At 68.4% G+C, this 55,171-nt stretch carries 55 protein-coding genes, 1 tRNA gene and 1 pseudogene (2 of these 57 cut by a window edge); 22 read left to right on the top strand and 35 right to left on the bottom strand.

The features are described 5' to 3' along the window. Positions 1 to 597, top strand: partial view of an arginase family protein gene (locus tag GH664_RS08555; protein WP_153167678.1) — the 3' portion only. The gene continues 330 nt to the left of window position 1, outside the view; the window shows 597 of its 927 coding nt (coding positions 331-927); its start codon lies beyond the left edge, outside the window; it ends in the stop codon at positions 595 to 597. A gap of 8 nt (positions 598 to 605) precedes the next feature. On the opposite strand, the gene GH664_RS08560 is transcribed toward GH664_RS08555, so the two are convergent. Further along, positions 606 to 3,134, bottom strand: a complete 2,529-nt coding sequence (locus GH664_RS08560) for an EAL domain-containing protein (RefSeq protein ID WP_153167679.1) — start codon at positions 3,132 to 3,134, stop codon at positions 606 to 608. Positions 3,135 to 3,282: 148 nt separating this feature from the next. On the opposite strand from GH664_RS08560, the gene GH664_RS08565 reads away from it, so the two are divergent. Together GH664_RS08565 and GH664_RS08570 are read left to right on the top strand one after the other, a co-directional pair. Further along, positions 3,283 to 4,203: a ketopantoate reductase family protein gene (locus tag GH664_RS08565; RefSeq protein WP_228111443.1), complete on the top strand. Its 921-nt coding sequence runs from the start codon at positions 3,283 to 3,285 to the stop codon at positions 4,201 to 4,203. A gap of 78 nt (positions 4,204 to 4,281) precedes the next feature. Beyond that, complete coding sequence (locus tag GH664_RS08570; protein ID WP_153167681.1) at positions 4,282 to 6,252, top strand: TRAFs-binding domain-containing protein; 1,971 nt, start codon at positions 4,282 to 4,284, stop codon at positions 6,250 to 6,252. Positions 6,253 to 6,283: 31 nt separating this feature from the next. On the opposite strand, the gene GH664_RS08575 is transcribed toward GH664_RS08570, so the two are convergent. Next, positions 6,284 to 6,904, bottom strand: a complete 621-nt coding sequence (locus GH664_RS08575) for a hypothetical protein (protein WP_153167682.1) — start codon at positions 6,902 to 6,904, stop codon at positions 6,284 to 6,286. After that, positions 6,901 to 7,707: a peptidoglycan-binding protein gene (locus tag GH664_RS08580; RefSeq protein WP_228111444.1), complete on the bottom strand. Its 807-nt coding sequence runs from the start codon at positions 7,705 to 7,707 to the stop codon at positions 6,901 to 6,903. Before GH664_RS08580 ends, GH664_RS08575 begins: the two co-directional genes overlap by 4 nt. Positions 7,708 to 8,013: 306 nt before the next feature. On the opposite strand from GH664_RS08580, the gene GH664_RS08585 reads away from it, so the two are divergent. Then, the gene (locus GH664_RS08585; RefSeq protein WP_153167683.1) at positions 8,014 to 8,493 is read left to right on the top strand and encodes a CreA family protein; all 480 of its coding nucleotides are present in this window, start codon (positions 8,014 to 8,016) and stop codon (positions 8,491 to 8,493) included. Between the two features lie 120 nt (positions 8,494 to 8,613). Then, positions 8,614 to 9,069, top strand: coding sequence for a MarR family winged helix-turn-helix transcriptional regulator (locus tag GH664_RS08590; protein ID WP_153167684.1), 456 nt, complete (start codon positions 8,614 to 8,616; stop codon positions 9,067 to 9,069). 21 nt (positions 9,070 to 9,090) lie between these two features. Here the strand turns inward: GH664_RS08590 and GH664_RS08595 are convergent, their stop codons facing one another. The 9 genes from GH664_RS08595 to GH664_RS08635 form a co-directional block, all read right to left on the bottom strand. Then, positions 9,091 to 9,936: an ABC transporter permease subunit gene (locus tag GH664_RS08595; RefSeq protein ID WP_153167685.1), complete on the bottom strand. Its 846-nt coding sequence runs from the start codon at positions 9,934 to 9,936 to the stop codon at positions 9,091 to 9,093. Continuing rightward, positions 9,933 to 10,931 carry an ABC transporter permease gene (locus tag GH664_RS08600; RefSeq protein WP_153167686.1) on the bottom strand — a complete coding sequence of 333 codons (999 nt, stop codon included), beginning with the start codon at positions 10,929 to 10,931 and terminating at the stop codon, positions 9,933 to 9,935. The genes GH664_RS08595 and GH664_RS08600 overlap by 4 nt, the downstream gene beginning before the upstream one ends. Further along, the gene (locus tag GH664_RS08605) at positions 10,928 to 12,064 is read right to left on the bottom strand and encodes an ABC transporter ATP-binding protein (RefSeq protein WP_153167688.1); all 1,137 of its coding nucleotides are present in this window, start codon (positions 12,062 to 12,064) and stop codon (positions 10,928 to 10,930) included. Before GH664_RS08605 ends, GH664_RS08600 begins: the two co-directional genes overlap by 4 nt. Positions 12,065 to 12,077: 13 nt before the next feature. After that, on the bottom strand, positions 12,078 to 13,178 hold the full coding sequence (locus GH664_RS08610) for a polyamine ABC transporter substrate-binding protein (RefSeq protein WP_228111445.1): 1,101 nt from the start codon (positions 13,176 to 13,178) through the stop codon (positions 12,078 to 12,080). A 70-nt stretch (positions 13,179 to 13,248) separates the two neighbouring features. Beyond that, positions 13,249 to 13,797 (bottom strand): hydrogenase maturation protease, encoded by a 549-nt coding sequence (locus GH664_RS08615; protein ID WP_153167690.1) that lies wholly within the window; start codon positions 13,795 to 13,797, stop codon positions 13,249 to 13,251. Between the two features lie 64 nt (positions 13,798 to 13,861). Further along, positions 13,862 to 15,328: a Ni/Fe hydrogenase subunit alpha gene (locus GH664_RS08620; RefSeq protein WP_153167691.1), complete on the bottom strand. Its 1,467-nt coding sequence runs from the start codon at positions 15,326 to 15,328 to the stop codon at positions 13,862 to 13,864. A 155-nt stretch (positions 15,329 to 15,483) separates the two neighbouring features. After that, positions 15,484 to 16,062, bottom strand: a complete 579-nt coding sequence (locus GH664_RS08625) for an NADP oxidoreductase (RefSeq protein WP_153167693.1) — start codon at positions 16,060 to 16,062, stop codon at positions 15,484 to 15,486. After that, positions 16,062 to 16,787: a 2Fe-2S iron-sulfur cluster-binding protein gene (locus tag GH664_RS08630; RefSeq protein WP_153167695.1), complete on the bottom strand. Its 726-nt coding sequence runs from the start codon at positions 16,785 to 16,787 to the stop codon at positions 16,062 to 16,064. Before GH664_RS08630 ends, GH664_RS08625 begins: the two co-directional genes overlap by 1 nt. Then, positions 16,784 to 18,601 carry an NAD(P)H-dependent oxidoreductase subunit E gene (locus tag GH664_RS08635; RefSeq protein WP_228111446.1) on the bottom strand — a complete coding sequence of 606 codons (1,818 nt, stop codon included), beginning with the start codon at positions 18,599 to 18,601 and terminating at the stop codon, positions 16,784 to 16,786. The genes GH664_RS08630 and GH664_RS08635 overlap by 4 nt, the downstream gene beginning before the upstream one ends. A 153-nt stretch (positions 18,602 to 18,754) precedes the next feature. Here GH664_RS08635 and hypA point away from each other — a divergent pair, with 153 nt between their 5' ends. The 9 genes from hypA (at position 18,755) to GH664_RS08680 (ending at position 26,702) form a co-directional block, all read left to right on the top strand. Continuing rightward, a complete protein-coding gene (hypA, locus tag GH664_RS08640; RefSeq protein WP_153167698.1) occupies positions 18,755 to 19,096 on the top strand; it encodes a hydrogenase maturation nickel metallochaperone HypA in 342 nt (113 codons plus the stop codon). Positions 19,097 to 19,111: 15 nt separating this feature from the next. Next, positions 19,112 to 19,984 carry a hydrogenase nickel incorporation protein HypB gene (gene hypB, locus GH664_RS08645; RefSeq protein WP_153167699.1) on the top strand — a complete coding sequence of 291 codons (873 nt, stop codon included), beginning with the start codon at positions 19,112 to 19,114 and terminating at the stop codon, positions 19,982 to 19,984. Between the two features lie 250 nt (positions 19,985 to 20,234). Beyond that, complete coding sequence (locus GH664_RS08650; protein WP_153167701.1) at positions 20,235 to 21,380, top strand: carbamoyltransferase HypF; 1,146 nt, start codon at positions 20,235 to 20,237, stop codon at positions 21,378 to 21,380. 1 nt (position 21,381) lies between these two features. Further along, a complete protein-coding gene (locus GH664_RS08655) occupies positions 21,382 to 21,630 on the top strand; it encodes a HypC/HybG/HupF family hydrogenase formation chaperone (RefSeq protein WP_153167703.1) in 249 nt (82 codons plus the stop codon). A gap of 38 nt (positions 21,631 to 21,668) precedes the next feature. Further along, positions 21,669 to 22,802, top strand: coding sequence for a hydrogenase formation protein HypD (gene hypD, locus GH664_RS08660; protein ID WP_153167704.1), 1,134 nt, complete (start codon positions 21,669 to 21,671; stop codon positions 22,800 to 22,802). Next, the gene (gene hypE, locus GH664_RS08665) at positions 22,799 to 23,839 is read left to right on the top strand and encodes a hydrogenase expression/formation protein HypE (protein WP_153167706.1); all 1,041 of its coding nucleotides are present in this window, start codon (positions 22,799 to 22,801) and stop codon (positions 23,837 to 23,839) included. The genes hypD and hypE overlap by 4 nt, the downstream gene beginning before the upstream one ends. Before the next feature lie 92 nt (positions 23,840 to 23,931). Beyond that, positions 23,932 to 24,699, top strand: a complete 768-nt coding sequence (locus GH664_RS08670; RefSeq protein WP_153167707.1) for a hypothetical protein — start codon at positions 23,932 to 23,934, stop codon at positions 24,697 to 24,699. Then, the gene (locus GH664_RS08675) at positions 24,696 to 25,262 is read left to right on the top strand and encodes an RES family NAD+ phosphorylase (protein ID WP_153167708.1); all 567 of its coding nucleotides are present in this window, start codon (positions 24,696 to 24,698) and stop codon (positions 25,260 to 25,262) included. The genes GH664_RS08670 and GH664_RS08675 overlap by 4 nt, the downstream gene beginning before the upstream one ends. 96 nt (positions 25,263 to 25,358) lie before the next feature. Next, positions 25,359 to 26,702 (top strand): hypothetical protein, encoded by a 1,344-nt coding sequence (locus GH664_RS08680; protein WP_256219463.1) that lies wholly within the window; start codon positions 25,359 to 25,361, stop codon positions 26,700 to 26,702. A gap of 14 nt (positions 26,703 to 26,716) precedes the next feature. On the opposite strand, the gene GH664_RS08685 is transcribed toward GH664_RS08680, so the two are convergent. The 4 genes from GH664_RS08685 to GH664_RS08700 all read right to left on the bottom strand — a co-directional run bounded on the left by GH664_RS08685 (position 26,717) and on the right by GH664_RS08700 (position 29,155). Beyond that, positions 26,717 to 27,076 carry a DUF488 domain-containing protein gene (locus GH664_RS08685; protein ID WP_153167710.1) on the bottom strand — a complete coding sequence of 120 codons (360 nt, stop codon included), beginning with the start codon at positions 27,074 to 27,076 and terminating at the stop codon, positions 26,717 to 26,719. A gap of 76 nt (positions 27,077 to 27,152) precedes the next feature. Continuing rightward, entirely contained in the window at positions 27,153 to 28,331 is a 1,179-nt protein-coding gene (locus tag GH664_RS08690) for an MFS transporter (RefSeq protein ID WP_153167712.1), read from the bottom strand. A gap of 137 nt (positions 28,332 to 28,468) precedes the next feature. Then, positions 28,469 to 28,873 carry an alternative ribosome rescue aminoacyl-tRNA hydrolase ArfB gene (gene arfB, locus GH664_RS08695; RefSeq protein ID WP_153167713.1) on the bottom strand — a complete coding sequence of 135 codons (405 nt, stop codon included), beginning with the start codon at positions 28,871 to 28,873 and terminating at the stop codon, positions 28,469 to 28,471. 6 nt (positions 28,874 to 28,879) lie between these two features. Next, entirely contained in the window at positions 28,880 to 29,155 is a 276-nt protein-coding gene (locus GH664_RS08700; RefSeq protein WP_153167715.1) for a VF530 family DNA-binding protein, read from the bottom strand. Positions 29,156 to 29,485: 330 nt separating this feature from the next. Here GH664_RS08700 and GH664_RS08705 point away from each other — a divergent pair, with 330 nt between their 5' ends. Next, entirely contained in the window at positions 29,486 to 30,187 is a 702-nt protein-coding gene (locus tag GH664_RS08705; protein WP_153167843.1) for an alpha/beta hydrolase, read from the top strand. Positions 30,188 to 30,206: 19 nt separating this feature from the next. Further along, positions 30,207 to 30,572, top strand: a complete 366-nt coding sequence (locus GH664_RS08710; protein ID WP_153167717.1) for a hypothetical protein — start codon at positions 30,207 to 30,209, stop codon at positions 30,570 to 30,572. Positions 30,573 to 30,577: 5 nt separating this feature from the next. Here GH664_RS08710 and GH664_RS08715 read toward each other — a convergent pair. From GH664_RS08715 to GH664_RS08725, 3 genes and pseudogenes are all read right to left on the bottom strand, one after another. Further along, a pseudogene (locus GH664_RS08715) lies at positions 30,578 to 30,652 on the bottom strand (3'-5' exonuclease); the annotation flags it as partial. 2 nt (positions 30,653 to 30,654) lie between these two features. Further along, positions 30,655 to 30,984 (bottom strand): DUF5710 domain-containing protein, encoded by a 330-nt coding sequence (locus tag GH664_RS08720; RefSeq protein WP_153167844.1) that lies wholly within the window; start codon positions 30,982 to 30,984, stop codon positions 30,655 to 30,657. A 185-nt stretch (positions 30,985 to 31,169) separates the two neighbouring features. Then, positions 31,170 to 31,246: transfer RNA gene (locus tag GH664_RS08725), tRNA-Arg, on the bottom strand. Positions 31,247 to 31,397: 151 nt separating this feature from the next. On the opposite strand from GH664_RS08725, the gene GH664_RS08730 reads away from it, so the two are divergent. Next, positions 31,398 to 31,862 (top strand): cytochrome c5 family protein, encoded by a 465-nt coding sequence (locus GH664_RS08730; RefSeq protein ID WP_153167718.1) that lies wholly within the window; start codon positions 31,398 to 31,400, stop codon positions 31,860 to 31,862. Positions 31,863 to 31,947: 85 nt separating this feature from the next. On the opposite strand, the gene GH664_RS08735 is transcribed toward GH664_RS08730, so the two are convergent. The 5 genes from GH664_RS08735 to GH664_RS08755 all read right to left on the bottom strand — a co-directional run bounded on the left by GH664_RS08735 (position 31,948) and on the right by GH664_RS08755 (position 41,073). Further along, positions 31,948 to 33,684: a diguanylate cyclase gene (locus GH664_RS08735; protein WP_153167720.1), complete on the bottom strand. Its 1,737-nt coding sequence runs from the start codon at positions 33,682 to 33,684 to the stop codon at positions 31,948 to 31,950. Positions 33,685 to 33,688: 4 nt separating this feature from the next. Further along, positions 33,689 to 34,066, bottom strand: a complete 378-nt coding sequence (locus tag GH664_RS08740) for a response regulator (RefSeq protein ID WP_153167722.1) — start codon at positions 34,064 to 34,066, stop codon at positions 33,689 to 33,691. Continuing rightward, the gene (locus GH664_RS08745) at positions 34,063 to 37,983 is read right to left on the bottom strand and encodes a PAS domain S-box protein (protein WP_194270361.1); all 3,921 of its coding nucleotides are present in this window, start codon (positions 37,981 to 37,983) and stop codon (positions 34,063 to 34,065) included. Before GH664_RS08745 ends, GH664_RS08740 begins: the two co-directional genes overlap by 4 nt. Before the next feature lie 155 nt (positions 37,984 to 38,138). Further along, the gene (locus GH664_RS08750) at positions 38,139 to 40,130 is read right to left on the bottom strand and encodes a UvrD-helicase domain-containing protein (RefSeq protein WP_153167724.1); all 1,992 of its coding nucleotides are present in this window, start codon (positions 40,128 to 40,130) and stop codon (positions 38,139 to 38,141) included. Between the two features lie 265 nt (positions 40,131 to 40,395). Continuing rightward, a complete protein-coding gene (locus GH664_RS08755) occupies positions 40,396 to 41,073 on the bottom strand; it encodes a DUF4197 domain-containing protein (protein ID WP_153167726.1) in 678 nt (225 codons plus the stop codon). A gap of 31 nt (positions 41,074 to 41,104) precedes the next feature. Between GH664_RS08755 and GH664_RS08760 the strand changes: the two genes are divergently transcribed. Further along, positions 41,105 to 41,602 (top strand): TlpA disulfide reductase family protein, encoded by a 498-nt coding sequence (locus GH664_RS08760; RefSeq protein ID WP_153167727.1) that lies wholly within the window; start codon positions 41,105 to 41,107, stop codon positions 41,600 to 41,602. Between the two features lie 2 nt (positions 41,603 to 41,604). After that, positions 41,605 to 42,306: a pentapeptide repeat-containing protein gene (locus GH664_RS08765; RefSeq protein ID WP_153167729.1), complete on the top strand. Its 702-nt coding sequence runs from the start codon at positions 41,605 to 41,607 to the stop codon at positions 42,304 to 42,306. 60 nt (positions 42,307 to 42,366) lie between these two features. Here GH664_RS08765 and lipA read toward each other — a convergent pair whose 3' ends face one another. The 11 genes from lipA to GH664_RS08820 all read right to left on the bottom strand — a co-directional run bounded on the left by lipA (position 42,367) and on the right by GH664_RS08820 (position 53,107). Then, the gene (gene lipA / locus GH664_RS08770; RefSeq protein WP_153167730.1) at positions 42,367 to 43,314 is read right to left on the bottom strand and encodes a lipoyl synthase; all 948 of its coding nucleotides are present in this window, start codon (positions 43,312 to 43,314) and stop codon (positions 42,367 to 42,369) included. Positions 43,315 to 43,367: 53 nt separating this feature from the next. Then, positions 43,368 to 44,039: a lipoyl(octanoyl) transferase LipB gene (gene lipB, locus GH664_RS08775; RefSeq protein WP_153167732.1), complete on the bottom strand. Its 672-nt coding sequence runs from the start codon at positions 44,037 to 44,039 to the stop codon at positions 43,368 to 43,370. Then, a complete protein-coding gene (locus GH664_RS08780) occupies positions 44,036 to 44,311 on the bottom strand; it encodes a YbeD family protein (protein WP_153167734.1) in 276 nt (91 codons plus the stop codon). Before GH664_RS08780 ends, lipB begins: the two co-directional genes overlap by 4 nt. Further along, positions 44,304 to 45,164: a D-amino acid aminotransferase gene (locus GH664_RS08785; protein WP_153167736.1), complete on the bottom strand. Its 861-nt coding sequence runs from the start codon at positions 45,162 to 45,164 to the stop codon at positions 44,304 to 44,306. Before GH664_RS08785 ends, GH664_RS08780 begins: the two co-directional genes overlap by 8 nt. A 56-nt stretch (positions 45,165 to 45,220) precedes the next feature. Beyond that, positions 45,221 to 46,351 (bottom strand): D-alanyl-D-alanine carboxypeptidase family protein, encoded by a 1,131-nt coding sequence (locus tag GH664_RS08790; RefSeq protein WP_153167738.1) that lies wholly within the window; start codon positions 46,349 to 46,351, stop codon positions 45,221 to 45,223. 137 nt (positions 46,352 to 46,488) lie between these two features. Beyond that, positions 46,489 to 47,526, bottom strand: coding sequence for a septal ring lytic transglycosylase RlpA family protein (locus GH664_RS08795; protein ID WP_153167739.1), 1,038 nt, complete (start codon positions 47,524 to 47,526; stop codon positions 46,489 to 46,491). Between the two features lie 16 nt (positions 47,527 to 47,542). Then, positions 47,543 to 48,685 (bottom strand): rod shape-determining protein RodA, encoded by a 1,143-nt coding sequence (gene rodA, locus GH664_RS08800; protein WP_153167741.1) that lies wholly within the window; start codon positions 48,683 to 48,685, stop codon positions 47,543 to 47,545. Further along, positions 48,682 to 50,571, bottom strand: coding sequence for a penicillin-binding protein 2 (gene mrdA, locus GH664_RS08805; protein WP_153167743.1), 1,890 nt, complete (start codon positions 50,569 to 50,571; stop codon positions 48,682 to 48,684). The genes rodA and mrdA overlap by 4 nt, the downstream gene beginning before the upstream one ends. Positions 50,572 to 50,582: 11 nt before the next feature. Continuing rightward, complete coding sequence (gene mreD, locus GH664_RS08810; protein WP_153167745.1) at positions 50,583 to 51,104, bottom strand: rod shape-determining protein MreD; 522 nt, start codon at positions 51,102 to 51,104, stop codon at positions 50,583 to 50,585. A gap of 3 nt (positions 51,105 to 51,107) precedes the next feature. After that, on the bottom strand, positions 51,108 to 52,004 hold the full coding sequence (gene mreC, locus GH664_RS08815; protein WP_153167746.1) for a rod shape-determining protein MreC: 897 nt from the start codon (positions 52,002 to 52,004) through the stop codon (positions 51,108 to 51,110). Between the two features lie 59 nt (positions 52,005 to 52,063). Beyond that, the gene (locus tag GH664_RS08820) at positions 52,064 to 53,107 is read right to left on the bottom strand and encodes a rod shape-determining protein (RefSeq protein WP_153167748.1); all 1,044 of its coding nucleotides are present in this window, start codon (positions 53,105 to 53,107) and stop codon (positions 52,064 to 52,066) included. A gap of 147 nt (positions 53,108 to 53,254) precedes the next feature. Between GH664_RS08820 and gatC the strand changes: the two genes are divergently transcribed. The 3 genes from gatC to GH664_RS08835 all read left to right on the top strand — a co-directional run. Further along, positions 53,255 to 53,542, top strand: coding sequence for an Asp-tRNA(Asn)/Glu-tRNA(Gln) amidotransferase subunit GatC (gatC, locus tag GH664_RS08825; protein ID WP_153167750.1), 288 nt, complete (start codon positions 53,255 to 53,257; stop codon positions 53,540 to 53,542). Positions 53,543 to 53,603: 61 nt separating this feature from the next. Continuing rightward, on the top strand, positions 53,604 to 55,076 hold the full coding sequence (gatA, locus tag GH664_RS08830) for an Asp-tRNA(Asn)/Glu-tRNA(Gln) amidotransferase subunit GatA (protein WP_153167751.1): 1,473 nt from the start codon (positions 53,604 to 53,606) through the stop codon (positions 55,074 to 55,076). Beyond that, positions 55,073 to 55,171 carry the beginning of a hypothetical protein gene (locus tag GH664_RS08835; protein WP_153167753.1) on the top strand. 378 nt of this gene lie beyond the right edge of the window, so the window shows 99 of its 477 coding nt (coding positions 1-99); the start codon lies at positions 55,073 to 55,075; its stop codon lies off the right edge, out of view. Before gatA ends, GH664_RS08835 begins: the two co-directional genes overlap by 4 nt.

Consider the following 55,171-nt stretch of genomic DNA (forward strand, 5'->3'; position numbering starts at 1 on the left):
ATCGTGCTGGGCGGGCACAACGGCATCACCCATCCGGCGATGTGCGGCATGACCCCGGCGCTGCGCGATTGCGGACTGCTGACCCTGGATGCCCACCTCGATCTGCGAGACCTGGCGCTCGGCCTTACCAATGGCAATCCGGTCCGTGCGCTGCTCCGCGACGGCCTGCCCGGAACCCACGTCGTCCAGATAGGCATCCAGTCCTTCGCCAACGCGCCCTTCTATGCTCACCTGGCAAGCGAGTCGGGAATCACGGTCGTCACGGTGGAGGAAGTCCGCAGGCGCGGGATCGAGCAGGTCGTGTCGAGCGCATTAGCCTCGCTTGCGGAAAGGACTTCGCACATCTACGTGGATCTGGACATGGATGTGCTGGATCGCGCCTTTGCGCCGGCGACGGCCGGATCCCGCCCAGGCGGGCTCGCCCCGTGGGAAGTGCAAGCCGCCGCGAGAATCTGCGGCGCGCACCACAAGGTACGCGTGCTCGACCTCGTCGAAGTCGATCCGAGCCGCGACGTGGCCGAGGCAACCGTTCTGGCCGGTGCATCCTGCATGCTTGCCTTCGCAGGGGGGCTGCGCAGCCGCTTTCCAGTCGGCTGATTGCCCGGTCAATCGGGAAACGCCTCCGCCGCCACCGGCGGGCTGAAGTGGAAGCCCTGCACGAAATCGCAGCCGTGGCTGGCGAGCGTGTCGAGCTGCGCCGCCGTCTCGACGCCTTCGCCGACCACGCACAGGCCCAGGCTGTGGCCGATGGAGATGATGGCGGCGGCGAGCGCGGCATCGCGCGGGTTGCGGTCGATGTCGCGCACGAACAGGCGGTCGATCTTGAGCTCGTCGATCGGGAAGCGCTTCAGGTAGCCGAGCGACGAGTAGCCGGTGCCGAAGTCGTCCAGCGCGACGCGCAGGCCCAGCAGGCGCAGTTCCTCGAGCAGCGCGATGCCCTGGCGGGTGTCGTCCATCAGGATGCTTTCGGTCAGCTCCAGCGTCAGCAGGTGCGGCGGCATGCCGGTCTCGCGCAACACGCGGCGCACCATATCGACGAAGCCGTGGTCGCGGAACTGACGCGCCGAGATGTTCACCATCATGCGGATCGGCAGGCGGCCGGCGGCACGCCAGGCGGCGTGTTGCGTGCAGGCGGTGCGCAGCACCCATTCGCCGATCGGCACGATGAGGCCGGTTTCTTCGGCGATGGGGATGAACTCCGCCGGCGACACCAGGCCGAGGTCGGGATGGCGCCAGCGCAGCAGCGCCTCGGCGGCGACGATGCGGCGCCCCTCCACGCTGATGATGGGCTGGTAGTACAGCAGCAACTCGTCGGCCGGCAGCGCACGGTGCAGCGCCGCCTCCAGCGCCAGATGCTCCAGCGAGCGCGCGTTCATCGCCGGCTGGTAGAGCTGGAAGGCATTGCGCCCCTCGTCCTTGGCGCGGTACATGGCGACGTCGGCGTTCTTGATCAGCGTGCTGGAATCCGCGCCATCGTCGGGATACAGGCTGATGCCGATGCTGCAGGTCACCACCAGCTCGCGACCGTCGACGGCGATGGGGTCGCGCAGGGCGTCCGCCATGCGCCCGGCGGCGTGAACCGCGCCGTCGGGGCCGTCGAAATCGCTCATCACGACGACGAACTCGTCGCCGCCCATGCGCGCCACCGTGTCGTCCTCGCGCAGGCAACTGCGCAGCCGCCGTGCGACTTCCACCAGCAACTGGTCGCCCACTTCGTGACCCAGGCTGTCGTTGATGCGCTTGAAGCGGTCGAGGTCGACGAACATCACCGCCACACGGCCGTGCTGGCGGCTGGCGTGCGCCAGCTCCACCTGCAGGCGGTCGTCGAGCAGCCGGCGATTGGGCAGGCCAGTGAGCGGATCGTAGTAGGCCAGGTCGCGGATGCGCTGCTCGCTTTCCTTCACTTGCGAGATGTCGCTGAACAGCGCCGCGTAGTTGGTCAGGCGCCCGTCGTGGTCGGTGATGGCGTTGATGGTGAGGAACTCGGGGAAGATCTCGCCGTTCTTGCGCCGGTTCCACACTTCGCCCTGCCAACTGCCATGGGCGTGGATGCTCGCCCACATGCGCTCGTAGAACGCCGCATTCTGCCGGCCCGAACTCAGCATCGCCGGGTTGCGGCCGATGACCTCCTCGGCGGTGTAGCCGGTCAGGTGGGTGAAGGCCGGGTTGACCGAAATGATGCGCGCCTGGTCATCGGTGATCAGGATGCCTTCGAGCGAGTTCTCGATGACCTTTTCAGCGAGGTAGAGGTTGCGCTGCGAGGTGCTCAGCGCGCGGTCGCGCTCGGCCAGCGCGCTCTGCAGCTCGTGCACATACACGAGCTCCATGCCGGTGAGGATGTCGCTGAAATTGATCAGGTCGACGAGCGCGCCATTCTCATCGACCACGCCGACGTGGCGCATGCGGCGCTCGGCCAGCAGGCTGCGCACGCGATACAGGCTGGTGCGCGCATCGACCGTCACCAGTGGCCGGCTGGCCAGCCCGCCCACCGCGCGGTCGGTGGTGCCGGCGGCCACCAGCCGGGTGACGTCGCGCTCGGTGAGGATGCCGTAGCCGTCGGCATAGGCCACCACCACCGCATCCACGCCGCCTTCGCGCATGCGCCGGGTCGCTTCGCTGAGGGGCGCCGATTCGGACAGCGGCTGCATGCTGCCCTTGATGACCGAGTCGACCTTGCGCAGCTTGAGGTAATGCTCGATGCCCTGGTTCATCACCACGTCGGTCTGCGACACGATGCCACAACGCCTGCCGCCGTCATCGGCGACGAGGTAGTGACGCAGGTGGTCCTCGCGGAAGCGCACCGCCAGCTCCTGCAGCGTGATGCTGCGCGGCACGGTGCGCACCGGGGCGCTCATCGCGCGCGAGATCGGCCGGTCGAAGGCGGACGCATCGGTGAAGTCGACCCGCAGCGCGTCACGCTCGGTCCAGATGCCCAGGACTTCGTCGCCGGCAACGACGAGGATGGAGCTGACGCGCGCCTCGTTCATCCTGCGCGCCGCCTCCCGCAGCGACACGCCGGGCGGACATTCGAGGATGTCCGGACGCACGATCTCGCCCAGCGTCAGCTCGGCATTGCCGGCCTTGCTCGACAGCGCGCTTTCGAGCTGGACAGGCAATGAGTCAGGGTCACGCATGGGCGGGAGCAAGAGCAGGAGCTGGTATCGTAGGGATGCAAAAGCGAAGGGCCGCGAGTGAAAGCACCGGCGCGACCCTTATAACGGGATGGATTTTAGAAGATGCAGCGATTTTCAACAAATATCGACGCACATGAGGACCTTGTCATTGTCGCTGAAAGACTCCTGCGCGCCGGCGCTGCGGCGCTACCCGCTCGCCATCATCGGCGCCGGCGCGCTCGGCCTGAGCTTTGCCGCACGACTGGCAGCCAGCATGCAGGTCGCGGTCGTCGCGCGCAGCGCCGCCCGCGCCGGACAATTGCGTGCGGGCGTGATGGTTGGCGATGCGCGGTTCCAGGCCGATGCGCACGCTCCCGACGCCCTGCCCGAGGCGGATTGGGTGATCGTGCTGGTGAAGGCGGCGGACACCGCGGACGCCGGTCGCCTTGCCGCCGCCATGCGCCCGCTGGGCGTGCTGTCGCTGCAGAACGGGCTCACCGGCGAGGCGTTGCGTGACGCGGTGCATGCCTCCTGGCCCGGCGAGGACAGCCCGCCGCCCCAGGTGGAGCAGGGCATCACCACCGAAGGTGCCTTCCGCGACGGCGACCGCGTCACGCCCTCCGGCGCCGGCGACACGCTGCTGCCGCCGGGCTTCGAGGCGGTCGCCGAGCTGCTTTCGCGCGCCGGGTTCCGCGCCCGCGTCGAGCCCGACATCGCCGCCGCGCGCCTGGCCAAGCTGCTGGTGAACCTGGCGATCAACCCGCTCGCGGCCTTGTTCCGGGTGCCCAACGGCGCGCTGTGCGAGCCGCCTTACCGGGTCCACCTCGACGCGCTGGTGCGCGAGGCCTGGCCAGTGCTGCACGCGGAGGGGCTGGCGCTCGACGAGGCCGCCGCCCACGCCCGCGTGGTTGCGGTAGCCCGGGCCACCGGCGCCAACCGCGCCAGCATGCTGCAGGACGTGATCGCCGGCCGGCGCACCGAGATCGACGCCATCACCGGCGTCTTCCTCGACATGGCGGCCCGCCACGGCGCCGAGGTCCCCACGCACCACGCCGTGTTCACCCTGGTGAAGCAGATCGAGGCCGGGTGACGCAGGCACAATCGTGTCTATGCTGAACGTATCGGGCGCGTCGCCGCCGCGCGGTCGCACCTCTGCGGGAGACCCTGCATGAAACCCCACGCCTTCGTCGCGATGCCCTTCGGCACCAAACCCGGACCCGACGGGCAGCCGATCGACTTCAACCGCGTGTACGACGACTACATCGCGCCGGCGCTGGCGGACGCCGGCTTCGAGGTCATCCGCGCCGACCGCGAGCAGCGCGCGGGCGACATCCGCACCGACATGTTCCAGGAACTGCTGATGTCCGACCTGGTGGTCGCCGACCTGACGCTGGACAACCCCAACGTGTGGTACGAGCTCGGCGTGCGCCATGCGCTGCGCAAGCGCGGGGTGATCCTCGTGCAGGGACCGCGGCCGACCCAGCCCTTCGACCTGTACACCGATCGCAAGCTGCACTACGCGCTGCAGGACGGTGCGCCCGATGGCGCGAGGCTGGAGGACGACCGCAAGGCGCTCGCCGCAATGGCGCGGGCGACGCTGGCCGAATGGGTGGACGAGCGCGTGAGCCCCGTCTATAGCCTGCTGCCCAATCTGCGCGAGCCCGACTGGAAGACCCTGCTGCTGACGCAGGCCAACGCCTTCAACGCCGCCTATCGCGAGTGGGCGAGCCGCACCGAGATCGCACGCCAGAAGCTGCGCCCCGGCGACATCCTGGTGCTGGCCGACGAGACGCCGACGCGCGCGCTGCGCATCGAGGCCAAGATCACCGCCGGCGAGGCGCTGCTGAAATTGCGCCATTACGACTTCGCCCTCGAGCAGTTCGAGGCGGCGCTCGAGCTCGACCCGTCGTGCAAGCGCGCGCGCGAGAAGAAGGCCGTCTGCCTGGGTCGCCTCGGCCGCTACGAGGAGGCGCGCGAATGGGTACGCCGGCTCACCGAGGACTACCCGGTCGACCCCGAGGTGTGGGCGTTGCTCGGCCGCGTCGAGAAGGACAACTGGATCCGCCGCTGGCGCCGCGAGAGCGCGTCCAGTGCCGAGCTGCGCGCGGCGGCGAGCGGCGAGGATGCCGCGCTGGCCGAGGCGATCGAGCCCTATCACAAGGCCTTCATCGCCGACCCCTCGCATCATTACTCGGGCATCAACGCGCTGACGCTCGCCCTGCTGCGCCGCCATCTCGGCGGCAAGACGAGCGCCACCGTCATCGACAACCTGATCGGCGGCGTGCTGTGGGCGGCGCTGACCGCGCAGGAACGCGACCGCAAGGACTACTGGGCGCGGGCGAGCTATGCCGAGCTCTGCCTGCTGGTGAATCCGCTCGACGCGGTGCGCGAGGAATACGGCGCCACCGTCGCCGCCGCAAACCGCGACTGGTTCGCGCTCGATTCCAGCCGCCAGACGCTCGCCCTGCTGCGCGACCTCGAGTTCCGCCCGGCGGAGACGGCCGCCGCGCTGGACATCGTCGACCGCGAGATCGCGCGCAGCACGCCGCCCTTCGAGCCGCGCCAGGTGTTCCTGTTCAGCGGCCACATGATCGACGACCCGCAGCGGCCGGTGCCGCGCTTCCCTGCCGACAAGGAAGGCATCGCCGCGCAGAAGATCGCCGCGGCGCTGGACGCGCTCGGCGCCGGCCCCGGCGACCTCGCGCTGACGCAGGGCGCCAGCGGCGGCGACACCCTGTTCCTGGAAGCCTGCCAGGCCCGCGGCCTGCGCCTGCACCTGATGCTGCCGCTGGAAGAGCCCGAGTTCATCGACCGCTCGGTGATGCCCTCCGCCGACGGCCAGAAGTGGCGCGACCGCTACTACGCGATCCGCACAGCGCTCAAGGATCCGCCGCGCATCATGCCCGCCGAGCTCGGCCCGCCGCCGAAGATCGGCCCCGACCGGCGCGCCAGCCCCTTCGAGCGCTGCAACCTGTGGCTGCTGTACACCGCGCTGGCGTGGGGCGTGGACAAGGTGCGCTTCATCTGCCTGTGGAACGGCGAAGGCGGCGACGGCCCCGGTGGCACCGCGCACATGCACCGCGAAGTGAAGCGGCGCACCGGGCGGGTGACCTGGCTGGATACGCGGACGCTGTGGTAGCGACCGGTGCGCGGCCCGACGGCACACGCCGTCAGGGCAGAAAGTCGCCGTTCGACGCCGGCAGGCGTGCGGCGCCGAAATAGTCCGCACCGAGCTCGGATCGCGCTGCCGCATCGCAACGCAGGGTCGCAAGCCGCTTGCCGCCTTGCTCGACCGCGACACCGGCGGTCTCGCCCTTGCCCTGAAGCCAGAACGAGAACACCACGTAACGGTACGGCGGACGGGTGAACTCCACCCACGCGCCGCCCCCCCCGGCCAGCGTCACGGTGCCGGCCGAGAAGACCGGCGAGCCCTCGCCCGGGCCGGGGTAGACCATCTCCGGCAGCGCCCCTGGCCTGCCGATGCGGTATTGCAGCGCGGCGGAGCCCTCGCCGCTGGCGGGCCGCTCACACAGCGCGATGTGCTTTTGCCCGCTGCGGCAGGCGAACACACTGCGCTCTCCTTCTGCACACGCGGCTGAGCTTGCCGCACCTGCAGCACCTTCCGCCGCATTTCCGCTGGCCGTTGGCGGGACACTCGCCGGCGTGGTCGGCGCTTCGACGCTCGCCGCCGTGGGGCGTGCCGGTGCGGGCGTTGGCGCATCCGCCGAGCAGGCCGGCAACCCCAGCAGCACGGCGGCGCAGACGATGCCGAGACGCAGGCGCGGCTTCAAATCAGCTTTTCCCCGCGCAGGTAGGCCGTCTGGAAATTGCCCAGGCCGTGCGTGCCGCCATTGACCTGTCGTCGCGCGCGGGCGAAGTCGCGTTCGATCAGGGCGGCCTTGATCTTCAGCTCCTTGTCCTTCAGGAAGCAGGCGAGGATCAGCCCGGCGATGGCCGCCTCGTTGGCCTTGTCCGGCTGGTTCTCCAGGTCGACGCCGATCTTCTCGCCATAGGTCCGATAGTTGCTGCGCCCGGTCAACTGGATGAAGCCGCGCCCCTTGTAGCGGGCACCATCCGGCGCGCCCCGGTTGCCTAGGTCGCGGCGATTGTCGTAAAGGTCGAAGGGGTGGCCGCCGGGCGAAGTGTTGAAGCGCGACAGGAACTCGTCGAGCGGCTTGAAGCCCGCCGATTCCGCAGCGATGGTGGCCAGCGCCATCAGGACCATGGACTTGTCGGTGAGGCCGAAGCGACGCAGGCCGTCGAGCACCGGCCCGAGATTGGCCTTGATGTTGTCGATGGGTGCGTCCGGCAGCATGCGGGCCACGATCAGCGGCGTGACCTTGTCCGCCACCGACGGCAGGGCCGCATCCTGCGTAAGACCCAGCCGCGCCAGAGTGCGCGGCCCGGCCTGGCCATCGGCCAGCAGATCGCCCTCGCTGCGCTGGAAGGCGCGCACTGCCGCATCGGTGCCGGCGCCGAAGACGCCGTCGATGCTGCCGGGCGGAAAACCCTTGTCCGCCAAGGCCTGTTGCAGCGCCCTGACGTCGTCACCCTGCATCAGCTCGCCGTCCAGAATCAGTTCAAGTGTGCGCATGAATTTGGTCTCCGGGTGGGGGGAATGGGCGGCGCGACGGCCGACGTGGCATGCCCACCGCCAGTGTGCCGGAAAGGAGAGCGACGGTGCCGGGTCGGCACCCATTCCGGTGACACCTCGCAGACACGGGCCGGGGCACACTCGCCGTCATATGCCCCGTGACGTCGCGCCCCGATGACTGCGGTCTAGCACAGGCCGCACCTATTGCAAGGCGAGGCGTCGGGCCGCAGCCCTCACTGTCGATGCGCCACACGACACCGCGACCGGCTACCATCAAGGTCCCGCCATGCTGGAGCAAGATCGCCCATGAAGCCATCCACCCGGGGCGCGCTTGCCCTGCTGCTGCTCGCCTCCCTGCCCGCCGCCGCCGACGAAGTCGGCTGTGTCACCACCACCTGGAAGCTCATCGGCGCCAATCACAAGGTCTGCGTCGATGCCTTCTCCGACCCGAAAGTGCCCGGCGTGACCTGCCATGTGAGCCAGGCTCGCACCGGCGGCGTGAAGGGTTCGTTCGGCCTGGCGCAGGACCCCTCGCAGTTCTCGCTCGCCTGCCGCCAGACCGGGCCGATCACGCTGCCGGCGAAGCTGCCCAAGGACGAGGTGGTGTTCTCGGAGGACACCTCGCTGCTGTTCAAGGAGACGCGCATCGTGCGCATGTGGGACGAGGCCCACCGCACGCTGGTGTATCTGGCGATCAGCCGCAAGATCATCGAAGGCGCGCCCGCCAACGCGATTTCCACCGTGCCGGTGATGCCGTGGGGGCCGAAATCCGCCGACGGTTCCTGAGCGCGCCCGGTGACGATCTTGGCCCGGCCACGCCGATTGGTGCATACTGCAACTATCAACCGGCGGCGCGCCTGCGCTGGCCGCCATCCCTGCACAGGACGGACCGGCCTCGATACCCAGATGAAAAAAAACGAAACGCCCTACCTGACCTACAAGCTCGATCTGATCAAGACGATCGTCATGAAGGCGGGCAACACCGCGTACAAGAAGGCATTGAACCTGGGCGTGCGCGAGCTGCGCGTGCTGCGTCTGGTGCATGACTTTCCCGGCATCACCGCCACCGATCTCGGCAACCGGCTGGTGCTGGACAAGACGCTGCTGTCGAAGAACATCTCCTTCCTCGAGAGTCGCGGCCTGATCTCGCGTTGCACCAATGCGCAGGACAACCGCCAGCAATGCCTGACGCTCACCGAGGAAGGCATGCGCGCCTGGTACGAGGGAGAACGCATCGGCCGCGGCCTGGAAACGGACATGTTCGCCGACTTCAACGAGGCGGAATGGACCCGGCTGCACCAGATGCTGGACCGCCTGCTGCTGTCCATCGACCACTGGAAGGAACGCAACAAGGCGAAGTGAGGCAGGCTTGCCGGCGCCCGTTCAGCCGCGCAAGGCTGCATGCATCGCGGCGCGGCGGCGCCGTTGCGCGCGCTGCATGACGCGGTTGGCGACCAGCACCGCGATCGACACGACCACCACGATCACCGTCGCCAGCGCATTGATCTCCGGCTTGAGGCCGTGGTGCAGGCGCGCGAACACCAGCACCGGCAGCGTCGTGCTGCCGGGGTCGGACAGCATCGCGGCAAGCACGAAGTCGTCCATCGACAGCGTGAATGCCAGCAGCCAGCCCGCCACCAGCGCCGGCGCGATCACCGGCACGGTGATGACGAAGAAGACTTTCCACGGCGGGCAGCCGAGATCCAGCGCCGCCTCTTCCAGCGCGCGGTCCATCTCGCGCAGCCGCGACTGCACCAGCACGCTGACGTAGGCCGCGCACAGCGTGGTGTGCGCCACCCAGATCGCCGTCACGCCGCGCCCGCCGAGCACCGGCTGCAGCATCGGGTGGGTGAACAGCAGCACCAGCGACAGGCCGACCACCACCTCGGGCATCACCATCGGCGCGGTCGCCATCGCGGCGAATACGCCGCTGCCCGCACCCGGCCGGAAGCGCGCCAGCACCACCGCCGCGGCCGTGCCGACGACCACCGCAGCGGTCGCCGCCAGCGCGCCCACCTGCAATGACAGGCGCACCGCCGCGCCGAGCTCGTCGTCGTGCAGCAGGGCCACATACCAGCGCAGCGACAGGCCATCGAGCTGGGTGGTGATCTCGCCGGCGGTGAAGGAGAACACCACCAGGCACAGGATGGGTATGTAAAGAAAGGCATAGACGAGCAGCAGCCAGGCGCGGGCGCCCCAGCGCCGCTCGAGCGTTGCGGCGCGCGTCATGGCCCGGCCTCGCTTGCGCCATCGCCGCGGTCGCCGTGGCGGTGGAAGACCATGATCGGCACGATCAGCAGCAGCACCATCACCACCGCCACCGCCGCCGCCATCGGCCAGTCCTGGTTGGGGCCGAAGTCGTCCCAGATGCGCCGGCCTATCATCAGCACGCCGCCACCGCCGAGCAGGTCCGGGATCACGAACTCGCCCACCGCCGGGATGAACACCATCATCGAGCCGGCGACGATGCCGCGCCAGGACAGCGGCAGCGTGATCGACACGAAGGCGGTCCACGGCCGTGCGCCGAGGTCGCGCGCCGCTTCCAGCAGGCGCATGTCCAGCTTCACCAGGTTGGCGTAAAGCGGCAGCACCATGAAGGGCAGGTAGCTGTACACCATGCCGACCAGCACCGCGCCGCTGTTGTAGAGCAGTTGCAGCGGCGCGTCGATCACGCCGAGCGCGAGCAGCGCCTGGTTGATCAGACCGGATTCGCTGCTGTCGAGCAGCCCCATCCACGCATACACGCGCAGCAGGAAGGAAGTCCAGAACGGCAGCATGACCAGCATCAGCAGGGTGTTGCGCGTGCCCTCGGCGGAGCGGGCGATGTGCCAGGCGAAGGGGTAGCCGACCAGCAGGCAGCACAGCGTGGTCAGCGCCGCGAGCAGCAGGGAGTTGCCGAAGGCGCGCAGGTACTGCAGCTCGGCGCCCGGCCTCGCCAGGTCCGCCACTTCGTCGCCGAGGCGGCGGTAGCTGCCGAGATCGGGGTTGAAAGCGGGAGGGAGGGCCGGCTGGCCTTCCGCCTGCGGCTGCGAGAAGGGCGACACGTAGGGCGGCACCGCCAGATCCGGCGTCGACAGGCTGACGTTGACGATCAGCACGAAGGGCAGCAGGAAAAACAGCAGCAGCCAGGCCCAGGGCAGGCAGGCGACCCAGAAGCGCCCACGCAACAGGAAGAAGGGGCGCCGCGGCGGAGCAGGAGCCGGCGCTGCAGGCTCGGCGCTCATCGCGTCAGCACCACGCCGTCGGGCGCCAGCCACCACGCCCACACCCGCTCGCCGCGCGCCGGCGCGCTCGCCTCGCCCCAGTGCGCGCTGGGCACGCTGGCGATCATGCGGCGCCCGCCTCCCCCCAGGCGCAGGTGGTAGACGGAATGGCTGCCGAGATAGGCGATCTCGTCCACTTCGCCCTGCGCCGCGTTGATCGGCACATTGCCATTGACCGCTGCGGGCGGCTGGCGGCCCAACACGACGCGCTCCGGCCGGACCGACAGCCAGACTTCGGTACCCGGCGCCGGCATGGCTTCGGCAGCGATCGCCAGCGGGGCCGGGAAATCACTGCCATTGAGCCGCCCACCCTCGAGGCGGCCGTGGAACAGGTTGGTCTCGCCGATGAACTCGGCGGTGAAGCGGCAACTGGGGTGCTCGTAGATCTCGTCGGGTGTGCCGACCTGCAGCAGCACGCCCTCGGACATGACGCCGATGCGGCTGGCCATGGTCATCGCCTCTTCCTGGTCGTGGGTGACGAGGATGCAGGTGACACCGACGCGGCGGATCAGGCTGACCAGTTCGAGCTGGGTGTGCTGGCGGATCTTCTTGTCCAGCGCGGCGAGCGGCTCGTCGAGCAGCAGCAGCTTGGGCTCCTTCGCCAGGCTGCGCGCGAGCGCCACGCGCTGCTGCTGGCCGCCGGAGAGCTCGTGGGGCTTGCGCGCGGCGTAGCGCTGCAGTTGCACCAGCTCCAGCATTTCGGCGACGCGCGCGTCGATCTGCGCGCGCGTGAGGCGCGGCCGTTCCTGGCGCAAGCCGAAGGCGACGTTGCCGGCGACGCTCATGTGCGGGAACAGCGCGTAGGACTGGAACATCATGTTGGTCGGCCGGCGGAAGGCGGGCACCTCGGCGAGGTCTTCGCCGTCGAGCACGATGCGCCCTGCCGTGGGCCGCTCGAGGCCGGCGATCATGCGCAGCAGGGTGGATTTGCCGCAGCCCGAGCTGCCGAGCAGGGCGAAGATCTCGCGCCGGCGCACGCCGAGGGTGACGTTGTCGACGGCGAGCGCGTCGTCGAAGCGCTTGCTGATGCCTTCGATGCGCAGGTAGTCGGGTTCGGCTGGGAAATGAGGTGCGGAATCGGTGCGCGCACTCATGGCTGGCTCGGCCCTAGCGCGCGTTTTTGAAGCGCCCCAGCGCCTGCGTCATGTCGCGCTGCACGTCCTTGGCGAGCACCGGTTTGGGGTGCAGCTTGCGCTTGAGGTCGTCAGGGACGTTGATCATCGGGTCGTCGGTGAGCGCCTTCGACATCAGCGGCAGCGCGGCGCGGTTGGCGCTGAGGTAGAAGGTTTCGTTGGAGATCTGCGCGATGGTGGCGGGGTCGAGCATGGCGTTGATCCAGGTGTGGGCGTTGCCGGCGTGCGGAGCATCACGCGGGATGGCCATGACGTCCACCGACATCATGGCGCCAGCCTTGGGGATCAGGTAGCGGATGTGCGCGCCGGTGCCGGATTCCACCGCGCGGCGGGCGGCGATCATGGCGTCGCCGGAGAACATCATGGCCGCGCACAGGCTGCCCTTGGCCATCTGGTCGATGGGGGCGGTGATGAAGGTGCGGATGTGGCTGCGCACCGGCTGGATGCGGTCGATGGCGGCGCGGATGTCGGCGGGGTCCATCCGGGTGGTGTCCTTGCCGGCGTAGATCATGGCGGCGGGGATGACGTCGCTGGCTTCGTCCATCAGGGCGATGCCGCAGCTTTCGAGGCGGGCGGCGGTGGCGGGGTCGAAGAGGAGGTCCCAGGCGTTGTCGGGGAGCTTGCCGCCGAGGGCTTTCTCGACCTTGTCGAGGTTGATGGCGACGCCGGTGGTGTACCACATGTAGGGGACGAGGTAGCGGTTGCCGGGGTCGGCGGTTTCGATGGCCTTGAGGATGAGGGGGTCGAGGTTCTTGAAGTTGGGCAGGTGGGTCTTGTCGAGGGGCTGGAAGATGCCGGCCTGGATCTGTTTGCCGGCGTATTCGACGCTGGGGTAGACGACGTCGTAGCCGCTCTGGCCGGTGAGCAGCTTGCCCTGCAGGGTGGCGTTGCTGTCGTAGAGGTCGTACTTGACGGCGATGCCGGTGGCTTTCTGGAACGCAGGGATGGTGTCGCGGGCGATGTAGTCGTTCCAGTTGTAGATGTTGAGCTGGGGGGCTTCGGCCCGAATCGCTGGACTCGACAGCAAAAGGATCGTCACCGTCAGCACCCGGATCATCGCTCGCACTTTCTTCATGGCGCATCTCCTTCGCGCGCGCTTGCTGAAGCGCAGGCTCTAAGGGGTCTCAGCCCGAATGCCCTTGCGCTCAACCCGCCGGAGACGGCACCGGGCTTCGTTCCGTCGGGCGGCGGAACTCGCCCTCGCTACGCTCGGTGCTCGGACAGTCCTCGCCCGCTCCACGAAGCCCGGTGCCGTCTCCGGCTAGCCATTGTCGTGCCCATCGGACGGCGGCTACGAGGTTGCTCAGGGCAGTTGGTGAAGGCGCCTCCCCCAGTTCCCACTGACTCCCTCGTATGCCCAGCAGCCACGCGGGTGGGGGGGCGCCGTCCTGCGTGTCGGCGTAGACCTGCAGGATAGCCTCGGGGGTCATCGCGTGCGTGGTGAAGCTGGCGTCGCGCTGCGGGGCGATGCGACGGACGCTGAACGGAACGTCCGCTGCCATCGACGCGTCGACGAACAGCACGCGGGTGCGGCCGACGAGGTCGAGCGCGTGTTCGACCTGGAGCTGGAAGTCGGTGAGGCATTCGACGCCGGGGAACTGCAGCGCGTCGATTTCGTCGGCGAAGAGCGGGCCGAGGGCATCATCACCGCGGCTGGGGTTGCCCCAGGAGAAGACCAGCGTGTCGGGTTTCATGGGGGCGTCCGGAGGTGGACCGGTGGGCGCCGCGGGATTAGGCAGCGCCCACCGGGGTGGTGGGTCAGTGCTTGTACTTGCGGTCGAGTTCCTGGCCTTCGGCGTCCACCAGCGTCACTTCCAGCGGCATCTTGCCGAGCGCGTGGGTGGCGCAGGACAGGCAGGGGTCGTAGGCGCGGATGGCGACTTCGATGTGGTTGAGCAGGCCTTCGGTGATTTCCTTGCCGTCGAGGTATTGCCTGGCGACCTCGCGCACCGCGGTGTTCATCGCCTGGTTGTTGTTGGTGGTGGAGACGATGAGGTTGGCCATCGTCACCAGATCGTCGTCATCCACCTGGTAGTGGTGGAACAGGGTGCCGCGCGGCGCCTCGATGACGCCGACGCCTTCACGGCGGCGCTCGCCGGTCACCACGAGGTCGCTGCCTTCGATGTCGTCGTCGTGCAGCAGCGCCTTGATGGTTTCGGCGGCGAACAGCATCTCGATCATGCGCGCCCAGTGGAAGCCCAGCGTGGCGTGCATCGGCTTGCCGCCGGCGTAGGCGACGAACTCGCGGCGCTCGTGCTCGGCGAAGGGGGTGGGGATGCTGTCGCAGTTCTGCACGCGGGCGAGCGGGCCGACCTTGTACCAGCCCTGCTCCGGGCCCATGGAGGTGAAGTAGGGGAACTTCATGTAGCTCCAGGGCTTCACTTCCTCGGTGATCAGGGTGTCGTAGGTCTGGTAGTCGACGTGGTCGAACAGGATGTTGCCGGCGGCGTCCTTGGCCCGCAGCACGCCGTGGTAGAGGTCGAGGCTGCCGTCGGGCGCGACCATGCCCATGAAGTTGGACGGGAAGTTGCCGAAGCTGTCGTACAGCGCCGGGTTCTGCTCGTGCAGTTCGCGGATGATCTTCACCGCGTCGCGGCTCCAGGCGATCATCTGGTAGGCATCCTTCAGCAGCTCGGCGCGCTCGCCGCCGGTCAGCGACTTGTTGACGCCGCCGGGGATGGAGCCGGTGCCGTGCACGCGCTTGCCGGCGGTGTGGCGGATCACTTCCTGGCCGTACTTGCGCAGCAGGATGCCCTTCTTGGCGATGTCGGGGTATTTCGCGGCGACGCCGACGATGTTGCGCTGGGCCACTTCCGAGTCGAAGCCGAACAGCAGGTCGGGCGAGGACAGGTGGAAGAAGTGCAGCGCGTGCGACTGCAGGATCTGGCCGTAGTGCATCAGGCGGCGCATCTTTTCGGCGGTGGGCGTCGGGCGGTCGGCGCCGACGATGACGTCCAGCGCCTTGCTCGCTGCGAGGTGGTGCGACACCGGGCAGATGCCGCACAGGCGCTGCACCATGACCGGCAGCTCCCAGTACGGCCGGCCCTGGACGAAGCGTTCGAAGCCGCGGAACTCGACGATGTGCAGGCGCACCTGGTGCACCTTGTTGTGCTCGTCGAGCAGGATCGTGACCTTGCCGTGGCCTTCGACGCGGGACACGGGGTCGATGGCGACGCGGCGCAGATTGTCGCTGGCGACGGTGGCGGTTTCGAGTTCGAAGCTCATTGCATCAGTCCTTCGCAGTATGGCGATCGTTTGGCAACCGGATTCTGTAGGAGCGCGCTTGAGCGCGACCGGTCCCGACGAATCGCGGTCAAGCCCGCTCCTACACCACCCGTCCACCTCGTCGGAGCGCGATCCCGCAGGGCGTGGCGTGATGCTCAGTCATAGTGCAGCAGTCCATGGCCCAACGCGGGCTCCCTGCCCTCGATCAACTGGGTGAGGAAGACCCAGATCGCGTCGCCCGAGGGCGGGCAGCCGGGCAGGAAGTAGTCGATCTTCACCACCTCGTGCACCGGATGCACCTGGTTCAGCGGCAGCGGCAGCTCGGGGTCGTTGGGGATCTGGCTGCCTTCGGCCAGGCCATGACCGGTGCGGTAGACCTGCTGCAGGATGTCGGCGATCTGCAGGTGGTTGCGCTGCGCCGGCAGGCCGCCATTCACGGCGCAGGCGCCGAGCGCGATCAGCACCTTGCAGTTGGCGCGGAATTCGCGCAGCACGTGCACGTTCTCGGCGTTGCACACTCCGCCTTCGATCAGGCCGATGTCGCAGGCGCCGCAGTGCTTGATGTCGGTGATCGGCGAGCGATCGAACTCGACCAGTTCGAGCAGCGGCAGGATGCGCTCGTCGATGTCGAGGAAGGACATGTGGCAGCCGAAGCAGCCGGCCAGCGACACGGTGGCGACTTTCAATTTGCGCGGCGTCGTGCCCACGGCCGCGTCCTGGGTTGCGGTGCTCATCACCCGGTCTCCTTGACCCCATCGGCGACCTTGCCGACCGCCTTCTCGCTGATCGGCTTCTCGTCGTAGTCGCGCTGCCCGATCGGCACCGTGAAGCCGACCCGCTTCTTCAGGATCACGCCCACCGGACACACCTCGGCGGCGCGGTCGGTGACGGCAAAGTCGGTGTCGGCCAGGCGACCGCTCTCGCTGTTGACGATGAGGTGCGACTTCGCGCCGCGTCCCGACAGCGCGAACACGTCCTTGCCGTCGACTTCGCGGCTGGCGCGCACGCACAGCTCGCACATGATGCAGCGGTTGAAATCGAGCAGCACGTCGGGGTGGGAGGCATCCACCGCGCGGTCGGGATAGAAGTGGTCGAAGTGCGGGCTCAGCATGCCCATTTCGTAGGCGGTGGCCTGCAGCACACAGTTGCCGCTCTTCTCGCACGAGGGGCAGAAGTGGTTACCCTCGACGAACAGCAGTTGCAGCAGCGTGCGGCGCTTGGCGGTCAGCTCTTCGGTCCTGTTGTCGACTTCCTGGCCGGCCGCCGCGCGGGTGGTGCAGGCGGTGGCGAAGCGGCCGCCGATCTTCACCGTGCACAGCTTGCACGAGCCATGCGCGGTGAAATCCGGATGCCAGCACAGGTGCGGGATGTACTTGCCGGCTGCGGCGGCGGCCTGCATCACGGTCTGGCCCGGGGTGAAGGGGACGTCCTCGCCGTCGAGCAGAAAGCTGTTGTTCATGGCTGGGCCTCGCTCGGATGTTCGCCGGCTTGGGCGCTGAGGTTGTCGGTGAGGTGCGCGCCGGGATCGTCGCGGCCGGTCATGCGCCGCGCCTGCGACAGCGCCGCGTCGAGATCGAAGCCAGGCTCGTAGTCGGGCGAATGCAGGCGGCGGTCGAAGGCCGGGCGGAACTTGGCGAGCATGTCGCGCAGCGCGATCGTCGCGGTGTTACCCAGGCCGCAGTGGCTGGCGCCCTGCATCAGGCGATGCATCTTCTCCATCTCGTCGAGGTCGTAGGGCGAGCCATGGTCGTTGGCCAGCTTGTCCAGCAGCCGCGCATTGACCGCGGTGCCCACCCGGCACGGCGTGCAGAAGCCGCAGCTCTCGTGGGCGAAGAAGTGGGCAAAGTTGCGCGCCACCTCGAACATGTCGCGCGAGCGGTCGAACACCATGATGGAGCCGCCGGTGGGCACGTCTTCGAAGGCGATGTGGCGACCGAACTCGTCGGCCGCCAGGCAGGAGCCCGCCGCGCCGGCGGTGGTGACCGCCTGGGTGTCGTTCGCGCCGGCGGCTGCGAGCACTTCCGCGACCGTGACGCCGAAGGGGAATTCGTAGATGCCGGGCCGTTCGACATCGCCCGATACCGACAGCAGCTTGGTGCCGGTGGAGGCCGGCGTGCCGATGGCGCGGAACCATTCGCCGCCCTTCACCGCGATCAGCGCGGCCAGCGCCAGCGTCTCGACGTTGTTCACCGTGGTGGGCTGGCCAAGGTAGCCATGCGTGACCGGGAACGGCGGGCGGATGCGCGGCTTGCCCGGCTTGCCTTCGAGCGACTCGATCAGGGCCGACTCCTCGCCGCAGATGTAGGCGCCGGCGCCGAGGTGGATCTCGATATCGAAGGTGAAGCCGCGGCCGAGGATGTTGCGCCCCAGCAATCCCGCCTCGCGCCGCTGCGCCAGCCGCGTTTCCAGGCGGTCGAGCAGGTAGCGGTATTCGCCGCGCAGGTAGATGAAGCCCTTGCTCGCGCCGATGGCGAAGCCGGCGATGCACATGCCGTCGACCACCATGTCGAAATAGGAGCTGAGAAGCACGCGGTCCTTGAAGGTGCCGGGCTCGCCCTCGTCGGCGTTGCAGATCACGTAGTGTGCGTCGCCCCAGGCGTCGCGGCATGAGCGCCACTTGATGTCGCTGCCGAAACCCGCGCCGCCACGGCCGCGCAAGGCGGAACGCTCGATCTGGCCGAGCAGGCCGGCCGGACCGCGGTCCAGCGCCGCGGCCAGCGCCTCGCCCGGCGCCAGACCGTGGTCGAGCAGCACATCGCGGCGGCGGATGTTGTCTTCGACATGAAACCAGTCCGACGGCCAGTCGCCCACGGGCACGCGGCGGCGGATCAGGTGCGCCATCTCGTCGATGCGCTCGGGCGTTAGCCGGGTGATGGTGCGATAGTTGGCGAGCAGCGCCGGCCCCTGGTCGCACATGCCGGTGCAGGAGGTGGTGTCGACACTGACCAGGCCGTCCTCCGATGCCTGGCCCGGCTCCAGCCACAGCTTGTGGCACAGCGAGCGCATCAGGTCCTGGTTGCCCAGCATGCGGTCGGTGATGTTGTCCGAGAACAGGACGCGGTACTCGCCCAGCGGTCGCGTATGGAAGAAGCTGTAGAAGTTCGCGGTGCTTTCCACTTGCGCCCGTGGCCAGCCGATGCCTTCGGCGATCGCGCTGAGGGTCGCGGGGGACAGCCAGCCTTCCACGTCCTGCACCTCGCGCAGGATCTGCACGAGACGGGTGCCGTCGCGCCCATGCCGGTCGAGTATGGTTGCGATTTTCGCTGCTGCCACGCTGTCCTCCTGTGAACCAGGGATGCGCAGGGAATCGTGCATCGACTTGACCGCCATTTTGCCGCGCTGCGACATGGAATTACAATGATCCCGGCGGAATTGCTGCCAGGCTTGTGACCTGCATCAACTGGAGCGTCGACACGGAGGCTTGCCATGCATGAGCTGTCGCTGGCCGAGAGCGCGATCGCGCTGATCGAGGACGCGGGCAGGCGCGAGTCCTTTCACCGCGTGCGCGTGGTACGCATGGAAATCGGCGCGCTGTCCTGCGTGGAGCCGGAGGCGCTGCGCTTCGCCTTCGAATCAGCCAGCCACGGCTCCTGCGCGGAAGGCGCGCGCCTCGACATCCTGCCGATACCGGGCGAAGGGGAATGCGCGGCCTGCGGCATCCGCGCAGAGATGGAGACCGCCTACGACCTGTGCCCGCAGTGCGAGTCGCGCCCGCTCAAGGTGGTGCGCGGCACGGAAATGCGGGTCAAGGACCTGGACGTCGAATAATCGGGAGCACGAGGCATGTGTACCACCTGCGGTTGCGGCAGCGACGGCGCCACCATCGATCATCACCACGCCGGCCATCCTTACGTGGCGCGGCGTCGCGGCATTGCCGCGCCTGCCGCCGCGGCAGCACCCGGGGCCGAGACCGGGCCCGGCCGCACTGCGGATGCGGCGGAATCGGCCGTCGCCGCGTCGGCCGCCGCCCATCTGCGCCAAGTGTCGATCGAGCAGGATCTCCTCGCCCGCAACGATGCCGAGGCCGTCGCAAACCGCCGTGCTTTCGCCGAGGCCGGCGTGTTCGCGCTGAATCTGGTCTCCAGCCCCGGTTCGGGCAAGACCACGCTGCTGGTGAAGACCATCGAGCGCCTGGCCGGACGTGTCCCGGTGGCGGTGATCGAAGGCGACCAGCAGACCAGCAACGACGCCGAGCGCATCCGCGCCACTGGCGCACCGGCCACCCAGATCAACACCGGCAAGGGCTGCCACCTGGATGCGCGCATGGTGGGCGACGCGACGGCCAGCCTGCCGTTGGCGCGCGGCGGCCTGCTGATGATCGAGAACGTCGGCAACCTGGTGTGCCCGGCCGCCTTCGACCTCGGCGAGGCGCACAAGGTGGTGATCCTGTCGGTGACCGAAGGCGAGGACAAGCCGCTGAAGTACCCGGACATGTTCCGCGCCGCCGACCTGATGCTGCTCAACAAGTGCGACCTGCTGCCCTACCTGCAGTTCGACGTCGAGCAGGCCGAAGCCTATGCGCGCCGCGTGAATCCGGACATCCGCATCATCCGCGTGTCGGCCACCAGCGGGCTGGGCATGGACGAATGGATGGAGTGGCTTGCCGCGGGCGCTTCGGCTTGCGACGCTGCTGCGCCCGCGTTGGAGCAGGTGTGAGGGCGAGAGCTACGCCATTTCCTCCTGTCGAAGCGTTCGCAAGATGGATCGCCTGGCGAGGTGATCGTATGAGTGCCATGAATCCGGTCTGGGGGCGGGGGATGCGCTCCGCGTCCTGCGCAACTCGACCTCGCTTCGCTCGGGACTCGAACAGTGCTCGTCCGCTCCGCGCATCCCCCGCCCCCAGCCCTGCCACTTCGAGGACTTCCGACAGGCTCAGAAGCCCTGCGTCTGATTTCGGTGTGCGGCGATGAACACGGTTGACGCAATCGAGCACCGCCTCCCGCTGCCGCCCGGCCCACCGGTGCTGACCGTGGGCGCGTGGTTCAAGAACACGGTGTGTGCGGCGGTCGGTGACGTGGCCGCGATCTCGCGCACCGTGGGCGACCTCGACGGCGTGGACGCCTGTCTCGCACATGAGCGCACGGTGCGCGAACTGCTCGCCTGGCTGGCGGATGCCGGCGCCCAACCAGCGGCGATCGCGCACGACCTGCACCCCGACTTCCACTCCACCCGCTTCGCCGCCGAGCTGGCGGCCGAGCTCGGCGTGCCGCTGCAGCCGGTACAGCACCACCATGCCCACATTGCCGCAGTGTGCGCGGAGCACGGCCACGACGGTCCGGTGCTGGGCCTGGCGCTCGATGGCGTCGGCCTGGGCACGGACGGCACCGCCTGGGGCGGCGAGCTGCTGAAAGCCGACGGCGCCAGTTTTGAACGGATCGGCCATCTGCGCCCGCTCGCCCTGCCGGGCGGCGACAAGGCCGCGCGCGAACCCTGGCGCATGGCGGCTTCGGCGCTGCATGCGCTCGGGCGCGGCGACGAGATTGCGACACGCTTTTCCATCCTGCCAGCCGCCGCGGGGCTGGCGCGCATGCTGGATGCCGGGCTGCGCTGCCCGCCGACTTCGAGCATGGGCCGGGTGTTCGACGCCGCCGCCGGCCTGCTCGGCCTGTGCACGGTGATGTCGTTCGAGGCCGAGGCGGCGATCACGCTGGAGCAGTCGGCCACCCGCCACGGGCCGGTCGAGCCGCTGGCCGGCGGCTGGCGCCTCATCGATGACACGTCCGGGGTGCTGCGCCTGGACCTGCTGCCGCTGCTCGACGCCCTGGCCGCGTCCGCCTTCATCGCCGAACCGGGCCGCGGCGCCGCGCTGTTCCATGTCACGCTGGGCGCGGCGCTGGCCGACTGGCTGCAGCGTGCAGCGCAGCGCCACCAACTCGACACCGTCGCCGTCGGCGGCGGCTGCCTGTTCAACAAGCTGCTGGCCGCCGACCTGCGCCGCCGCTGCGCCGCGGCCGGCCTGCGCCTGCTCGAACCGCGCGCCCTGCTGCCGGGCGACACCACGATCGCGTATGGCCAGGCGGCCGTGGCGCGACGCCTGCTGGAGAGAACCTGACATGTGCCTGGCCATTCCCGCCCGGGTGGTGGAACTGTGTGACGGCGACGAGGCTATCGTCGACCTCGACGGCGTGCGCAAGCGCATCTCGCTGGCGATGGTCGAAGACGTCGCGCTGGGCGACTACGTGATCGTGCATGTCGGCTTCGCGCTGCAGAAGCTCGATGTCGAGGAGGCCGAGGCCACGCTGGCGCTGTTCCGCGACATCGCGGCGCAGCAGGCCGGCGACGCCGCGGCGCAGCCTTCGTGAAGCCTCTGCAATGACGTATTCGGAATGACGCATTCGGAATGAAATACGTCGACGACTTCCGCGATGGCGACGTGGCGCGCGCACTCGGCGCCGCCATCCACGCCGAGGTGCAGCCCGGCCGCGAATACCGCCTGATGGAATTCTGCGGCGGCCACACGCATGCCATCTCGCGCTACGGCATCGCCGACCTGCTGCCGCCGCAAGTGCGGCTGATCCACGGCCCCGGCTGCCCGGTGTGCGTGCTGCCGATCGGCCGCATCGACCAGGCGATCCGGCTCGCGCTGGAGCACCGCGCCATTCTGTGCAGCTACGGCGACACGCTGCGCGTGCCCGCCTCCGACAAGCTGTCGCTGCTGCGCGCCAAGGGCCGCGGCGCCGACGTGCGCATGGTGTATTCGCCGCTCGACGCGCTGCAGGTCGCACGCGCCAACCCGGGGCGCGAGGTGGTGTTCCTCGCCATCGGCTTCGAGACCACCACGCCGCCCACCGCGGTGGCGGTGAAGCAGGCACAGGCCGAGGGGCTCGCTAACTTCTCGCTGCTGTGCAACCACGTGCTGACGCCGGCGGCGATGCACGCCATCCTCGCCGCGCCGCAAGGGGTGCAGCTCGACGGCTTCGTCGGCCCGGCGCACGTGTCCACCGTGATCGGCAGTGCGCCCTACGGGCCTTTCGCGCGCGACTACGGCAAGCCGGTGGTGATCGCCGGCTTCGAGCCGCTGGACGTGATGCGCGCCATCCAGATGCTGATCCGCCAGATCAACGACGGCCGCGCCGAGGTCGAGAACGAATTCACCCGCGCGGTGACGCCCGGGGGCAACCGCAAGGCACAGGCGCTGGTGGCCGAGGTGTTCGAGCTGCGCGAAACCTTCGAATGGCGCGGCCTGGGCACGGTCCCGGCGAGCGCGCTGAAGCTGCGGGCAGAATTCGCCGCGTTCGACGCCGAGGCGCGCTTCGGCGTGCCCTACGCCGCAGTGCCCGACCACAAGGCCTGCGAATGCGCCGCCATCCTGCGCGGCGAGAAGCGGCCAGAGCAATGCCGCATCTTCGGCACCGCCTGCACGCCGGACAACCCGGTCGGCTCATGCATGGTGTCGTCCGAAGGCGCCTGCGCGGCGCATTACACCTATGGCCGCTTCCGCGAAGCGGCGCCTGCCACCACGACTTCCGCATGAAATCTGCTCATTCCCGCCCGCTGGACCTGAAGCACGGCCACGTCGACCTGTCGCATGGCGCTGGCGGCCGCGCCATGGCGCAACTGATCGAAGACCTGTTCGCGCGCGAACTGGGCAATGAATTCCTCGCCCAGGGCGACGACGGCGCACGCCTGCCGGCCTGCGCCGGGCCGCTGGTGATGGCGACCGACGCGCACGTGGTGTCGCCGCTGTTCTTCCCCGGTGGCGACATTGGCTGCCTGTCGGTGCATGGCACGATCAACGATGTGGCGGTGATGGGCGCGCGGCCGCTCTACCTGGCGGCGAGCTTCGTGCTGGAGGAAGGCCTGCCGCTGGCCGACCTGACGCGCATCGTGTCGTCCATGGCCGCGGCCGCACGCGAGGCCGGCGTGCCGGTGGTGACCGGCGACACCAAGGTGGTCGAGCGCGGCAAGGCCGATGGCGTGTTCATCACCACCACCGGCGTGGGCGTGCGCCTCGACGGCGTCGACGTGTCGGGCGCCAACGCGCGCCCGGGCGACGCGGTGCTGGTGTCCGGCCCGCTCGGCGACCACGGCATGGCGATCATGTCGGTGCGCGAGAACCTCGCCTTCGACTCCCCCATCGTGTCCGACACCGCCGCGCTGCACGGCCTCGTCGCCGACCTGCTCGCCGCCGTGCCCGACACCCGCGTGCTGCGCGACCCCACCCGCGGCGGCCTCGCCGCCACGCTGAACGAGATCGCCCAACAGTCCGGCGTCGGCATCGTGCTCGACGAAGCCGCCATCCCGGTGCGCCCGGCGGTGGCCGCCGCCTGCGAACTGCTCGGCCTCGACCCGCTCGACATCGCCAACGAAGGCCGGCTGATCGTCGTCTGCCCGGCAACGAATGCCGAGCGCACCCTGACCGCGCTGCGCGCCCACCCGCTCGGCCAGGAGGCCGCGCGCATCGGCGAAGTCATCGCCGACGACCGCCGCTTCGTGCAGATGAAGACCCGCTTCGGCGGCCGGCGCATGGTCGACTGGCTGGCAGGCGACGCGCTGCCGCGGATCTGCTGATCCCGACGCCATCGATCAGACTGACAAACTGGACATATTGGACATTCACATCTCGGACTCTATACTGGACACCAGACACGGAGCCCGAAGCCATGAACACGCCACTGATAACCCAGCGATACAAGGCCGCATCTTCCGCTTCACGCAAGGAGCGGGCGACGACGGGGCCCGTCACGCGAGGGTTTCTCCCCGTCTGGACGCCCCGCCCCTCCTTCAACGTCTCTCGCGGCCCGCTCGGCATCCGCCTGATCTCGATGAGCCTGGCAAAAAAGAACCTCGCCGAACCGGCTCCGGAGCCGCGCGCCGAGGATGAGTTGCAGCTCGCTTTCGAGCGCATGATCGAACCCTTGCGCGCTGCCTTCGAGCAATTGCCGCTGCAGGACTACCGCCGGCTCAAGGAGGCCGAGCCGCTGGACGCCTGCATGACCTTGCTGCAGCGTGCGGCGCGGGCCAACGCCCAACCCCGGCTCGCGCGCAACCTGCGTGCCTTTGAAGCGCGTGAGGCGCTCACCCGAGAAGCCGGCGGCATCATCACGCCATCGGAGCTGGCACAGAAACTGGGCAAGTCGCGGCAGACGGTGAAGGACTGGGGTGACGCCTACAAGATCCTGTGGGTCGACAACAACGGCACACGTGCTTACCCGCGCTGCCAGTTCGATGCCCATGGGCAGTTGCTGCCCGGACTCGACCGTTTCCTGCAGACGCTCGCCCGCATCGGCATCACTGGCTGGATGGCGCTCGAGACCCTGCTTGGCGTCGACCCGAAATATGCAGCGTCGCCTCTGGAGCTGCTGCAGCAAGGCCGCATCGATGACGCCCTCACTTGCGCGAGCGCCTTGGGTGACTCGGGGGCTGCATGATCGTCGAGGGTATCGACCTGCCGAACCGACTGTTGACCGAGGAAAGTCCAGTCGCCCTGTACCGTATTCACGACAAGGATTACAGCCCGCTCTTCTTCGGCCGGACCGGAAACTATCGATTCGACGCACCAGATCAAGGCTATGGGGTGCTCTATGCAGCAAGCACGCCCGAGGGCGCCTTCGTCGAAGCAATCCTGCGCCAGCGCACGGGGCGCGCCGTCAGGACCATCAGCCGTGGCTACCTGGCGACCCGCAAGCTCTCGATCCTTTTCCTCGACGCTCCGGCCACCCTGGCCAAGCTGCGTGACAACGGCCTGGCCGCCAATCACGCCAACAGCGAGATTTCCTGGATCGAGCCCTATTTTGCCAGCCAGCTCTTCTCGCGAGCCGTCCACCAGCATCCGGATCAGGTATCGGGACTCTCGTACCGCTGCCGGCACGACAACGAGCAAATCGCCTGGGCCTTCTTCGAACGCTCGCAATCGCTTTTCGCTCGACACGACACCCCCACCGAAACACTGGATCTGGATGATGACTGGCTCGAGAGCCTCGAGGATCGCTAGCAGATTGTCATCGACTGACCTTCCTCTGACGAAACCGGCGGTCGCGACTCCATGCGCCGCCGCAGACCGCACCAACCAATAGCAAGCTTCACTCCATTGACTCCCGAATTGCCCGCCACCTCTCCTCGCCGCCACACTCTGGCGGCCGTGCTGCTGTTTGCGATGACCGTGCTCGCCGCGCTGGCCGGCACGGGGCACGGCCCGCCGGTGTGGACGGCCGGCGTGGCGGCCTGGGGGGCGGGCGCGTTGCTGTGGCCGCAGCTTGCGCGGCCGCAGAAGCGCCAGGCGCTGCTGCTGGCCGGCGCGGGTCTGGTCGCGTTCGGCGTCGCGCTGGCGCGCGGCGGGCGGCCGAGCCTGATGGGGCTGCTGACGCAGAACACCGCGCTGCTGGGCATGCTGGCGGCGGTGAGCTTCCTGCGCCTGCTGCGCACGCCCGAAGCCGGCAGCGACGGCCTGCCACGGGGCCGCGGCGCGCTGTGGCGCACGCTGGGCGCGGTGCATGTGCTGGGCGCGGTGATCAACCTGTCGGCGGTCTTCATCATGGCCGACCGCATCGGCCCGGACGGCAAGCCCCGAAGGGACCAGGCGGCGGCGCTGGTGCGCGCCTTCCTCGCCGCGGCGCTGTGGTCGCCTTTCTTCGCCGCCACCGCAGTGGCGCTGACCTATGCACCCGGCGCCAGTCCGCTCGGCCTGGCTGCAGCCGGCCTGGCGCTGGCGGTGGTGCTGCTGACGCTGGCCGGCCGTGACATCGCGCGCGCCAGCGGCAACGGCGCAGCAGATTTCGTCGGCTATCCGATGCACACATCCGCGCTGAAGGTCCCCGCGGTGCTGGCAGCACTGGTGGCGGCCGGCCACTGGCTGGTGCCCGACTGGGCGGCGCTGGCAGTGATCAGCCTGGCGTCGCTCGCAGTGGTCGGGGTCACGGTGCTCGCGCAGCGCGGACCGCGGGACGGTGGCCATGCGCTCTTCTGCCACGTGCGCGACCGTCTGCCGGGCATGTCGGGCGAGCTGGTGCTGTTCCTGTCGGCGGCGGTGTTCGCCAGCGGGCTGCGCGCGGTGATCGACAGCGGCGGCCTGTGGCTGCCCTTCTCCGCCTTCGGCGCAACCGAAGCGGCGCTGGTGCTGGCGGTGATGATCCTGCTCGCAGCGCTCGGCATCCACGCGGTGATCACCATCGCCATGGCGTCGGCCTGGCTCGCGCCGCTGCACCCGGAGCCGACGCTGCTCGCGCTGGTGTTCGTGCAGTCGTGGGCGATCGGCCTGGCGGCCGGGCCGATGTCGGGCATCCATCTCGCGCTGCAGGGCCGCTACGGCCTGTCGCCCGGGCAACTCGCGCGCGGCAACGTGCGCTACTGCCTGCAGGCCTATGCCGCCGCGGTGGTGTGGCTGGCGGTGGTCGGCAGCGTGCTGGGCGTGAAGCTGCTGCCGACCTGGGGCTGAGGCAGCGGATCGGCTCAGCCGGTCGACTGCAGGACTTCGCGCAGCACCACCGCATTGTTGTGCGCCTCGTCGTGGGCGGCGTAAAGCAGCGTCAGCACCGGATGCGCCGCGGCCTGCTCGCGCAGCGCCCGCAGCGCGGCAGCGGGTTCGTCGCGATCCAGTTCGGCCCGGTACAGCGCGCGGAATTCGTCCCAGCGCGCCGGGTCGTGGCCGAACCACTTGCGCAGCTCGTTCGACGGCGCGATGTCGCGCAGCCACAGGTCGACGGCCGCCTTGTCCTTCGCCAGCCCGCGCGGCCACAGCCGGTCGACCAGCACGCGATAACCGTCGCCCTCGGCAGGCGCCTCATAGACGCGCTTGATCTTCAAGCCCATGCTGCCCTCCGTCATCAGTGTCGCCGCCCGCTCCTCAGCGTAGACATCGGCTGCAGCGTCCGCCACGCAGCGCCGCTCAGGCGGCGGCAGACGCCTCCCTGCGCCGGCGCAGCGCCAGCCAGACGAGCGCCGCGCCGGTCAGCAGCACCGGCACCAGCGAACCGACGTTGAGCCAGGTCCAGCCCTGGGTCGTCACCAGCGCGCCCGAGGCGAAGGAGGTCAGCGCCATGGTGGCGAACACCGCGAAGTTGATCGCCGCCTGCGCCTTGTCCTTTTCCTCGGCGCGGTAGGACTGCATCGCCAGCGTGGTGCTGCCGGTGAACAGGAAGTTCCAGCCCATGCCGAGCAGGAACAGGCCGAGGAGGAACTGGTGCAGGTCCTGGCCCGACAGCGCGACCGCGATGCAGGCGAAGTTGAGCAACACGCCGGCGCCCATGACCTGCAGCACGCCGAAGCGCTTGATCAGATGTCCGGTGAAGAAGCCCGGCGCGAACATGCCGATCACGTGCCATTCCAGCACCAGCGCTGCATCGGAAAACGGCATGCCGCACACGTCCATCGCCAGCGGCGTCGCCGCCATCAGCAGGTTCATGACGCCATAGCCGAGCGCGGCACTCACCGCGGCGACGATGAACGCCGGCTGGCGCATGATTTCACCCAGCGGCCGGCCGCCGCCCCGGCCGGCCGCCTTGAGCGCCTCGGCCGGAAAGCGGATGCAGGCCATCACCGCCATCGAGATCAGTGCCACCACCGCCAGCGCAAGGTAGGAACCGAGGAAGGGCAGCGCCATCGTCTCGCGCGTGTGGTTGGCGAGGTTGGGCCCGATCACCGCACCGATCAGCCCGCCCGCCAGCACCAGCGACACCGCCTTCTCGCGGAACTCCGGCGGCGCGATCTCGCCCGCGGCAAAGCGGTAGAGCTGGCCGTTGGCGCTGTAGTAGCCGGCGATTAGCGTCCCCGCCACCAGCAACCCGAAGCTGCGCAGATAGAGCGCCAGTGCGCACAGCAGCGCGGTGAGCAAGGCCACCAGCAGCCCGAGCTGGAACGAGGCCTTGCGCCCCCAGCGTCGCTGGCTGCGCGCCACCAGCCCGGTCGACAGCGCGCCGCCCACCACATAGCCCATCACCGGCAGCGTCGCCATCCACGCCACCGGCGCCAGGCTCAGCCCCACCAGGCCGTTGATGGCGATGAAGACCACGTTGTTGGTCAGGAACAGGCCCTGGGCGATGGCCAGCAGCCAGAGATTCTTCTTCATAAGGAAATACTTTTGGTTCAGGACAGCGCGAATGTACCCTGTTCCTGCGGGCAGGGGCTCACCGTCACCACGCCCCGGCCGATGCCGGCTGCCACCGCTTCCGATCACGTCGATCAGGCATCCCTCATTCGCTCACCTCATTCGTTTACTTTTCCACGCAGCGTCTTCACCGACGCGCGGCGCGCCTTTCCCTCCAGTCTTCGGGTGATGGACGCACGCGTCGGCCGTGTCGCGCGGCGCGCTTTCGGGGGTGTCGCGACACTTTCGATCAGTTCTTCCAGACGGCGCAGCGCCTCGGTCCGGTTCTTCTCCAGGCTGCGAAACTTCTGCGCCTTGATGATCACGACGCCGTCCATGCTGATGCGATGATCACGCAAGCGGAGCAGCCGCATCCGGATGTCCTCGGGCAGGCTGGAGGCCATGATGTCGAAGCGCAGATGCACTGCGTTCGACACCTTGTTCACGTTCTGCCCCCCCGCTCCCTGCGCGCGGATGGCCGTGATCTCGATTTCGTCGGCTGAGAGCGTGAAGCGGGCTTGCATGGCCGGTCATCGGGGCGTGGGTGTTCCGACCCCGCTGCGCCTGGCGCCTGCTGCGACGTCCCGCGTCCGAAGGGACTCGAGGTAGAGCGCCTCGACCTGCGCACGCGCCCATGGCGTGCGACGCAGGAACTTGAGGCTAGAGGCGATGCTGGGCTCATGATTGAAGCACCGGATGCTGATGCGCCGCCCGAGCGTCGGCCACCCGAGCTGATCCACCAGTTCGGTCAGCATCCGCTCCAGCGTGAGGCCGTGCAAAGGATTGTTGGGCTGTGGATCAGTCATCGTGTTCTCGCCCTGGCTGCGGAGTACCTGACAATTGCTTGCTGCTGCGCGGAATGAATTCACCTGAGCAGCCACCGCAGCTATCCAGCGGTCGCGGCTGCTCGGTCGGGATGTTTCTGTGTTCCGCATTGTGACACTGGAAAGGTCATGAAGCCTCGCGCTCGGCATCGGCCGACGCGGCCCGGAGTCTCAATTCCTTCGCCTTGCTCGCGCTGCTGGTAAAGGACGCGCCCTTGCGCGCGAACGACGTGCTGATGTTGACGGTGCAACATCCGCAGGATCACGCGTAGAGTCCGCTTCTCCCACTCACACAAGGAGACCCGCGTGAGCCTGCGTCCCTCCACGAGCCCCCTCTTCGACACCCCGCCGCTTGAGGTCGAGACCGGGCCGAATCCTCGCTGCGCCATCATCTGGATGCACGGCCTGGGCGCCGACGGTAGCGACTTCGCGCCGATTGTCCCTGAACTTCGCCTGCCCGACAGTCCTGCCGTTCGATTCATCTTTCCGCATGCGCCCTACCGCCCGGTGACCTGCAACGGCGGCTACGTCATGCGCGCCTGGTACGACATCGTGTCGCTCGCACCGGGCGCCCGGCAGATCGATGAGGCAGGCTTGCTCCAGTCTCGCGAAATCGTTCGTCAACTCATCCAGCGCGAGGCGGATCGGGGCTTGCCCAGCGATCGTGTCGTCCTCGCGGGCTTCTCCCAGGGCGGCGCCGTGGCCTACCTGACCGGCCTCACCCACCCGTCGCCGCTGGCCGGCATCATCGCCCTGTCGACCTATATTCCGAGTCCCGGGCTCTTGATCAGGGAATTCTCGCAAGCGAATCGACGCATCCCGATCTTCGCGGCACATGGGACCGACGACGATGTCGTCTCGCTCGAGCTCGGGCAGCAGGCTGCCCAGATCGTCAGGCAACTGGGCATCGAGCCTGCGTGGCGAACCTATGACCTGCCGCATTCGGTGAGCATTGAGGAGGTCGCCGATATCGGCACGTGGCTACGGAGTGTGTGGGCGCAGAAGGCTCATTGACCCGACAATCAATTACGTCATGTCCCCTCAAGCCCCCCCGATCCCTGCCGCAGACAGCCGGGCAATGCGCGCCGCGCTGATCTTCGCCCTGACGGCGGAACGCCTGTCGATCTTCTATGAGCACGGCCAGTGGCTGACCGAGGCTCAGGGCGCGAGCATCGTCGCCGACTGGCTCGCGCGCAGCGAGCGCAGCCTGCCCCTCGCGGATCGCCGCCAGTTGTCCGCGCTCAGCGACGGCCTGGCTCGCCAGATCGCCGGCTCGCTGTCACGGGAAGCCGGCCTCTACACCGCGCACGAGATGATGGAAGCGCTCGATCCCAACCACGATTCGGACCTGGCGCGCTCGATGATGGAAGAATGCACGCGGCTGCTGGACACCGACTGATCCACGACCTCGGTCGCCCGATCGCCCTGCGCGGGCGACAGGTCCGCGGTCTCGAAGTCGATCACCGCCACCACTTCCACGCTCAGCGCCCTCCCTGGAGCTCAGGCCACGCCTGGAGCCGGCACTTGTCGCAGTCGTCCCACGGCAGGCAGTTGCACACCCGGGGCAGTGCCACGAAGCGGCTTCCCACCTGAACCTTTGCTTCCGCCATGAGCTTCGAGGATGCGCTGCGTCGGGGCGCGGACGAGGACACCGCCGCCGAGGGATCATGCGGTGTCGGCTGCCACTGCGAGAACAGGCCCAGGTCGAGGCCACCGTCGATGTACCAGAGCTTGCGCGCCGCATCCCAGCGCGCACCCAACTTCTTCGCCTGGTCCTTTTCGGCGAAGGGGACCTTCAGGTTGTGGCGCATGGCGGCATCGGGATCCTCGTGGCGGGGACCCATTATAGGCAGAACGGGGCAGGCCTTCAGGCAGCCTCAGCCCGCATACGAACCCCGGTCGATACGGCCTCGCAGCCGCAGCGGGCGTTGATTCAGGCGGATGGGCAGAAAACAAAATGGGTTAGATCCGGAAAGACCTAACCCATCGATGTGTCTGGCGCGCCCGAGACGATTCGAACGTCCGACCCCTGCCTTCGGAGGGCAGTACTCTATCCAGCTGAGCTACGGGCGCGGAGGCTGGCCGGCGGTGTTGCCGGCGCAAGAGAGCGGCGAGGATATAACGGTTCGCAGGCAAAGTCCATGCCGCACTGCCACAACGGTTTTTCGCCCGCTATAATCCGGGCTTTCGTCTCGCGCCATAACACAAGTCAAAGGATTCGAGCATGCTGAACCACCGCGCCCCGCGCCCCGCCCTGCGGCCCACCCGCTTCGCCATGCCTGTCGTCGCCATGGTTGCAGTCGCCCTGCTGGCTGGCTGCGGCAAGCCGACTGCGACGGTCGATCCGGAAAAGACGGCCGAACTGATCCAGCCCGTCGCCCGCGTCGAGCTGAAGGCCGAAAAGGTCACCCCGGGCAAGCGCACCGGCGAGCAGATCGTGAAGGCGGTGTGTGCCGGGTGCCACGACTCCGGCAGCCTCGGCGCGCCGAAGACCGGCGACGCCGGCGCGTGGGGGCCGCGCATTGCGCTGGGGTTCGATGCGCTCACCAAGTCGGCGATCGCCGGCAAGAACCAGATGCCCCCGCGCGGCGGCGTCGCCGACCTGACCGACACCGAAGTGGCACGCGCCGTCGCCTTCCTGACGAGCAAGGCCGGTTCTGGCTTCAAGGAGCCGCCGGTCGAGCAGTAAGCATCCGCCCGCCGCGCGGCGGGACGTGCGCCCGCGGGAACCGATCCCGCCGGGCGCAAGAATCGAAAAGCTTCGAGCGCAGCGCTCAGGCAGGTACTTCGCCCTGCCTGGCCTCAAGCACGGCGGCGCACACGCGGTTGCGGCCGCCGCGCTTGGCGTCATACAGCGCTGCGTCAGCGGCCGCCAGCAGATCTGCATCCCCGGCCACCACCACCGCTTCGTTCGCCGCATCGTCAGGCACCGCATTGCATGACGTGGCATGCCCCGCGGAAACGGTGCAGGAGAAATTCTGCCCGTCGTAGCTGAAGCGCAGATTGGCGAAGCGCTGGCGAATGTCGTCCAGCAGCCGCTGCGCTGCAGCGCCGGCACATTCCGGCAGCACCACGAGGAATTCCTCGCCGCCGTAGCGTCCGAGATGGTCGGACTGCCGCAGGCGCTGGCGCAACAGGGTGGCCAGAGCGGAGATCACCAGATCGCCCGCGGCATGGCCGTAGGTGTCATTCACCGACTTGAAGTGGTCGATATCGAGCATCGCCAGCGTCACCGGTTTGCCGGTGCGGCGCGCGCGCCTGATCTCCTTGGATGCGACCTCCTTGATGCTGGCGTGCTTGAGCAGGCCGGTCAGGCTGTCCTTGTTGATCTGGTCGGCGAGCTGACGCGCGCGCTCGACGCGGACCCGCACCGCCGCCACGAGCTGGGCGTCGGACACCGGCTTGATGATGAAGTCGTCGCCGCCGCGACGCATGGCGGCGATCTGGCGCTCGAGGTCGGTCTCCGCCGACAGATACACGATGGGAAGGCCGGTCCATTTGTCGTGCTGGCGGATCACGCCCGCCAGCTCCGGACCGGTGTAGCGCGGCATGTGCATGTCCATCAGCACCAGGTCCGGCTGAAAGCTGGCGAGTTCGTCCATGATGGTCTCAGGCTGGCGCAGGACCTCGGCCACCATGTCCGCCGCGCGCAGCACCAGGCACAGGTGTGCGGCGAGATCGGCGTCGTCGTCGACGACCAGCACGCGCTGCGGCGGTGCGCTCAACTGCTCGACGAGCTGCCCCATGCGATTGACCAGCCGCGGAATGTCGATGGGCTTGAGGAAGTAGCCGACGGCGCCCAGCCGGGCCGCGCGCACGCGCGACTCGAAATCGTCGGCGGAGGTGATGAACAGCAGCGGGCAGGCCAAGGCGCGCAGCGCGGGAAAATCGGCAAGCGCCTCGGTGGCATTGCGGCCCTCTGCCTCGAACATCACGTCCATGATCAGCATGTCGGGACTTTCGCTCCGCGCAGCGCGCTCGGCTTCGTCGATCCGCGTGAACAACTGCACCCGATAATTGAAGGACTCGAGCTGGCGAGCAAGTTGTTCGCCCAGCGCGGCGTCGTCTTCCATCACCCACACCCGGATCGCCTTGCCGGCTGAGCGGAGGGCATTCGGTGCCGGGATGACGGACGACGGCGCTGCGATCTTGCCCACCGTCTCGCCCGCGGTCTGGCCCACCCATTGACCCAGTCCAGCCAGTTCCACCGCAAGCGCCCGGCATGCCGTCGCGTCCACCGGGTCCGGCTTCCCCGCCAGCCAGGCCACGATGCGCTGCTCGAGGCCACGCGCCGCCGCACTCAGCGCCGCCAGGCCGAAGGTGCCGCCGGAACCGGCCAGCTTGTGCAGTCGCTGGTGCAGCGCTTCGAGGCAGGCACGATCGCCCTCGCCGCCCTGCACCGCCCCGGCCAGCGCCTGCAGCGCCGCGAGCTCGGCCGGCAGCCGCGCCAGGTAGTCCGCTCGCAGCTTTGCCAGTTGCTCGGCCAGCGCCTGCGGTTGCGTTGCGTCCACTCGCCTAGGCCTCCCAGATGGCCCGCACCTGGCTCGCCAGGGTCATAGGGTCGAAAGGCTTCGGAATCACGTCGCGCGCACCCAGGGACTTGTAATGCGCGACTTCTGCCGGCTGTACCTTGGCGGTCATGAATGCGACCGGCACCGTGGCCAGCGAGGGCAGGCCACGCAGCGCCTGCAGGGTGGTCGGCCCGTCCATGCCCGGCATCATGACGTCGAGCAGGATCAGCTCGGGCGCGAAGCCTTCCGCTTCGCGCAGCGCCTCCTCGCCGGAGGAGCAGACCTTCACCGTGAAGCCGCCGACCAATTCAAGGGCAAGCTTGGCCACCGCCTGGATGTCGGGCTCGTCTTCCACATACATGACGCGTTGCAGGGTGCTCATGCTTGGCTCCTTCGGGATCTGAATGATCGAATGCGGCTGTCGAGCGCGTCAATCAGCTCCTTCGGCGAAACCTGCGACTTGAGCAGCACTGCCTCGACCCGGCGTGCCTCCTCCGCCGTGGTATCGGCGCCCGACAGGATGACGATGCGCGTATCCGGCTGGCGCGCGCGGATATCCGGCAGCAGATCCCAGCCGGAGCCGTCGGGCAGGCCGATGTCCAGGACCACCACATCGAAGCGCTCCCGCGAGACGCGGTCGAGCGCTTCGCGCAGCGTCGTCGCGCGCTCGAACTGGAAGCGCTCGCCCACCATGGAACGGACCACCTGATGAAGGTCATCGTCGTCCTCCACATGCAGCACGCGCGGATTCGACGCGCCAGCCTGGGCAAGCAGCCCCTGCACCACCGCCAGCAGCCGGCTCTCGTCGAACGGCTTGGCGAGCCAGTCGACGGCGGAAAAATCGCCGTTGATCGCGAGCCGCCCCTCTTCCATCTTGGCCGACACGACCATGATGGGCAGGTCCGCGGTGTCCGGGCGCTGGCGCACCTGGCGGATGATCTCCAGGCCGCCGATGTCCGGCAGCATCAGGTCCAGACTCAGCGCGGCGTAGGCGGTCTCCTGCAGCGCCGCCAGCGCCTCCCGCCCGGTGAGGGCGATATCGACCCGGTAGCCGGCGCGCGTGAGCATCAGGCTCAGCAGGCGGGCGATGTCCGCGTCGTCTTCCACCACCAGGATGCGCGGCGCATCCGCCGCGGTGACGACGGGTGCGCCGTCGGGCGCGGCCGGCTCGCCCGCCGCGTGCAGCGGAAACTCGATCCAGAAGGTGGCACCCTCCCCCTCGATCGAGTCGAAGCCGATCGTCCCTCCCATGCGCTCCACCAGCTCGCGGGTGATCGCCAGGCCGAGGCCGGTGCCGCCCTTCTGGCGCGTATCGGATGCATCGGCCTGGGAGAACTTCTCGAAGATGCGGCCGCGGAAGGATGCGGGAATGCCGGGGCCGTGGTCGACCACCGCCACCCGGAGCTTGCCGCCGCGCGCGCGCACGACGACCTCCACCGTGCCGCCCTCGGGCGAGAACTTGATCGCATTCGACAGCAGGTTGGCCAGTACCTGCATCAGGCGCTGGCTGTCCACCCGCAGTTCGGCATCGGTCGCCTCGCCCTTCAACGCCAGCGCCACCCGGCGTTCGGTGCCATAGGTGCGATGACTCTCCACCGCCTGCTGGACGATGGGCATCAGCGGCTGCACCTGCATGTCGAAGTGCAGCTTGCCGGCGGCAATCTTCTCCATGTCGAGCAGGTCGTTGATGAGGTGGGTGAGGCGCTGGCTGTTCTTGTGGGCGATGCCGACCATCTGCCGCGCCTGCTCCGGCAATTGGCCGAGCGCACCGCCGGCGACCAGGCCGAGCGCGCCGGAGATCGAGGTCAGCGGCGTGCGCAGCTCGTGGCTGACGGTGGACACGAACTCGCTCTTCATCCGCTCCATGCGCTTGCGCTCGCTGATGTCGCGCACCATGCCGACGTACAGGGGCTGCCCGTGCTGGGTGATCTCGGACACCGCCAGCTCCATCGGGAACAGGCTGCCGTCGCGGCGCTGGCCCTCGACCTCGCGACCGATGCCGATGATGCGCGCCACGCCCGTGGTCTGGTAGTTGCGCAGGTAGCCGTCGTGCGCCTCACGGTGCGGGTTCGGCATCAGCATCTTCACGTTGCGGCCGATCACCTCGTCGGCGACATAGCCGAAGATGCGCTCGGCAGCCGGGTTGAAGGACTGCACGATCCCCTTGGCGTCGATGGTGATGAGTCCGTCGACCATGTTGTCGAGGATCGTCTGCGTGTGCTGGGCCTGTTCCGCGAGGGCGGCCTCGCTCCGCATGCGGTCGGTGATGTCGTAGAACCAGCCCAGCACCGCCGGACTGCCCTCGTACTGGATCGGCGAATAGGAGCCGAGCGCCCACTTGGTCCCGACCCCCGGGATGGCCAGCTCGACCAGCATGTCGTAGATCTGCTCGCCGCGGCCCAGGCGCTGCAGGATGGCCTCGTAGTCCTCCCTGCGCACGTAGTAGGCGGACGGGTCCACGCCGCCGACTTCGTCCGCCGCGGCATTGATCAGCTCGGCATAGCGGCGGTTGGAGAAGATGACCTCGTGCCCCCCGGCGCGCGCGATGCGCGCCGCGATCGGGCTGGTCTCGAGCATGCTGCGGAAGCGCTGCGCGCTCTCGCGCAGCTCGCGCTCGGCGGCCTTGCGCGTGGTGATGTCCTCGGCGATGCCGACATAGCCCGTGAGCTGACCGTCGGCGGCGCGCATGGCGCTCACCACCAGCGACACCGGGATGGCGCGGCCGTCGCGGTGCACATAGGTCCATTCGCGCGTCTCAGAGCCTTCGCGTTCGGCCACTTCGACGAACACCCGGAAACCTTCGACCGGATGGCCCAGGGCCGCGCTCAGCTCGGCCGAGCGCGCCGCCACCTCCTCCGCACGGTGAAACGGCGCCGGCGTCTGCTTGCCAACCACCTCGTCCGCAGCATGGCCGAGCAGCTTCTCGGCCCCCTTGTTGAAGACCTTGATCACACCGCGGGTGTCGGTGGCGATGATCGAGAAGGTCGACGCCGCCAGTACGCTCTCCAGCAGCTCGGTAGCGCCATGCAGCGCGGCGGTGCGCTCGCGGATGCGCGCCTCGAGGCCCGCCTGGGTCTCGCGCAGCTCGCGGAAGCTGCTGGCCAGCATTTCCGCCATCTCGCGCAGGCTGCCGCCCAGGCTGCCGTATTCGCGCACCGGACTGGCCGGCAGCACCGGCTGCGTCCCGCTGGCGATCTGCGAAGTCAGCAGGCGGCTGGCCGCCTCGAGCGCGGCGATCGGCCGGGTGAGCCACTGGCTGAGCACGCGCGCCAGCACGATGCCCATCAGCAGCAGCCCCACCAGATAGGCAAAGAGCTTCAGCCCGGTACGCTCGAGCGCCCGCACCAGCGGCGCCGCCGACTGCTCGATCACCAGCCGGGCCACCTCGCCGCCCTCGGGGACCGGCACGCCGATGTGGTAGCGCCCCTGCTTCCAGCGCGCCATGGCCGGCATGTCGCCGCCCGGGACCCAGATCGCCAGGCCGCCTGCCAGCGGCTGCAACTCCCCCGCGTTGCCCGACAGGCTCGCCACCTCGCCCTGACGGGCCAGTACGCTGCCGTCCGCAGCCAGCAATGCCAATCCCATGCCGGGGTTGTCCTGCTCGCCCGCCAGCAGCGCCACCCGGCGCGACGCTGTTGTGGCCGGTTCGGCTGCGAGCCGCGTGCCCAGATGGCGCGCGCGCTCGGCGAGCCGTTCCTCCATGAAGGCTTCCAGCTGCACGCGCTCACCGTAGCTTTTCAGGATGACCGGGATCGCACCGGCGAGCAGGATGGTCGTCAGCAGCACGTGGAACAGCAGTCCCGACAGCCGCGCTGCACCCAGCCCGAGGCGCGCCGCGCCGCGCCACCACAGTTGCAGGCCGAGTACGATCAGTCCGGCAAGCAAGGCATTGAACAGACCATTGAGCGCCTGCTTGAGGGCGATCATCGTCGCCGCCTCCCAGCCCACGCCCATCCTGCCGTGGTAGGACAGCAGCACCAGCGGCACGCCCAGCACCAGCCAGTACGCGAGATCCGCGAGCACCAGCGTGCACAGGCCGCGCCGGTAAAGCAGGCCGACGACCAGCGCCTCGACGGTGAACACGATCAGCGCGTAGGGATGCCCCCACAGGAACAGCGTGTAGAGCCCGCCGGCGGCCGCCACCAGCACCGCAGGCAGCGTGCCGAGCAGCGCGACCGCCAGCATCGCCGCCACCGAGCCGAAGATGAACACCACGCTGAAGAACAGCGGCACGCTGAGAACATTCCCCGCCACCGCGAGCAGGGCGAGGGCGAGCGTGGCGAGGGCCTTCTGGCGCATGCTCAACTCCCTGCCGGATGTAAACCCCATGACGCTGCGCCCCCTGCCGCCCGCGGCGGTTCAAATCAAGAGATGTGCAATTGCCGGGCGCATGGCAAGGACTGCCCGCCCGCACCTTGTTCGTGCTGAGCGTTTACGGCGCGGCGGGCGAAGTCTCAAGCCTTGTCGCGGTTCTCGAACATCGCCATCAGGTTGGCGATGCGCGCCTTGCCCTCTTCCTTGGACACCGGCGCGGCGGTGCGGCGGTCGTTCATCTTCACGTCCTCGCCCATCTCGGCGATGAAGCGGCTCGGCTCGCAGGGGCGGAACTCGCGGCCCGACTTGCGCCGCTCGCACCAGGTGATGTTGAGGCTGCGCTGGGCGCGGGTGATGCCGACGTACATCAGCCGGCGCTCTTCCTCGATCTTGTCCTCGTCGATGCTGCTCTGGTGCGGCAGCAGGCCTTCCTCCACGCCGATCAGGAACACGTGCGGAAACTCCAGGCCCTTGGAGGCATGCAGCGTGGCGAGCTGCACGCCGTCGAAGTCGGGGTCTTCCTTGTCGAGCATGGACATCAGCGCGATGGTCTGCGTCAGCTCGACGAGGTTCTTGCCGTCTTCCTCGCCCTTTCGCCCCAGCCAGCCGACGAAGTCGCGCACGTTGTTCCACTTGGACTCGGCCTCGCGCGTGTCGCAGTGCTCGAACAGCCAGGCTTCGTACTGGATGGCGGCGAGCAGGTCTTCGAGCAGTTGCGCGGCAGGCTCGCGTGGCGCGCGGTACTGCAGGCGGTTGATGAAGCCGGCGAACTCCTGCACGCCGTGCAGTTGCTTCGCGTTGAGATGCTGGGTGAGGCCTTCCTCGAACACCGCGGCGAACAGGCTGATGTGGCGGCGGCCGGCGTAGGCGCCGAGCGCCTCCAGCGTGGTCGGCCCGACACCGCGGCGCGGCGTGGTGATGGCGCGGATGAAGGCGAGGTCGTCGTCCTCGTTGGCGAGCAGGCGCAGGTAGGCAATGAGATCGCGTATCTCGGCCTTGTCGAAGAAGCTCTGCCCACCCGACATCACGTAGGGAATGCGCTGGTTACGCAGCTGCTGTTCGATGATGCGTGCCTGATGGTTGCCGCGGTACAGCACGGCGTAGTCCTTGAAGCGGGTGCGGTGCTCGAACTTGTGCGCGTTGATCTTCGTCGCCACCCACTCGGCCTCGTGCTCGGCATCGCGGCAGTTGGTGACGACGATCTGGTCGCCCACGCCATGCTCCGACCACAGGCGCTTGTCGAACAGCTTCTCGTTGTTGGCGATGACGGTGTTGGCCGCTTCCAAGATGCGGCGCGACGAGCGGTAGTTCTGCTCGAGCTTGATCACCTTCAGCTTCGGGTAGTCCGTCTGCAGCAGCTTGAGGTTCTCGACGTCGGCACCGCGCCAGGCGTAGATCGCCTGGTCGTCGTCACCCACCGCGGTGAAGGCGCCGCGCACGCCGGACAGTTGCCGCAGCAGCCGGTACTGGGCGCGGTTGGTGTCCTGGTATTCATCGATGAGCAGGTAGCGCAGCTTGTTCTGCCAGCGCTCGCGCACCTCGGGGTGCTCCTCGAACAGGCGCACCGGCAGCGCGATCAGGTCGTCGAAATCCACCGCCTGGTAGGCGCGCAGCGTGCGTTCATATTCCTTGTAGAGCTTGGCGGCGACCGAGGCGATCTCGTTGTCGGCCAGTTGCGCGGCCTCCTCGGGCGTGATCATCGCGTTCTTCCACGACGAGATCTGCCACTGCATCTGCTTGGCGATGCCCTTGTCGCTGTCGCCGGCCACGTCGGCGACGATCTGCACCGTGTCGGAGGCGTCGAGGATGGAGAACTGCGGTTTCAGCCCGCAATGCACCGCCTCCTGACGCACGATGCGCACCCCCAGTGCATGGAAGGTGCACACGGTGAGCCCGCCCGGCGCGCGCCCGCCCATGATGTGGGCGACGCGCTCCTGCATCTCCTTCGCGGCCTTGTTGGTGAAGGTGATCGCGGCGATGTTGTTGGGGCTGATGCCGCACTCGTTGATCAGGTGCGCGATCTTGTGCGTGATGACCCGCGTCTTGCCGCTGCCGGCGCCGGCCAGCACCAGGCAGGGGCCGTCGAGATAGCGGATGGCTTCGCGCTGGGGCGCGTTGAGGAGGGCGGACATCGTTTCGGGCACAGGCTGCAGCCTTCCAGGGAAGGCGGGGGGCAAGTGTACCCGAGCGTGGCAGCCGCGGCGTGCTTGCGGGGCAATCAACTCACGGCACCGAATCCGGTCTGGCTGTGGGGGATGCGCTCCGTCGGGCTGCGCAACTCGACCTCGCTGCGCTCGGGACTCGGACAGTGCTCGCCCACTCCACACATCCCCCACAGCCAGACCTGCCGCATCGCAGAACCCGCTGCCCCTGCTGGACTTCGTTCGGCCTGGCCTCCTACAGCGCGCCGAACACCTTCTTCGCCAGGCTGCCGGCGGCTTCCAGCGGGTTGCGGCGGATCGACTTCTCTTCCTCGGCGATCATCAGGTACAGGCCATCGAGCGCCTTGCGCGTCACGTAGCCCTCGATCTGCGCATCCTCGCCTTTCACCAGGCCCACGCCCGCCGCCTTGCTCGCCAGCGCGTTGTATTGCGAAGACACGGACAGACGGTCGGTCTGCTGCTTGACGATGGGGAGGAAGCGCTGGGTGAGCTGCGACTGCGTCTTGCTGCGGAAGTACTGGGTCACCGAGTCGTCGTCGCCGGTGAGGATGTCCTTCGCGTCCTTCACCGACATGTCCTTCACCGCCGCCATCAGCAGCGTCTTCGCCTCCGGCACCGCGGCCTCGGCGGCGCGGCTCATCGTCGTCTCGAGCTGGTCCAGATCCTTGCCGCTGCCCGCCATGCGCAGCAGCGGCGCCGCCTGCTCCAGCACGCCGGGCAGCGGAATCCTGACCTTGGAGTTGTTCAGAAAGCCGCCATCGTGGCCCAGCAGTTCGACCGCCCGGCCCGCGCCCTGGCTGAGCGCCTCCTTCAGGCCGCCCGCGGCATCGGCATTGCTCAGGCTGGAAAGGTCAGCGGCCCACGCAGGAACACAGATGACAAGGATGGCGAAAGCTCGCAGAATCGAACGCATTGCAGTCTCCGGAAAGAGTGGAACACAGGGCATGAAAGTGAAGATTTTTGCCGTCGTTGCAGCCGTCATGCTCGGCATCGCTGGCTATTTTGTCTACTCGAAGAAGCCGGCCGCGCCGGACGTCGCGTTTGCCACGCTGCAGGGCCAGAGTTTCCGCACCGCCGACCTGCACGGCAAGGTGGTGCTGGTGAATTTCTGGGCCACCACCTGCACCACCTGCGTCAAGGAAATGCCCGGCCTGAAGGACACCCACGACCGCTTCCACGCACGCGGCTTCGAGACGGTGGCGGTGGCGATGGATTACGACCCGCCCAGCCAGGTGCAGGCCTACGTCGAGCGCAGCGCCCTGCCCTTCACCATCGTGCTCGACCGCGACGGCAGCATCGCGCGCGGCTTCGAGGGCGTGCGGCTGACGCCGACCAGCTTCATCCTCAACAAGCGCGGGGAAATCGTGCAGAAGATCCTCGGCGAACCGGATTTCGCCCGGCTGCACGCGCTGATCGAACAGTTACTGGCAGAAGCGGCCTGAGCATGCCCCTTCGCAATCCTGGCGCGCCAACGCGCGCCGACTGCCCCGCGGGGCGCCCGCGGACACGCCTCGCCACGCTGGCCGCCCTGGCCCTGATGCTGCTTCTGCCGGGCCCGACGGTCGCGCAGCGGGCGGGGATGATCGGCGGCTGCGACATCCGGCGCGGCACCTTGTGCACCAACCTGAACCTGAACGGTGCCAACCTCGCCGGGGTCAATCTGGCGAACTCCCAATTCACCCAGTCCGACCTGTCGGAAGCCAATCTGGCCGGCGCCACGCTCGACGAAGCGAACTTCGCCAGCACCGAACTGCGCGGCACCGATTTCCGCAACGCTTCGATGGTGCGCATCAACCTGCGCGGCGCGCGCTTGATCGACGCGAAGCTGACCGGCGCCAACCTCGGCAACGCCATCCTGCAGAACGCCGACCTGAGCAAGGCGGACCTCTCCGGCGCGGTGCTGGCCAACGCGGATTTCAGCAACGCCCGCCTCGAAGGCGCCAACCTGCAGGGCGCCAACCTGCAGCGCGCCAACCTGCGCGCCGCCAAGCTGAAGGGCGCCTCGTTGGCCGGCGCCAGGCTGCACGGCGCCAACTTCACCCGCGCCTCGCTGATCGACGCCGACCTCACCGGGGCGGACATCGATCAGGCGATCTTCCTGAATGCGCAGATGCAGGGGTGCAAGGGCTGCCCGACCACCCCCTGAGCGACGGCGCCCGGAAGGGCTCCTGAACCGGCGGAAATCCAGCCGACCCTCAGGCCGGGATCAGACCACTCCGGCGCCGTGTGCCTGCTGGTCGGCCCAGTAGCTGGAGCGCACCATCGGGCCACAGGCGGCGTTCTTGAAGCCCATTTTCAGCGCTTCGGTCTCGAACATCTTGAAGGTGTCGGGGTGCACGTAGCGCAGCACCGGCAGGTGGCCGGTGGAGGGCTGCAGGTACTGACCGATGGTGAGCATGTCCACGTCGTGCGCGCGCAGGTCGCGCAGCACTTCGAGGATCTCTTCGTCGGTCTCGCCCAGGCCGACCATCAGGCCGGACTTGGTCGGCACCTCGGGATGGCGGGCCTTGAATTCCTTCAGCAGCTTGAGCGAATAGGCGTAGTCCGAACCCGGGCGGGCCTGCTTGTAGAGGCGCGGCACGGTCTCGAGGTTGTGGTTCATGACGTCGGGCGGCGCGGCGTCGAAGATCTCGAGCGCGATCTCCATGCGGCCACGGAAGTCGGGCACCAGCACCTCGATGCGGGTGGCGGGCGAGGCGGCGCGCGTCTCGCGAATGCAGTCCACGAAGTGCTGGGCGCCGCCGTCACGCAGGTCGTCACGGTCCACCGAGGTGATCACCACGTAGTTGAGGCGCATCGCGGCGATGGTCTTGGCGAGGTCGGCCGGCTCGTTCGGGTTGAGCGGCTCGGGGCGGCCGTGGCCGACGTCGCAGAACGGACAGCGGCGGGTGCAGATGTCACCCATGATCATGAAGGTGGCCGTGCCCTTGCCGAAGCATTCGTGGATGTTGGGGCAGGAGGCTTCCTCGCACACGGTGTGCAGCTTGTGCTCGCGCAGGGTTTCCTTGATCTCGTTGAAGCGTTCGGCCTCCTGGCCGGCGCCGAGCTTGATGCGGATCCACTCCGGCTTCTTCAGGCGTTCGGCGGGGACGATCTTGATCGGGATGCGGGCGGTCTTGTCGGCGCCGCGCTGCTTGCGCGCTGGGGTTTCCATGTTCGCTTGCTCTCTGTGGGTTCCGGGTAGGAAAACGGGGGCTAGGGGCGGGATTATGTCCCGTCCGGCCCGGATGCGACAGCCTGCCCGGTGTGATCCGGCACATCAGCGCTGTCGGCAAGGGGTGGCAGCAGCCGCTGCAGGTGGGCCAGCAGGCGCTCGCCCGCGCCGGCCACCGTCTCAACGACGCCGAAATCCTTCATCTGTATGGTGCGCAAGCCTTCGTAGCCGCAAGGGTTGATCCAGGTGAACGGGGTCAGGTCCATGTCCACGTTCAGGCTCAGGCCGTGATAGCTGCAGCCGTTACGCACGCGCAGGCCGAGGGCGGCGATCTTGTCGCCGCCGATGTAGACGCCGGGCGCGCCCTCCTTGCGCTCCGCCGACAGGCCGTAGTCGGCGAGCGTGTCGATGATGGCCTGCTCCATCAGCGTGACCAGCTCGCGCACCTTCAGGCGGCGGCGCGGCAGGTCGATCAGCAGGTAGGCGACGAGCTGACCGGGGCCGTGGTAGGTGATCTGGCCGCCGCGGTCGATCTGCACCAGCGCAATGCCCGCAGGGTTCTGCCGCAGGTGTTCGGGGCGGCCCGCCTGCCCCAGGGTGTAGACCGGCGGATGTTCCAGCAGCCAGATCTCGTCGGCGGTGTCGTTGCCGCGCTGCGCGGTGAAGGCGCGCATCGCCTCGAGCGCCGGCGCGTAATCGACGCGGCCGAGGCGCTTGACGATCACAGCACCACCTTCACCATGGGGTGCGAGGTCAGCGCACGGTACAGGTTGTCGACCTGCTCCTGCGACTCCGCGCGGAAAGTGCAGGTGACGGCGAGGTAATTGCCCTTGCTGGAAGGGCGCATCTCCATCGTCGCGGCGTCGAAATCGGGCGCATGCACCAGCACGACTTCCAGCACCGCCTGGGCGAAGCCATCGACGCGCGCGCCCATGATCTTGATCGGGAAGTCGCAGGGAAACTCCAGCAGGGTCTGGCGGGATTGCGGATCAGCCACTTCTCATCACCGTGTCTTTGAATTCCTGGTACCAGGCGTAAAGTTGCCGGCCGACCGGGCCGGGTTTGCCGCTGCCCACCGGGCGGCCGTCAAGCGTGGTGATCGGCAGTACTTCCTTGGGCGAGGAGCACATCAGCAGTTCGTCGGCGCTGCGCACCTCGGCCTCGAGGATCTCGCGCACCTCGTGCGGCAGGCCGTGGCGGGCGGCGAGCTCGAGCACCACGTCGTAGGTGACGCCGGGCAGCATCAGGTGGCTGTTGGGCGGCACGCACAGCACGCCTTCCTTGACCACGAAGATGCTCGAGGCGGCGCCTTCGGTCAGGAAGCCGTCGCGAAACAGGATGGTCTCGGTGCAGCCCTGGTCCACCGCGAGCTGGCGCAGCAGGCAGTTGGCCAGCAGCGACACCGTCTTGAGGTCGCAGCGCAGCCAGCGGAAATCGGCCGAACTCACCGCGCCAACGCCGGCCTCGCGCTCGGGTTCGCCCGGCGTGACCAGCGGCTCGCTCATCAGGAACACGGTGGGCGCCACCGCCGGCGACGGGAAAGCCTGGTTGCGCCGCGCATCCACGCCGCGGCTGACGTGCAGGTAGACGCCCTGGTCGGCCGGCTCGTTGCGGGCGATGACTTCGATCACCATCGCCGCCCATTCGTCCGCGCTGTGCGGATTGGGCAGGCGGATCGCCGCCAGCGTGCGCTCGAGCCGGCGCAGGTGCTCGGCCAGCCGGAAAGGCTTGCGCGAATACACCGGAATGACCTCGTAGGCGCCGTCGCCGAACAGGAAGCTGCGGTCCATCGGCGACACGCGCGCCTCGGCCAGCGGCAAGTAGTTTCCGTCGAGGTAGCAGATGCTCATGGGAGGCTCCGCGGCGCCGGTGATCCCGAGTTCCGTCCGTTGCGGACCGGCCGGGCTCAGAGGCTCTTGAACCACATCACGATGGCGTCCCACAGGCGGCCGAAGAAGCCGGCCACCGGCACGTCCTGCAGGGCCACCACAGGATATTCCCCGAGCGGCTTGCCGTCGAGGCTGAGCTTGAGCGTGCCGATGCGCTGGCCGCGCTCCAGCGGCGCGACGAGCGGCTGCTGGCTCTCGACCGTGGACTGCACCTTGGCCGCCCCATCCTTGGGCAGCGACAGCATCAGGTCGCTGGTGAAGCCGGCACCCACTTCGTTGGCCTTGCCCTTCCACACGCGGAACTGCGACAGCGCCTGGTCGGCGGAATACAGCTTCACCGTGTCGTAGAACTGGAAGCCGAAGTTCAGCAGCTTCAGCGACTCCTGCGCACGCACGGTGTCGGAGCTGGCACCGAGCACCACCGAGATCAGGCGGCGCGGGCCGCGCAGCGCGGACGACACCAGGCAGTAGCCGGCCGCGGCGGTGTGGCCGGTCTTCATGCCGTCGACGGTGGCGTCGAGGTACAGCAGGCGGTTGCGGTTGGGCTGGGTGATGCCGTTGTAGGTGTAGGCCTTCATCGAGTAGAGGCTGGCGTACTCCTGCGGGAAGTCGCGGATGATGGCGGAGGCGAGCTTGCCCAGGTCACGCGCGGTGGTGTAGAGCTGCGGATCGGGCAGGCCGTTGGAGTTGGTGAAATGGGTGTTGGTCATCCCCAGGCGCTGGGCCTCGCGGTTCATCAGCGCAGCGAAGGCCTCCTCGCTGCCGGCGATGAGTTCGGCCAGCGCGACGCAGGCGTCGTTGCCCGACTGCACGATCACGCCGCGGATCAGCTCCTGCACCGTCACCGGCTTCAGCGGCTCGATGAACATGCGCGAGCCTTCCATGCGCCAGGCCTTCTCAGACACCGGCACCGTCTGGTCCGGCGTGATGGTGCCAGCCTTGAGCGCGGCGAAGGTCAGGTAGGCGGTCATCAGCTTGGTGAGCGAGGCCGGCTCGATGCGGGCGTCGGGGTCCTTTTCGGCCAGCACCTGGCCGGTGGCGTGGTCGACGAGCACCCACGCCCGGGCGGCGAGCGCCGGCGGCGGCACCTGTTGCGCGAGGGCAGTGAACGAGAACAGGGAAATCAGCAGGGCAATGACGAAACGCATGGGAAAAACCTGGGGGAAGAAAAGGACTGCTCCGAGGCAGGGCCGGAATTATAGGGCGCGAGACAAACAGGGACTGGAGATGAAAGGCTTTGTTTCATCCCTCCCGCCGCATGATACCGATTTGATGCTGCAATGCATCAACGAATGACCACGAAGGGTTTGAGCTTGAGCTTGTCGCCCATGCTGGCCGCCGCGGCCTTCGCCTCCTCGACCGTGGCGTAGGGGCCGGCATGCAACTGGAAGCGGTCGCCGCTGGGAATCAGCTCGACACGCTCGGCGAACGCGGAGGCCTCCTCGTGCACCGTGGCATGGAAGCTCTCGGCATTGACGCGCGACGCGAAGGCCCCCAACTGCAGGTAGATGCCGCCGCCGCTTGCCGACGGCAGCGGCGGCGCGAGGCTGGCCACCGCCTCGGGCTTGCGCGCGGGCGCCTGCGGCGGACCGGCGCGTCCCCTGATCGGCGGCACGGGCCTTGCGGAGGCGACGAGGGGAACCTCGTCGGTGAGGATCTGCTCCACCTCGACATCGGCGCTGCCGGCATTGACGTAGCCGAGCTTGTACGCCGCGGCGTAGGACAGGTCGATGACGCGCCCCTTGTGGAAAGGGCCGCGGTCGTTGATGCGCACCACGACCGAGCGGCCGTTGCCCAAGTGCGTGACGCGCGCATAGCTCGGGATGGGCAGCGTCGGGTGCGCCGCGGTCATCGAGTACATGTCGTAAGGCTCGCCGCTGGACGTCGCGTTGCCGTGGAACTGGCGCCCGTACCAGCTCGCCCGACCCTGCTCGCGCCAGGGCGCGATGCGCGTCTGCGGCACATAGCTCTGGCCGAGCACGCTGTACGGGCGATTGGCAAAGCGGTGCAGCGGCTCGGCGCGGGGCTCGGGATCGGGAATGTCTGCGAGATTGCCGGGGATGTCGTCGCCCGGGCCATCGTTCTGGTAGTAGCCCCCACCGCGCCGCGCCGCGCGCGCCGCGGCGGACGGCTTGCCCTGCATTTCGGGAATGGTGAGGTGGGCATCGGCTCCGCCCGGCGGCGGGGTCGCAGTGGTGCCGCAGGCAGAGAGCAATGCAGCCGCGGCAAGGCCGGCCAGCGGCGATGCTCCGCTCCGCCACGGCGACCGCACGCCGGCCAGGGCGGCGGCAGTCGGACGGTCTGGGCGGCTGTCGAGCTTCATTGCGGCAAGGGCGGGCTCAGGTCTGCTTGGAGATGCGGCTGCGCTGGATGCTCATGAGGATCCCGACACCGAGACAGAGCGTGACGAGCGCAGTTCCCCCGTAGCTGATGAAGGGCAGCGGCACCCCCACCACCGGCAGGATGCCGCTCACCATACCCATGTTCACGAAGGCATAGGTGAAAAAGATCATCGTGATCGCGCCGGCCAGCAGGCGCGTGCCCAGCGTCGGCGCCACCAGCGCGATGTGAAAGCCGCGCACCAGCAGCAGCAGGTACGTGGCAAGCAGGACCAGCGTGCCGACCAGCCCGAACTCCTCGGACAGCACGGCAAAGATGAAATCGGTGTGGCGCTCGGGCAGGAAGGACAGGTGGGTCTGGGTGCCGTTCTGCCAGCCCTTGCCGGTGATGCCGCCCGAGCCGATGGCGATCGTCGACTGGATGATGTGGAAGCCCTTGCCAAGCGGATCCTGCGTCGGGTCGAGCAGCGTGCACACACGATGCTTCTGGTATTCGCGCATCACCTTCCAGTCCACGTCGGGCTGGCAGATGGTGTCGCCAAAGGCGACGATGGAGCCGATGCCGACGATGCCCACCAGCGCCACCGGCACGATCAGCTTCCAGCTCAGGCCGGCGAAGAAGATCACGTAGAACCCGGCCGCCGCCACCAGCACGCTGGTGCCCAGGTCGGGCTGGACCAGGATCAGGCCGACGGGCACGACCAGCATCAGCCCGGCGACGATGAACTCGCGCAGGCCGATGCGCCCCTCGCGTTGCTGGAAGAACCAGGCCAGCATCATCGGCATCGCGATCTTCATCAGCTCGGAGGGCTGGATGCGGGTGACGCCGATGTCGAGCCAGCGGCGCGCCCCCTTCGATACCTCGCCGAAGAGATCCACTCCGACCAGCAGCACGGTACCGAGCAGGTAAAGCGGCAAGGCCATGCCGAGCAGGCGCTGCGGCGGAATGGCCGCCACCACCCACATCGTCACCAGCGCGATGGCGCCGTGCAGCAACTGGGAATCGAGGCGCTCAGGCGAGGCGCTGCCCATGATCACCAGCGCATAGCCCATGAGCGTCAGCAGCACCAGCAGCAGGACGGGATCGAGCGCGCGCAGCAGCCTGCGCACCACCTCGAGCAGATGCACGGAGTAATCGCTCATTCGTCGCTCTCCACGGCGTCGGCGTCCTCGTCCGCGGGCTGGTCGGCACGGCTCTTGAGCAGGTGGTAGTCGATCACCCGGCGCGCGATCGGCGCCGCCGACTGCGCGCCGAAGCCGCCGTTCTCCACCAGCACGGCGAGCGCGATCTTCGGCTTGTCGGCCGGCGCGTAGGCGATGAACCAGGAATGGTCGCGCAGGCGCTCGCTGACGCGCCCTTCGACGTACTTGCCGCCCTTCAGCGAGAACACCTGCGCGGTGCCGGTCTTGCCGCCCACCTCGTAGGGGGCGCCGCGGAAGGCGCGCGCGCCGGTGCCCGACTTGTTCACGTCGACCATCGCCGAGCGCACCGCTGCCACATGCGCCGGGTTGAGGGAGATCGTGCGCAGCGGCTCGGGCGCCACCGGGCGTTTCACGCCGTGGGCATCGAGCACGTTGCGCACAAGATGCGGCCGGAACAGCTTGCCGTCATTGACGACTGCCGCCAGCGCGTTGGCGAGCTGCACCGGCGTGTAGGCGTTGTAGCCCTGGCCGATGCCCACCGAGATCGTCTCGCCGCCATACCAGCGCTGCAGTTCGGCTTTGCGGAAGCGCTTCCTCTTCCACTCGGGCGATGGCAGCACGCCTTCCGCCTCGCCCGGCAGGTCGATGCCGGTGCGCGCGCCGAAGCCCAGCGGCCCCATGAAGCCGGCAATGGCGTCGATGCCGAGATCGTTGGCAAGCTGGTAGTAGAAGGTGTTGCACGACACGACGATGGACTTGTGGATGTCCACCATGCCGTGACCACCGACCCTATCGTCCATGAAGCGGTGGCCGCCGAAGTTGAAGTAGCCCGGATCGGCCATCGCGTAGCCCAGCGTGCGCTTGCCGGTGGTGAGGCCGGCCAGCGCCATGAAGGGCTTGAAGGTCGAGCCCGGCGGATAGGCGGAGAAGATCGCGCGATTGAGCAGCGGATGGTCGGGCGAGTCGTTGAGCTCCTTCCAGTCCTGCGTCGAGATGCCTTCGACGAAGAGGTTGGGATCGAAGGTCGGCGTCGATACCAGCGCCAGCACGCCCCCCGTCTCCGGCTCGATCGCGACCAGCGCGCCACGGCGCTTGCCGAAAGCCGCTTCGGCCACCTTCTGCAGCTCGATGTCGAGCGTCAGCTCGAGGTCGCTGCCGGGCACGGCAGGCGAGCGCGCCAGCGCCCTCACCGCGCGGCCGCCGGCGTTCACCTCGACCTGCTCGAAGCCGGTCTGGCCATGCAGCTCGGCCTCGTACGACTGCTCCAGCCCCGCCTTGCCGATGTATTCCGAGCCGCGATAGTTGGCGGTGTCGCCCCGCTCCTCGATGCGATCGACGTCGCGCTGGTTCATGCGGCCGATGTAGCCGATGATGTGCGACGCCGTCGCTCCCAGCGGATAGTCGCGGAACAGGCGAGCCTGCACTTCGACGCCCGGGAAGCGATAGCGCTGGGCGACGAAGCGCGCGACCTCCTCGTCGCTGAGACGGGTACGGATCGGGACGCTGTCGAAGTTGCGGCTTTCCTCGAGGATCTTGCGGAAACGGCGCCGGTCGCGCGGCTCGATGGGGATGATCTCCGAGAGTCCGTCTATCGTCGCTTCCAGGTCACCGACGCGCGACGGCGTGATCTCCAGCGTGTATGCGGCATAGTTGCGCGCCAGCACGACGCCGTTGCGGTCCACGATGGTGCCGCGCTTGGGCACGGTGGGCAGCAGCGCGATGCGGTTGTCTTCGGCGCGGGTCAGGTAGTAATCGTGCCGCTTCACCTGCAGGTAGTAGAAGCGCGAGGCCAGCAGGCCGAAGCAGACGAGCACGAACAGCGCAGCCACGGCGACGCGGCGGCGGAAGCGCGCGCTGTCCTGGTCGGGAGTGCGGAATTCGGCCATCGGCGCGGCGCTCAGATCGGCCGGTTGTCGTCGCGGTCGACCGGCTGGAACTGCGGCAGCAGCAGCAGGTAGGTGAGCGGCACCCACAGCAGCAGGCTGGTGAAGCTCGACAGGAAGTACGACCAGCCAGGGAACTCCGCCCCGGCGATCATGCGCACGACCACCATCAGCACCTGCGACGCGAGCAGCATGGGCAGCACATGCAGCGCCTGCTGCAGCGGCGGGAACCACATCAGCCGGCGCGCGAGGCCATTGACCAGGTAGGCCAGCACCACATAGGCCAGCGCATGTTGCCCGAGCGCGGCGCCGAGGCCGACATCGACGAGCAGGCCGAAGACGAAGCCGGTGCCCATGCCGATGCGCAGCGGCTCGCGGATACACCAGACCGCCAGCACCAGCGCCACCCAGTCGGGCACGCCAGGCGTGCGTCCGGTCGGGATGTATTCCAGACCGAGTGCGACGAACAGGCTCAGGTAGATGAACCAGCCCTTGGCCGGCAGCAGGATGCGGCTGGATCGATTACTCGGCTGCATGGCTCAGCGCCCCTTACCCTTCTTCTTTTCCACCGGCGGCGCGGGCGCGGGCGGAGCCGGCGGCAAGTCCACGCGGCCGATCACCAGCACCTGCATGCTGCGCTCCACGCCGGCGAGCGGCTCGCACACGATGCCGGCAAAGGCATCGCCCTCGCGGTCCACCGAGACAACGGTGGCCACCGGCAGCCCGGGCACGAAGACGCCGTCCAGCCCCGACGTCACCAGGCGGTCGCCCGGCTGAATGTCGGCCGAGCCGATCACGAAGCGCATTTCCAGGCGACCCTGGCCGGCGCCGAACAGCACCCCGCGCAGGCCGTTGCGCTCGACCTGAACGGGGATGGCCTGGTTGCGGTCGGTGAGCAGCGTCACCTCCGACTGCACCGGAAACACCCGCGTCACCTGGCCGATGACGCCGCCAGCGTCCACCACCGCAAGGCCGGGCTCGATGCCCTGCTGCGCGCCGCGATCGAGGATGACCTTGCGCGCGAACGGGTCGGGCGCGTTGTACAGGATGTCGGCAGCGATGCTGCGCGTCTGCACGCGCTGCGCCATCTCGAGCAGCTTGCGCAGATGAGCATTTTCCTGCTGCAGCAATTCATAGCGCAGCAGACGCTCGCCCGAACCGAGCTGCTGGCGGCGCAGTTCGGCGTTGTCGCGCTGCACTTCGACCAGGGTGGCGAAATACACCGACGCATTGCGCACCACGTCGGCCGGTGTTGCCGCCGCCATCTGCAGGGGATAGGTGACCACCGACATCGCGTGCCGGAACACTTCCAGGTAGCGAAAGCGCAGATCCGACACCAGCATCGCCAGGCACACGCTGACGAACAGCATCAGGCGCACCAGCGGTGCCGGTCCGCGCCGGAAGATCGGAGGCGGCTTGTGGCCGACGAGGGACATCGGAGGGATCCGGGATCAGCGCGTCGCCGGCACGCGCCGGCGACGAAGGCTCGGGCCGCTCAGTCCGACGTGAAGATGGAAGCGAGCTTGTCCATCTTGTCGAGCGCCATGCCGCAGCCGCGCGCGACGCAGGTCAGCGGCTCCTCGGCGACGATCACCGGCAGGCCGGTCTCTTCCATGAGCAGGCGGTCGAGGTCGCGCAGCAGCGCGCCGCCGCCGGTCAGCACCATGCCGCGGTCGGCGATGTCGGCACCGAGTTCGGGCGGGGTCTGCTCGAGCGCGATCTTCACTGCGGAGACGATCTGGTTCAGCGGCTCGGACAGTGCCTCGAGGATCTCGTTGGACGAGATGGTGAAGCTGCGCGGAATGCCCTCGGCCAGGTTGCGACCCTTGACTTCCATCTCGCGCACTTCCGAGCCGGGGAAGGCGGAACCGATTTCCTTCTTGATGTTCTCGGCGGTCGTTTCGCCGATCAGCATGCCGTAGTTGCGGCGGATGTAATTGACGATGGCCTCGTCGAACTTGTCACCGCCGACGCGCACGCTGCCGGCATAGACCATGCCGCCGAGCGCGATGACGCCCACCTCGGTGGTGCCGCCGCCGATGTCGACCACCATCGAGCCGACCGCGTCGGAGACCGGCAGACCGGCGCCGATCGCCGCCGCCATCGGCTCCTCGATCAGGAACACCTGCGAGGCGCCGGCCGCCAGCGCCGCGTCGCGGATCGCGCGGCGCTCGACCTGGGTGGAGCCGCAGGGCACGCAGATGATGATGCGCGGGCTGGGCGACAGCAGGCGGGAATCGTGCACCTTCTTGATGAACTGCTTGATCATCTGCTCGGTGACGACGAAGTCGGCGATCACACCGTCCTTCATGGGCCGGATCGCGGTGATGTTGCCGGGCGTCTTGCCGAGCATCTGCTTGGCTTCGCGGCCGACCGCCTGGATGGTGCGCTTGGCGTTGGGGCCGCCTTCGGTACGAATCGCCACCACCGAGGGTTCGTCGAGCACGATGCCCTTGTTGCGCACGTAGATCAGGGTATTGGCGGTGCCGAGGTCGATCGCGAGATCGTTGGAAAAGTAGGAGCGCAGGAAACCGAACATGAGCCTTCCGAAACCGATGAGGGATGTCTGCCGCATCCGGGCCGGCGAATGCGGCGGGGCGACCGGGAACGCAATGCAGCCCCGAACGGGGCAAAGCGATTATGATAACCTACAAATCTTTGTAGACTCAGCAGGTTTTGTTACCTCATGTCGCTGTCCAACGAACAGGTCGGGCACATCGCCCGCCTCGCGCGCATCGCGCTCACCGACGCTGAAATCGAGTCCACCCGCGCCAAGCTCAACGACATCTTTGCGCTGATCGAGCAGATGCAGGCGGTCGACACCACCGGCGTGGCGCCGATGAGCCATCCGCAGGAACTCGCCACCCGCCTGCGGCCCGATATCGTCACCGAGACCGACCGCCGCGAAGCCTTCCAGAAGGTCGCGCCGCAGACCGAAGCCGGGCTCTACCTCGTGCCCAAAGTCATCGAATGAAGCCCGTGCGGGCGCCGGCCACCTGATTGCGCCGGCTCCGCGCCCCACCACCGCCGACACCATGATCAATGCCTCCCTCGTGGAACTGCGCCGCGCGCTCGACGCCAGGCAGATTTCCAGCGTCGAGCTCGCCACGCTGTTCCTGGACCGCATCACCGCGCTGAACCCGCAACTGAACGCCTTCATCACCGTCGACCGTGACGGCGCGCTGACCGCCGCGCGCGCGGCCGACGCGCGCATCGCCGCCGGCGACGCCGGTCCGCTGACCGGCATCCCGCTCGCCCACAAGGACGTGTTCTGCACCGAAGGCGTGCTGACCACCTGCGCGTCGAAAATGCTCGGCAACTTCGTCAGCCCCTACGACGCCCACGTCGTCAGCCTGCTGAAGGCCGCCGGCGCAGTAAGCCTGGGCAAGACCAACATGGACGAGTTCGCGATGGGCTCGTCGAACGAAAACTCCTACTACGGGCCGGTGAAGAACCCCTGGGACGCCACCCGCGTGCCCGGCGGCTCGAGCGGCGGTTCCGCCGCCGCGGTGGCGGCGCGCCTGGCACCGATCGCCACCGGCACCGACACCGGTGGCTCGGTGCGCCAGCCCGCGTCTTTCTGCGGCATCACCGGCATCAAGCCGACCTACGGCCTGGTGAGCCGCTACGGCATGGTCGCCTTCGCCTCGTCGCTCGACCAGGGCGGCGCCTTCGGCGCCAGCGCCGAGGACTGCGCGCTGCTGCTGTCGGCGATGACCGGCTTCGACGAACGCGATTCCACCAGCCTGGAACGCCCCGCCGAGGACTACGCCGCCGCGCTCGCCGCGCCGGCTGCAGGCAAGCCGCTCGACGGCCTGCGCATCGGCCTGCCGCGCGAGTTCTTCGCCGAAGGCATGGCCGACGGCGTGCGCACTGCGATCGAAGCGGCGCTGGCACAGTACCGCGCGCTCGGCGCGACCACCGTCGAGGTGTCGCTGCCCAATGCGAAGCTGGCGATCCCCGCCTATTACGTGATCGCGCCGGCCGAGTGCTCGAGCAACCTCAGCCGCTTCGACGGCGTGCGCTACGGCCACCGCGCCGCCGAATACACCGACCTCGCCGACATGTACGGCAAGAGCCGCGCGGAAGGTTTCGGCGCCGAAGTGAAGCGCCGCATCCTGGTGGGCACCTACGTGCTGTCGCACGGCTACTACGACGCTTACTACCTGCAGGCGCAGCGCCTGCGCCGGCTCATCGCCGAGGACTTCAAGGCCGCGCTGGCGCAATGCGACGTGATCGCCGGCCCGACCGTCCCCAACACCGCCTGGGCGCTCGGGGAAATGGCCGACGACCCGGTGCAGATGTACCTGTCGGACATCTACACCATCGCGGTGAACCTCGCCGGCCTGCCCGGCCTGTCGCACCCCTGCGGCTTCGACGCGCAAGGGCTGCCGGTCGGCCTGCAACTGGTGGGTGACTACTTCAGCGAGGCGCGCCTGCTGGCCACCACCCACCGCTTCCAGCAGGCCACCGACTGGCATCGGCAGCGGCCGGCGTGCGCCCAATGACTGCGCGCCGCGCGCCGCACGCCGGCTGGCTCGGCGCCCTCGCCGCGGCCGTGCTGGCGGCGGCGTGCGCCACGCCGTCACTGGAGCCTGGCGTC

The organism is Thauera sp. 2A1 (assembly GCF_009469595.2).
Classification (GTDB): domain Bacteria; phylum Pseudomonadota; class Gammaproteobacteria; order Burkholderiales; family Rhodocyclaceae; genus Thauera.

What these genes read in the sequence shown, in the direction of transcription:
- GH664_RS08560 (WP_153167679.1), bottom strand. Translation starts at nt 3,134, where the DNA reads ATGCGTGACCCTGACTCATTGCCTGTCCAGCTCGAAAGCGCGCTGTCG.
- GH664_RS08570 (WP_153167681.1), top strand. Translation starts at nt 4,282, where the DNA reads ATGAAACCCCACGCCTTCGTCGCGATGCCCTTCGGCACCAAACCCGGA.
- GH664_RS08580 (WP_228111444.1), bottom strand. Translation starts at nt 7,707, where the DNA reads ATGCGCACACTTGAACTGATTCTGGACGGCGAGCTGATGCAGGGTGAC.
- GH664_RS08585 (WP_153167683.1), top strand. Translation starts at nt 8,014, where the DNA reads ATGAAGCCATCCACCCGGGGCGCGCTTGCCCTGCTGCTGCTCGCCTCC.
- GH664_RS08590 (WP_153167684.1), top strand. Translation starts at nt 8,614, where the DNA reads ATGAAAAAAAACGAAACGCCCTACCTGACCTACAAGCTCGATCTGATC.
- GH664_RS08595 (WP_153167685.1), bottom strand. Translation starts at nt 9,936, where the DNA reads ATGACGCGCGCCGCAACGCTCGAGCGGCGCTGGGGCGCCCGCGCCTGG.
- GH664_RS08600 (WP_153167686.1), bottom strand. Translation starts at nt 10,931, where the DNA reads ATGAGCGCCGAGCCTGCAGCGCCGGCTCCTGCTCCGCCGCGGCGCCCC.
- GH664_RS08605 (WP_153167688.1), bottom strand. Translation starts at nt 12,064, where the DNA reads ATGAGTGCGCGCACCGATTCCGCACCTCATTTCCCAGCCGAACCCGAC.
- GH664_RS08610 (WP_228111445.1), bottom strand. Translation starts at nt 13,178, where the DNA reads ATGAAGAAAGTGCGAGCGATGATCCGGGTGCTGACGGTGACGATCCTT.
- GH664_RS08615 (WP_153167690.1), bottom strand. Translation starts at nt 13,797, where the DNA reads ATGAAACCCGACACGCTGGTCTTCTCCTGGGGCAACCCCAGCCGCGGT.
- GH664_RS08620 (WP_153167691.1), bottom strand. Translation starts at nt 15,328, where the DNA reads ATGAGCTTCGAACTCGAAACCGCCACCGTCGCCAGCGACAATCTGCGC.
- GH664_RS08625 (WP_153167693.1), bottom strand. Translation starts at nt 16,062, where the DNA reads ATGAGCACCGCAACCCAGGACGCGGCCGTGGGCACGACGCCGCGCAAA.
- GH664_RS08630 (WP_153167695.1), bottom strand. Translation starts at nt 16,787, where the DNA reads ATGAACAACAGCTTTCTGCTCGACGGCGAGGACGTCCCCTTCACCCCG.
- hypA (WP_153167698.1), top strand. Translation starts at nt 18,755, where the DNA reads ATGCATGAGCTGTCGCTGGCCGAGAGCGCGATCGCGCTGATCGAGGAC.
- hypB (WP_153167699.1), top strand. Translation starts at nt 19,112, where the DNA reads ATGTGTACCACCTGCGGTTGCGGCAGCGACGGCGCCACCATCGATCAT.
- GH664_RS08650 (WP_153167701.1), top strand. Translation starts at nt 20,235, where the DNA reads ATGAACACGGTTGACGCAATCGAGCACCGCCTCCCGCTGCCGCCCGGC.
- GH664_RS08655 (WP_153167703.1), top strand. Translation starts at nt 21,382, where the DNA reads ATGTGCCTGGCCATTCCCGCCCGGGTGGTGGAACTGTGTGACGGCGAC.
- hypD (WP_153167704.1), top strand. Translation starts at nt 21,669, where the DNA reads ATGAAATACGTCGACGACTTCCGCGATGGCGACGTGGCGCGCGCACTC.
- hypE (WP_153167706.1), top strand. Translation starts at nt 22,799, where the DNA reads ATGAAATCTGCTCATTCCCGCCCGCTGGACCTGAAGCACGGCCACGTC.
- GH664_RS08670 (WP_153167707.1), top strand. Translation starts at nt 23,932, where the DNA reads ATGAACACGCCACTGATAACCCAGCGATACAAGGCCGCATCTTCCGCT.
- GH664_RS08675 (WP_153167708.1), top strand. Translation starts at nt 24,696, where the DNA reads ATGATCGTCGAGGGTATCGACCTGCCGAACCGACTGTTGACCGAGGAA.
- GH664_RS08685 (WP_153167710.1), bottom strand. Translation starts at nt 27,076, where the DNA reads ATGGGCTTGAAGATCAAGCGCGTCTATGAGGCGCCTGCCGAGGGCGAC.
- GH664_RS08690 (WP_153167712.1), bottom strand. Translation starts at nt 28,331, where the DNA reads ATGAAGAAGAATCTCTGGCTGCTGGCCATCGCCCAGGGCCTGTTCCTG.
- arfB (WP_153167713.1), bottom strand. Translation starts at nt 28,873, where the DNA reads ATGCAAGCCCGCTTCACGCTCTCAGCCGACGAAATCGAGATCACGGCC.
- GH664_RS08700 (WP_153167715.1), bottom strand. Translation starts at nt 29,155, where the DNA reads ATGACTGATCCACAGCCCAACAATCCTTTGCACGGCCTCACGCTGGAG.
- GH664_RS08710 (WP_153167717.1), top strand. Translation starts at nt 30,207, where the DNA reads ATGTCCCCTCAAGCCCCCCCGATCCCTGCCGCAGACAGCCGGGCAATG.
- GH664_RS08720 (WP_153167844.1), bottom strand. Translation starts at nt 30,984, where the DNA reads ATGCGCCACAACCTGAAGGTCCCCTTCGCCGAAAAGGACCAGGCGAAG.
- GH664_RS08730 (WP_153167718.1), top strand. Translation starts at nt 31,398, where the DNA reads ATGCTGAACCACCGCGCCCCGCGCCCCGCCCTGCGGCCCACCCGCTTC.
- GH664_RS08740 (WP_153167722.1), bottom strand. Translation starts at nt 34,066, where the DNA reads ATGAGCACCCTGCAACGCGTCATGTATGTGGAAGACGAGCCCGACATC.
- GH664_RS08745 (WP_194270361.1), bottom strand. Translation starts at nt 37,983, where the DNA reads ATGCGCCAGAAGGCCCTCGCCACGCTCGCCCTCGCCCTGCTCGCGGTG.
- GH664_RS08750 (WP_153167724.1), bottom strand. Translation starts at nt 40,130, where the DNA reads ATGTCCGCCCTCCTCAACGCGCCCCAGCGCGAAGCCATCCGCTATCTC.
- GH664_RS08755 (WP_153167726.1), bottom strand. Translation starts at nt 41,073, where the DNA reads ATGCGTTCGATTCTGCGAGCTTTCGCCATCCTTGTCATCTGTGTTCCT.
- GH664_RS08760 (WP_153167727.1), top strand. Translation starts at nt 41,105, where the DNA reads ATGAAAGTGAAGATTTTTGCCGTCGTTGCAGCCGTCATGCTCGGCATC.
- GH664_RS08765 (WP_153167729.1), top strand. Translation starts at nt 41,605, where the DNA reads ATGCCCCTTCGCAATCCTGGCGCGCCAACGCGCGCCGACTGCCCCGCG.
- lipA (WP_153167730.1), bottom strand. Translation starts at nt 43,314, where the DNA reads ATGGAAACCCCAGCGCGCAAGCAGCGCGGCGCCGACAAGACCGCCCGC.
- GH664_RS08785 (WP_153167736.1), bottom strand. Translation starts at nt 45,164, where the DNA reads ATGAGCATCTGCTACCTCGACGGAAACTACTTGCCGCTGGCCGAGGCG.
- GH664_RS08790 (WP_153167738.1), bottom strand. Translation starts at nt 46,351, where the DNA reads ATGCGTTTCGTCATTGCCCTGCTGATTTCCCTGTTCTCGTTCACTGCC.
- GH664_RS08795 (WP_153167739.1), bottom strand. Translation starts at nt 47,526, where the DNA reads ATGAAGCTCGACAGCCGCCCAGACCGTCCGACTGCCGCCGCCCTGGCC.
- rodA (WP_153167741.1), bottom strand. Translation starts at nt 48,685, where the DNA reads ATGAGCGATTACTCCGTGCATCTGCTCGAGGTGGTGCGCAGGCTGCTG.
- mrdA (WP_153167743.1), bottom strand. Translation starts at nt 50,571, where the DNA reads ATGGCCGAATTCCGCACTCCCGACCAGGACAGCGCGCGCTTCCGCCGC.
- mreD (WP_153167745.1), bottom strand. Translation starts at nt 51,104, where the DNA reads ATGCAGCCGAGTAATCGATCCAGCCGCATCCTGCTGCCGGCCAAGGGC.
- mreC (WP_153167746.1), bottom strand. Translation starts at nt 52,004, where the DNA reads ATGTCCCTCGTCGGCCACAAGCCGCCTCCGATCTTCCGGCGCGGACCG.
- GH664_RS08820 (WP_153167748.1), bottom strand. Translation starts at nt 53,107, where the DNA reads ATGTTCGGTTTCCTGCGCTCCTACTTTTCCAACGATCTCGCGATCGAC.
- gatC (WP_153167750.1), top strand. Translation starts at nt 53,255, where the DNA reads ATGTCGCTGTCCAACGAACAGGTCGGGCACATCGCCCGCCTCGCGCGC.
- gatA (WP_153167751.1), top strand. Translation starts at nt 53,604, where the DNA reads ATGATCAATGCCTCCCTCGTGGAACTGCGCCGCGCGCTCGACGCCAGG.